We start from the raw sequence: 57,005 nt of genomic DNA on the forward strand, positions 1-57,005 counted from the left end.
TAGCAGGAGCTGCCTTCTTGACAGCGGCCTTCTTGGCCGGTGCTGCCTTCTTCACAGCGACTTTCTTGGCCGGAACGGCCTTCTTCACGGCGGCCTTTTTGGCCGGGGCTGCCTTCTTAGGTGCCACTTTTTTCGCAGTTGCCATACGGATCTCCTTGATCAAGTTGCAAAGAGCACTGCACCGCTGAATGCGGTACAGCGATTCATCACCCAACGCCCCCTAGGATCTGAGCGCGGTGTGATGAATGGGGTACGCCGGTGCGGTGCTCTGTGCAAGGGATCAATCCCAGCTCAGGGCGCCGCCCGACTGATATTCAATGACTCGGGTTTCGAAAAAGTTGCGTTCTTTCTTCAGGTCGATCATTTCGCTCATCCACGGGAAGGGGTTTTCTTCGTTGGCGAAGAGTTCTTCCAGCCCAATCTGTGCGGCACGGCGGTTGGCGATGTAGCGCAGATAACCCTTGAACATCGATGCGTTCATGCCCAGCACGCCACGTGGCATGGTGTCTTCTGCATATCGGTATTCAAGTTCGACCGCTTTAAGGAACAGTGCTTTGATTTCGGCCTTGAAGTCCGCGGTCCACAGGTGCGGGTTCTCCAGCTTGAGCTGATTGATCAGGTCAATGCCAAAGTTGCAGTGCATGGACTCGTCGCGCAGGATGTATTGATACTGCTCGGCAGCACCGGTCATCTTGTTCTGGCGCCCCAAGGCCAGGATCTGCGTGAAGCCGACGTAGAAGAACAGACCCTCCATCAGGCAGGCGAACACGATCAGCGACTTGAGCAAGGTCTGGTCGGTTTCGTGCGTGCCGGTGTGGAAGTGAGGATCGCTGATCGCTTCGATGAAGGGGATCAGGAACTCGTCCTTGTCGCGGATGGATTGGACTTCGTTGTAGGCGTTGAAGATTTCGCTTTCATCCAGGCCCAGCGATTCAACGATGTATTGATACGCGTGGGTGTGGATGGCTTCTTCAAAAGCCTGGCGCAACAGGAACTGGCGGCACTCGGGCGCCGTGATGTGGCGGTAGGTGCCCAGCACGATGTTGTTGGCGGCCAGCGAATCGGCGGTCACGAAGAAGCCGAGGTTGCGCTTGATGATGCGGCGCTCGTCGTCGGTCAGACCATTGGGGTCCTTCCACAAGGCGATGTCGCGCGACATGTTCACTTCTTGCGGCATCCAGTGGTTGGCGCAAGTGGCGAGGTACTTTTCCCAAGCCCATTTGTACTTGAAGGGCACCAACTGGTTGACGTCGGTCTGACCATTGATGATGCGCTTGTCAGCGGCATTGACGCGACGCCGAACGGGCTCGCCAATGTGGGCGACTGCGGCCATCGTGGTGGTCGGAACGGGGTGGTTGAAGGATGCAGCTGTCACAGTTTGAAGGACCGACGCATTCACTTCCCGTGCATCGCGTTGCGATGAAGGAGCTGAAGCGCCAGATACTGAAGAGCTTGATGGTGCGTCGTCTTCCCAGACCAACATGGTGTATACATCCTATGGGTTCGAATTATGAAAGGGTGTTGTGAAAAACACCAAGCACTTCTTGACAGTACAAGGCCCTGTTTGTTGCGGCCTTGCGTCGAAGTGCACTCATTGAATCAACAAAGTTAAGTCGACAGATGAACAAGGCCTCTTTCGAGGCCTTGTTCAATGCATCACTGACAGGCTTCGCAATCGGGGTCGTCGATCGCGCAGAACTTGATGTCGGTGGCCGGCTCGCTCATTTGAGGCTCTGCTGTTTGCGGTGCAGCATTGGTGCTTGATGTGCCGCTCATGTTGGACACCGAGTTGAGTTGACCGCGCGACACGGTCGACTTCTCGGCATGCGTGGCGCCAACGGTGCGGAGGTAGTACGTGGTCTTCAAGCCGCGCAACCAGGCGAGCTTGTAAGTCTCGTCCAACTTCTTGCCCGATGCGCCGGCCATGTAGATGTTGAGCGACTGTGCCTGGTCGATCCATTTCTGGCGACGCGATGCCGCTTCAACCAACCACATGGGCTCGACTTCAAAGGCCGTGGCGTACAGGCTCTTGAGTTCTTCAGGCACGCGGTCGATGCGGCGCAGCGAACCATCGAAGTGCTTGAGGTCCATGACCATGACGTCGTCCCACAGGCCCAATTTTTTCAGATCGCGGACCAGGTACTGGTTGACCACGGTGAACTCGCCCGACAGGTTGGACTTGACCGAGAGGTTGCCGAAGCAGGGTTCGATCGAAGCGTCCACGCCAACGATGTTGGAGATGGTGGCGGTGGGCGCAATGGCGACGCAGTTGGAGTTGCGCATGCCATGCGTGTCGATGCGGTGGCGCAGAGCATCCCAGGCCATGGTGTGCGAGGTATCGACTTCGAGGTAGCCGCCGCGCTGTTCGGCCAGCAGCTTGATCGAGTCGATCGGCAGGATGCCGCGGTCCCACAGCGAGCCCTTGTAGCTGGAGTAGCGGCCGCGTTCTTCGGCGAGTACGGTCGAGGCCCAGTAGGCGTAGTAGCAGACGGCTTCCATCGAGCGGTCGGCGAAATCGACCGCGGCCTGGCTGGCGTAAGGAATGCGCATCTGGTAGAGGCTGTCCTGGAAGGCCATGATGCCCAGACCAACGGGGCGGTGGCGCAGGTTCGAGTCACGCGCCTTCTTGACAGCGTAGTAATTGATGTCGATCACGTTGTCCAGCATGCGCATGGCAGTCGTGATGGTCTTCTTGAGCTTGTCGTGGTCAAGGTCTTTACCATTCGCGCCGTTGATGATGTGTTGCGACAGGTTGACCGAGCCCAAGTTGCAGACCGCGATTTCGCCGCTGTTGGTGTTCAGCGTGATCTCGGTACACAGGTTGGACGAGTGAACCACGCCGACGTGTTGCTGCGGTGAGCGCACATTGCAGGCGTCCTTGAAGGTGATCCAGGGGTGCCCGGTTTCGAACAGCATCGACAGCATCTTGCGCCACAGATCGTTGGCGGGCAGTTGTTTGAAGAGCTTGATTTCGCCCCTAGCGACTTTTTCTTCGTAGCGCGTGTAGGCCTCTTCGAAGTCTTTGCCGAACTTGTCGTGCAGGTCGGGGCAGGTGGCGGGCGAGAACAGGGTCCACTGGCCACCTTCCATCACGCGGCGCATGAACAGGTCGGGGATCCAGTTGGCCGTGTTCATGTCGTGGGTGCGGCGGCGGTCGTCGCCGGTGTTCTTGCGCAGCTCCAGGAATTCTTCGACGTCCAGGTGCCATGACTCAAGGTAGGCGCAGACAGCGCCCTTGCGCTTGCCACCTTGATTGACGGCGACGGCGGTGTCGTTAACCACTTTCAGGAAGGGGACGACGCCTTGCGATTTGCCGTTGGTGCCCTTGATGTGTGAGCCCAAAGCGCGCACTGGCGTCCAGTCATTGCCCAGGCCGCCTGCGAATTTGGACAGCAGGGCGTTTTCCTTGATGGCTTCGTAGATGCCGTCGAGGTCGTCAGGGACGGTGGTCAGGTAGCAGCTGGACAACTGCGAGCGGCGGGTGCCGGCGTTGAACAGCGTGGGGGTCGACGACATGAAGTCGAAGCTTGAGAGCACTTCATAGAACTCGATGGCGCGCGCTTCGCGGTCGATTTCGTTCAGCGACAGGCCCATGGCCACGCGCATGAAGAAGGCTTGCGGCATTTCGATGCGCTGGCCTTCGGTGTGCAGGAAGTAGCGGTCGTACAGGGTCTGCAGGCCGAGGTAGTCGAAGTCGAGGTCGCGTTCGTGCTTGAGTGCGGCGCCGAGTCGGGCCAGGTCGAACTGCTGCATCTTCTCGTCGAGCAGTTCAACTTGCACACCCTTCTTGATGTAGGTGGGGAAGTAGTCGGCGTAACGCGTGGCCATTTCGCCGTGCGTGACTTCGTCGCCCAGGATTTCGCGGCGGATGGTGTGCATCAGCAAGCGGGCGGTGGCGTGCGTGTAGCCGGGATCGTGCTCAATGCGGGTGCGGGCGGCCAGGATGGCGGCCTTGTAGACCTCGTCGAGGGCGACGCCGTCGTACAGATTGCGGTGCGTCTCGGCCAGGATGGGGGCCGCCTTGACATCAGCGCCCAGGCCTTCGCAAGCGGCTTCGATCAGGCCTTCCAGGCGGGCCAGGTCCAGCGGGATGCGTTGGCCACGGTCGATGACCGTCAGCAGGGGTTGGGCGACGGCGGGAGCTGTGGCCTTTTGTTGAGCGCGTTCTTGTGAACGGCGTTCGCGGTACAGCACATAGGCGCGGGCGATCTCGTGGTGACCACCGCGCATCAGGCCCAGTTCAACCTGGTCTTGCACGTCTTCGATGTGAAAGGTGCCGCCGCCGGGGCGTGAGCGCATCAGGGCGCGCACCACATTTTCGGTCAGGCCATCAACGGTTTCGCGCACGCTGGCCGAGGCCGCGCCTTGCGTGCCGTGAACGGCCAGGAAGGCCTTCATCAAGGCGACGGCAATCTTGTTGGGTGCGAAGGACACGACCGCACCATTGCGGCGGATGATCTGGTAGCCGGCGTAGGCCGATTGGCGAGGCTCGTTGGTGGCGTCGCTAGGGCTGGTGGGGAAGACGTTGGCCGTGGTTTGGCCAGTGCTGGACGGGGTCGTTTGCATGTGATTCCCTTCGGAGTTAAGGCCTCCCGGAAACGGCGGGGAGGCCTTAGTTTTGCGCTTGATTTGAGCTGTTACGCTGGTCACTGAAACGCTATATCTGGTGTTTTTTGGTGCCTTGGGCACTACAGGTAGCGTCTGGGTGCGACTATAACGCTATTTTCGCCCGCCCCCGCAATCGGGGGGTTAATTCAGGGAAATTGCCGATCGGGGCAGCCCTGTCTGGGCATGTTCAAAGGGATGTGGTACCCGGGGGAAAGCTGCGTTGATCCCAGCCCAGCAAGGCGTGCAGTGCGGGCCAGTCAAAGGCTTGGCCAGGGTCGCGTTTGCGGCCAGGGGCCACGTGCTCGTGCCCGGCGATCTGGCTGATCGGGTAGACCTTGACGGCTTGTTGCAACAGGTCGGCCAAGGCCTGGTATTGAGCCCATTCAAAGGGGTGATCTTCCAGGCCTTCGAGTTCGATGCCAATCGAATGGTCGTTGCAATTGTCGCGGCCCTGCCACGACGATGGTCCCGCGTGCCAGGCTCGGTCATTGGCGGACACGAACTGCAGGAGTTCGCCATCGCGCCGGATGACGAAATGGGCCGAGACTTCGGCGCCCCGGATCTGCCCGAAATAGGGATGGGCGTCCCAATCCAGCTGGTTGGTGAACAGGCGCTCAATCTCGTCGCCCCCATAAATGCCTGGGGGCAGGCTGATTGAATGAATCAAGGCCAGGTTGATGGGGATGCCGGGAGGACGGGGGCCAAAGTTGGGTGAATCGATGCGGCGGGCTTGTGGGCACCAGCCTTGCGGCCAGGGGTCGTGCGCCATCGGCATGCTCACTCAGCGTCGGCTTCGGGGTCGAAGCGCTCGCCCAGGACGATGCCCTGGTCCGTGACCTTCACGCCCAGGCGGGCCATGCGGTAGCGCATCTGGCGCAGGCTCAGGCTCAGGCTGGCGCCAGCGGCGGTGCGATTCAATCTGTATTTTTCGAGAGCCAGGACCAGGATGTCGCGTTCGACCTGGTCAAGGTGGGTGACGAGGTCTGAGGGCAGAGTGGGGGGCGAAGGCGCTGCCGTGGCCAGTGCCGTAGGGGGCGCTGGTGGGCTGATGCCAATGGCAGCTTGCTCGAAAGCGCCAGAGCCGGGCGTGAGGATGTCTTCGGTGGTGTGCGGTGAGGCGTTGGGAAACCCCAAGTCCTCCGCTTCGATCAATTGGTGTCCGCTCAGGGTGACCGCGCGGTGCAGGATGTTTTCCAGCTCGCGAACGTTGCCGGGGAAGGGGTGGTTGAGCAAGGCCATCAGGCCGGTCCGGCCCAGCTGCGGCACGGCGTTCAAACCCGATTCCGAGGCGATGCGCTCCAGGATGCGCAGGCACAGGCTGGGCAGGTCTTCAAGCCTTTCGCGCAAGGCGGGCAGCGGGATCTGGATGACGTTGAGCCGGTAGAACAAGTCCTGGCGAAAGCGTTTGGCGGCCACTTCGGCGGCCAGGTCTTTGTGGGTGGCGCTGATGATGCGCACATCCACGGGCACTTCGGCCACGGCCCCGACCGGACGCACGGCGCGCTCTTGGATCACGCGCAGCAACTTGGTTTGCATGGACAAGGGCAGGTCGCCGATCTCGTCCAGGAACAGGGAGCCGCCATGCGCGGCCTGGAAAAAACCTTCTCGGTCTTCGTTGGCGCCGGTGAAGGCGCCTTTTCGGTAGCCGAAGAACTCGGCTTCGAGCAGTTGTTCGGGGATGGCGCCGCAATTGACGGCGATGAAGGGCTGATGGTGGCGGCTGCTGACGTCGTGGATGGCGCGGGCGACCAATTCCTTGCCAGTGCCCGATTCACCCCAGACCAACACGGGTGCCATGCTGCGCGCGACCTTGTCGATCAGGCCTCGCACATGCTGGAGTGCATCAGAGTGGCCGACCATCCTGGACAGCGCGGTGACCTCGGGCTTGCGGGCGCCACGGTGCAGTGCCAAAGGGGGCGCGGCCAGGGGTGTGTTGGTGGGGCGCTCTTGAACCGAGACCGCCGCAGGCAAGGCCGATGTTGGCGTGCGCCCCAAGGCCGAGGACACCACGGCGCGGAACTGGCGCAGATCAACCGGCTTGGTCAGGTAGTCGTAGGCACCGGCCTTCAGGGCCTCCACGGCGTTTTCGGCTGAACCGTAGGCGGTGATGACGATGGCTTTTTCGCGGCGGCCTTCAGCGTCGATGCGGCGCAGCAGGTCCAGGCCGGTGCCATCGGGCAAGCGCATGTCCGTGATGATCGCGCTGTAGCTGCGGTCCTGCAGGTGTTGCCAGGCCTCGGCCACGTTGCCCGCCGTTTCCACGTCGTAGCCCTCGCGCAGCAGCGTGAGTTCGTACAAAGTGCGCAGGTCGGGTTCGTCGTCAACGACCAGCAGGCTATAGAGGGTCGGAGCGGTCATGCGGTGATGGGGGGTTCAAGGGGCATCGTCACGAAGAACTCGTTGCGGTGGCGCACGGCGCCGGGATGCTGGCGGTAGTCGATGCTGGCGCCATGGCGTTCACACAACTCTCGGCAAATATACAGGCCCAAGCCGGTGCCCCGGCTGCGCGTGGAAAAGAAGGGTTCGAACAGCGATTGTTCGGTGCCTGGGCTGATGAGTTCGCCATCGCTGCGCACAGACAGGACCAACGGTCCGGTGCCTTCCTGGGCCTTTTGCCACCGCAGGTTCACCAGGATCGCACCGGCTTGGCCGCTGTTGTGCCGCAAGGCGTTGTCCAGCAGATTGACCAGCACGCGGTGCAGGTGATCAGGCTCGAAGCGGACCTTGGGCGCGGGGCGGCCAATCTGGGGTTTGCAGGCGGACAAATCAACTTCGCACAGGCTGTCAGGTCCGCCAGCGAGGCCTTCGGTTTGGCGCCATTCGTTGCAGATGGCGGCCACGGTTTCCCGCAGGTCGATCGCGGGGCCCGGTGGGCGCAAACCGGGGGCCACGGCCAGCACGTCATCAATGATGTTCTTGAGCCGGGCCACGTTGTCGGCCACCATCTGGGTCAGGCGTTTTTGCGTGGGCGTGGTAGCGTCTTCGCCGAGCAGCGCATTGGCCTGGGCAATGGCGGACAGGGGGTTGCGGATCTCATGCGCGATGCCGGCCGACATGCGGCCCATGGCGGCGAGTTTGTCCTGGCGTTGGCGGGCCATCACGGTTCGCAGATCTTCGATGAACATCACGCAAACGTCTTCGATGGCCTGGCCATCGCGGCCCTTGGTGAAGCGCACGCGCAGGCGCAAGGCTCGGCTGGATTGATCATCAAAGCGCAGGCTCAGTTCCTGGCCCACATCGGCATACAGTGGGTTGGCGAAAGCCTGCTCGACCGCCTGCACCAGAGGGTGCCAGGCGGGCACGCCTCTCAATTGAAAGGGGGGCGCTTGAGTGCTGCCTTGGGCGGCGAGCAGCCGTCGTGCGGCCGGGTTGGCGGTGCGCACGCGGCCCTGGCGGTCGGTCACCATCACACCCTCGGCCATCTCTTCAATGACCAGCCGGTTGAGCTGGGCTTGCTGGCGGGCCAACTCCAGGCTGCCTTTGGCGGTGCGCTCTTCTCGGGCCAGTCGGCCAGCCAGTTCACTGCCCATCACGGCCACAGCAAACAGGCCGAACCCGGTCAGCCCCGCTTGGGTCATCAAGGATGACAGGTTGCCCCCTTCGGCCGATTGCAGCCAGGCGGCAGCCAGCAGGTTCAAGGTGGCTGCGGCGGCCACGCCCAAGGACATGATGCGGGGCATCAAGATGGCGGCCATCAACACCGGCAAGGCCAGCAAGGCCTGCGAGTTCAGGTTGCTGCTGGTCAGGAAATTCAACCAGGCAAAGGCCGCCAGGTCGATGCCAATGGTGGCCAAAGCCTGCCGGTGTTTGAGGCTGCGCTGGTCGGGGTCTTTGGGGGGGTGCCGAGATGCCCAGGACCAAACCATCAAAGTCAAAACGCTGTAAGACAAGGTGAGGCCCAGGACCCAGGGGGAGGGTCGGTTGCCCAGCAACCAAGCCCCTGCGGTGATCCCGATCAGCAGGATCGCGAGCACGGCGCGCGCGGTCAGGAAGGCGCGGTAAATGCGAAAGAACGACGGGGGCCTGCGCTCTTTGCTGGTTCTGCTGGCCACCGAGGGGGGGGCTTTGTCCAGGGGTTGAGCCTCGGCGCCAATGGTGGGGGCATCGTGATCGTCCCCGTGGCCCCCGAACCAGGATCCTTGAGTTTCAGCGCCCAAGGGTCCGGCAGCATCTCGCAGCGCCTGGTCGGAGGGTGTGGTTGGCCGAGGCATCAGTCAGTGAGCGCGAGGACCGGCGCGGCGATGATCCTCGCTGCAAAAGTAGTCGGCCCCTGTGGGCCGTTGGCCAAGCAAGGCTTCGTTGGTCGGCATGTGCACACCACAGTGCGCGCACTCCACCATGGATTGAGGCTTGGGCGGTGGCGCTGGTTTGCCGGGCGCCTGGGTGCCGACGGAGCGTGGGCGGCGCCACACGTAAAACAGCCAGGCGGCCAACAAACCCAGCAACAGGTATTTGATCATGGTGTGGACTTCAGGTGCTCTTTAGACGATGGCAGGACGGTGCAGCACCACTTCCATCACGAAGCGAGAACCTACGTACGCCAGCAGCAGCAAGGTCGATCCAGCGTACAGCCAGCGCACGGCTTGGCGGCCCCGCCATCCAAACTGGTAGCGACCTGTGAGCAGGATGGCAAAAACCAGCCAGGACAGCACCGAGAACACGGATTTGTGATCCCAGTGCCAGGGATTGGACGACCAGATGCCCAGCACCAAGGTCAGTGTCAGCATGGCGAAGCCTGCCGCCACGAAGCGCAAGGTCAGCGATTCCAGCCTCAGCAGAGGCATGCCCAAAGCCTGGGGCGTGGCCAGTGAGAGGGTTTTGGCCGAAGGCGAGCCCGGGCGAGCACGCAACTGTTTTTCAGCCAGCCGCATCAAGGCGGCATGCATCAGTGCCGCGCCAATCAGGCCATAAGAAGCAAACCCCGAAATCCAGTGCAGCGGCGCCCAGGGCGAGCCGCTGCCAGGGTGTTCCTGGCCAGGGAATGCCCAAGACAGCGCCACCGTGATGGCGGCCAGCCAGGCCAATGCGCGGCGCACCGCAGGCAAGCCCAGACGGTGACTTTCAACGGCGTAAACCGCCAGCACCAACCAAGTAGTGACCGACAGGGCGGGCGCGAACCCAAAGCGCGCGGCGGGTTGGGCGCTGTTGAAGGAGAACGTGTCCAGGACAATGGAGATGGCATGGGCGAGCCACGCCAGTGCCAGGGCGGCCCAGACGCGCCGATTCCTGGCGGCGACGGTGTCGCCTTCACCTTCAGGCAGCACGCTGGCCAGGCCATAGGCCACCACGGCGATGGCACTGGGCCAAAAGGTCAAAGAGGCGGGCGATAGAATCATCCACACAGTTTAAGGTCGCCCGGGCATGTTTGCCCGGTCCCCAGTTTCGCGCATCACGGCATTCACCGCACCTCCATGGCATCCAACCTTACCGAACGACTGAGCCGCTTGGTCAAAACCATGCGCGGCCAGTCTCGCATCACCGAGACCAATGTGCAGGACATGCTGCGCGAGGTGCGCATGGCCCTGCTGGAGGCCGACGTGGCCCTGCCCGTGGTGCGCGATTTCATTGCGCGCGTCAAGGACAAGGCCCTGGGCCAGGAGGTGGTGGCCTCGCTCACGCCCGGCCAAGTGTTGGTCAGCCTGGTGCAAAAAGAGCTGTCCGCCACGATGGGCGATGGCGTGGCCGACCTCAATCTGGCCACGCAGCCCCCGGCGATCATCCTGATGGCGGGTTTGCAAGGCGCGGGTAAAACCACGACCACCGCCAAGCTGGCCAAGCACCTGATTGAAAAGCGCAAGAAGAAAGTGCTGACGGTCTCCGCCGACGTGTACCGTCCAGCCGCCATCGAGCAGCTCAAGATGGTGACCGGCCAGGCCGGCGCCGAATGGTTCCCGTCCACCCCCGATCAAAAGCCGCGCGACATTGTGTTGGCGGCCATCGACCACGCGCGCAAGCATTTCTTCGACGTGCTGCTGGTGGACACGGCAGGCCGCTTGGCCATCGACGAAGTGCTGATGGCCGAGATCAAGGAGCTGCACGCCCTGCTCAACCCGGTTGAAACCCTGTTCGTGGTCGATGCCATGCAGGGCCAGGATGCGATCAACACCGCCAAAGCCTTCAAGGACGCCTTGCCCTTGACCGGCGTGGTGTTGACCAAGCTGGACGGCGACTCACGCGGGGGCGCGGCCCTGTCGGTGCGTCAAATCACGGGCGTGCCCATCAAGTTTGCGGGCATTTCTGAAAAGATCGACGGCCTGGAAGTGTTCGATGCCGATCGCCATGCTGGCCGGGTGCTGGGCATGGGCGACATCGTCGCGCTGGTGGAAGAAGTCACCAAAGGTGTCGACGTGGCGGCGGCGCAGAAGTTGGCCGACAAGGTCAAATCTGGCGTTGATTTTGACCTGGACGACTTCCTGGCCCAGCTCAGCCAGATGAAGAAAATGGGCGGCCTGTCGGGCCTGATGGACAAGTTGCCGTCCGAGCTGGCCAGCAAGGCCGGTGGCGCTGACATGGACAAGGCAGAGCGTGACATGCGCCGCATGGAAGGCATGATCAATTCGATGACCAAGCTGGAGCGCCGCAAGCCCGCGCTGCTGATGGATGGAAAGAGCAAGGCCAGTCGCAAGCGCCGCATCGCCACGGGTGCTGGCGTGCAGATCCAAGACGTCAACCGCATGCTCAACCAGTTTGAGCAAATGCGCCTGATGATGAAGAAGATGAAGGGCGGCGGCCTGATGAAGATGATGAAGCGCATGGGCGGCATGAAAGGCATGCCGGGGATGGGGGGGCGTTGACGGGCGCAAACCCCCGCCTACATTTGAAACGCTTTGTCACCGCATTGGCCGCAAGCCCGCATTGACCCTGGGTGCCTGCGCTGGTACTTTTCGCTTGAGTAATACCGGCCATGTGCCGATGTTGTCGATGGGGCCCGGGGATTGGGCCGGTGTCGATGGGTCTTTCGGGCGTGGATGGTTTCAATGGCAGTTTTGAATGCATGGTGGCCAGCAGTTCTGGCCAGTTTGATTTTGATCGGCTTGTGCGGTGTGGGGCTGGCGTTGAGGGCACGCCGGGGGGGGGGCAACTCGCCGCGGCGAGTTGGCGGCACCTCGTCCGCAGAAGCGGGTGACACCCTGGCAGCCTGGAGTCCAACCGCGACGCGGGTCCTGACCCGATCAGAGCGTGAGGCTTATCACGTTTTGCGCAAGGCTCTGCCCGAGCACATGGTGTTGGCGCAAGTGCCTCTGGCCAGATTCCTGCGCGTGCCCACCCGCAACTCCTACAGCGAGTGGTTGCGCCGTGTGGGCTCCATCTGTGCCGACTTGGTGGTGTGCGACGACTCGTCCCAAGTGATCGCCGTGATCGAGTTGCGCCAGCCGGTCAAGCAGGAAAAACCACGCACCGTGCGTCGCCATGCCCGCATGGACCGCGTGTTGGCCGCTGCCGGCATCCCGGTGTATGTGTGGCTGGAGGGCGCCTTGCCCGGACCGGCTGTGGCCCGTGAGGCCGTGTTGGGTGCCGCCCTGACCATGCCCAAGCGGCCCGTCGGTACCAACAGCCAGACTCGTCGCAGTGTGGAAGCCGCAGCGGTGGTGGCCTCCATGCAATCGGCGGGCGCCATGCATGGCATGTCGGTCAATGAAGACGACAACGACTTCAACCCGGATGATTTTGCCGACGAAGAAGCCGAGCGCAAAGAGCCGCCGCCGTCAACCTGGTTTGATGACCTGGAGTCCGGCCCCGTCCCGTTGGAAGAGGCTGCCACTTCTCGGCATTGATGAGGCGCGCTCAGGTCAACAGGGCCTGAGCGAATTCTCGTGCGTTGAAGGTCTGCAGGTCTTCCAGCTTTTCACCCACACCCACGAAGTACACCGGCACCGCCCCGCCTGGGCGACCGCGTGACCACAGCGCAATGGCGGCCAGCACACCGCCCTTTGCCGTGCCGTCGAGCTTGGTCACCACCAGCCCGGTCAGTCCCAGCGCCTCGTCAAACGCTTTGACCTGAGAGAGCGCGTTTTGTCCGGTGTTGCCATCGACGACGAGCAAGACCTCGTGCGGCGCGCCGTCCATGGCCTTGCCGATCACACGCTTGACCTTGCGCAACTCGTCCATCAAATGCAGCTGGGTGGCCAAGCGGCCAGCCGTGTCGGCAATGACCACGTCGCATCCGCGTGCGCGGCCGGCCTGCACGGCATCGAAGGTCACGGCAGCCGGGTCGCCATTCTCTTGGCTGACGATGTCCACGCGATTGCGGTCGGCCCACACCAGCAATTGTTCGCGCGCGGCGGCGCGGAAGGTGTCGGCGGCAGCCAGCAGCACGCGCTGGTTGGAGTCGCTGAGGTGGCGGGTGAGCTTGCCAATGGTGGTGGTCTTGCCTGCCCCGTTCACACCGGCCACCATGATCACGGTGGGGGTGTGTTGGCCAACCGCGAGCGATTTTTCAAGTGGCTTGAGCAGATCGGTGATGGCCTCGATCAGCAAGACCTTCACAGCGGCAGGATCGCTGGCCTTGGACTCTTTGACTCGGCGCTTGAGGTCGGCCAGCAAGTACTCGGTGGCGGCCACACCAGCGTCGGCCATCAGCAAGGCGGCTTCCAATTCTTCGTACAGCGCATCGTCGATCTGCGTGCCCGTGAAGACCTGCGAAATGCTGGAACTGGTTTTGCGCAAACCCGCCTTGAGCTTGTCCATCCACGAGCGTCGCTCCACCACGGGTTCCGGGGCGGGAGTAGCGGCAGGCGCAGGCGTGGGGGGGGTGACGAGCGCCGATGGGCGCGCATCGACCACAGGTGCGCTGGCGGGCTCGGCAGCGACCGCAGCGCGTGTCTCGGAGGGCGGGGGGGCTGGTGGGTCTGCTGGCGCGGGGCTGCCGCCCAGGCCCAGCTTTTTCTTGATGAAACTGAACATGCTGGGATTGTAGGGTGGGGGTTTCTACAATCGAGGCTTTCCCACGGACCTCTTTTTAATGAAGCCACCCCATTCCGCCCGCACAGCCAGGTCCAGCCAGCCCTCCACCAGCCAGTTCGGCGCGGCGCAAAAGGCGGCTCAAAAGGTGGCGGCCCATGCTGCCCAAGAGGTGCGCCTGATTGGCGGACGCTGGAAGCGCACGCCTTTGACCGTGCCCGTGGTGGCCGGCTTGCGCCCCACGCCCAGCCGCGTGCGCGAGACCTTGTTCAATTGGTTGGGTCAGGACCTGTCGGGCTGGCGTGTGTTGGATGCCTTTGCTGGCACCGGCGCCTTGGGTTTCGAGGCGGCCTCCCGGGGCGCTGAATCGGTTTGCCTGCTGGAGCGTGAACCGGTGCTGATCAAATCGCTGCGCGCCACACAGGCCAAGCTGGCCGCGACCCAGGTTCAGATCGTGCAGGCGGATGCCTTGACCTGGATGGGACGGCTTTCCGGCGGAGCGTCCGGTTTTGACCTGGTCTTGCTGGATCCGCCTTTTGATGCGGGCTTGTTCGAACAAGCGCTGCTGGCCGCCAGTCGGTGCGTGCCCGAAGGTGGCTGGATCTACCTGGAGGCACCTCAGGCTTTCTCGGACGCCGCTGACCCAGTGGGGGCGGTGCCCGGCCTGCGGGTTCACCGGCAAGGCCGTGCTGGTGCGGTGCACTATCACCTTTTTCAGCGTGTGGAAGGTGGTTCGGGCGTGTCGCGGCCAGCGGCGGGCGACTAAACTGGTGACCTTTGGTTCTGATTTGACCGCGCCGATGCCTTCAACTTCGCCCTTGACCGCTGTTTACCCAGGCACCTTCGACCCCATGACGCTGGGACATGCCGATTTGATGCGCCGTGCGGCCCGCCTGTTTGACAGACTCATCGTGGCGGTCGCGGCGGGGCACCACAAGCGCACCATGTTCAGCGTCGAAGAGCGCCTGTCCATGGCACAAGAACTGGCGTCCAAACACCCCAACGTCGAGGTGATCGCCTTTGCCGGCTTGCTGCGCGACTTCGTGGTCGGCCACGATGGCAAGGTGGTGGTGCGTGGCCTGCGCGCGGTCAGCGACTTTGAATACGAATTCCAGATGGCGGGCATGAACCGCCAGTTGATGCCTGATGTGGAGACGGTGTTCCTGACCCCGTCCGATCAATATCAGTTCGTGTCAGGCACCTTTGTGCGCGAGATTGCCATGCTGGGCGGTGACGTGTCCAAGTTCGTCGCTCCGAGTGTGCTGGAGCGGCTAAAGGCGCGTGTGGTCGCCGCGCAGACTGGTGCCTGAGTCATGGCCCTGAAGATCACCGACGAATGCATCAACTGCGATGTCTGTGAACCAGAATGCCCAAATCAGGCCATTTCAATGGGCGAATCCATCTATGTGATCGACCCGGCTCGTTGCACTGAATGTGTTGGCCACTTTGGCGAACCGCAATGCGTGCAAGTCTGCCCGGTGGAGTGCATTCCGGTGGATCCGGTCTACACCGAATCAGCCGAACAGTTGATGGCGAAGTACAAGCTCCTGCAGGGGTTGGCCGCTCAGGCCAAGGCGTTGGCCCATCCTTCAGCTTGACTTGACCGAACTGCCCTTGTCTTTGGGCACTTTGGCGGTGAAGGGGCGTTCACGCTTCAAAGTCTGACCTTGGGTTGAGGGGCTGCTCCACTTGGGTTGCCGATCGGGGGAATCCATGGCAATGGGCCCTTGGCCCTTGGACGCCTTTTCCTGGTGGCGCCGCTCGCGCTCCAGCTGTTTGCCCAGCTTGGCGGCAGTCGCGGTAGCTTGGAGCGTGTGTTGTTGTTGCGCCTTGGTGCGCTCGTCGGGGGCCTCCACGGCGCGCCCACCTTCGCACGCTTGTTGTTGATAACGCACTTCGCCTCGCAAGTCACAGCGGTAAGCAGGCGTGGCTTTTGCGCATGGCCCAGCCAGCCACAGCATGCTGGCCAGCAAGGCGGGCCAATGGCGCCCGAGTGAGGATGTGCTGATGTCGTTGAGCATGTGTTTCTCCCTGTTTTGATGATGTTTTGAATGCATTATTCGGGCTGGGGGTCGCTTGCCGGGGGCGCGATTGGCGGCCTGGGCGGCTTGGGTCTGGGCGGCTGGGCATGCACCAGCAAGGTGGCCTTGGCCATGTCTCCCGCGATGAAGGCTTCGGTGGCATCCAGGGCCTGCGCAATGCATTTGTCGATGGCCTGGCGTTCGGCTTGCGGCGGTTTGCGCAGCACGTAGGCGGCCACCTCGGTTTTAATGCCCGGGTGGCCAATGCCCAGGCGCAGGCGCCAGTATTCGGGTGACCCCAGTTGTGCATGGATGTCGCGCAGGCCGTTGTGACCGGCGTGTCCACCACTGTGCTTGAGTTTGACCTGGCCCGGCAGCAAGTCGAGTTCGTCGTGCGCGACTAGGATCTCGCTGGGCAAAATTTTGAAGAACTTGGCCAGAGCTGCCACGGACTTGCCGGAGATGTTCATGTAGGTTTGCGGCTGCAACAACCACACCGGCCCGCCAGGCAGGTTGGCGCGGCCGACGAAGCCGTGGTAGCTGCGGTCGGCCACCAGGTTGACGTTCAAGCGGCGCGCCAACGAGTCGATCCACCAGAAGCCGGCGTTGTGGCGGGTGTCTTCGTATTCAGGGCCGGGGTTGCCCAGGCCAACAAACAGTCGAATCATGATGGGTGGCGATGATGAATGGGGCTTGTCCAAAAGAAAAGCCCCGCCAAAGCGGGGCTTGACGGGGCTTTTTGCTCAATCAAGAAGCGAAGAAAATTACTTCTTGCCCTTCTTGCCCTTGGCGGGTTCAGCCGTGACCACGGGGGCCACGATGACTTCTTCCGCAACGGGTTCGACCACGGTGGCGATCGCAGGGTTCTTGCGGCCATGCGTCAGCACCTTGATGCCAGCGCCGAAGTCGACGTCGTCCAGGTGCAGCGTTTGGCCCTTGACCATGGCGCCCAGGTCGATGGTCAGGTGCTCAGGCAATTGCTCGGCCAGGCATTCCACTTCCAGCTCGCTCACCACGTGCGTGATGGTGCATTTGTCGATCTTGACTGCAGGTGCTTCAGCTTCATTGATGAAGTGCAGGGGGATTTTCTTGTGGATGCGCGTGGTGGCATCAACACGTTGGAAGTCCACGTGCAGCACTTGTTGCTTGTAAGGGTGCAACTGGTAGTCACGCAGCAGAACCTTTTGCACATTGCCAGCCAGTTCCATCTCGAGGATGGACGAGTGGAAGGCTTCCTTGCGCATGGCGTGGTACAGCGCGTTGTGATCGACTTCGATCGTGGTGGCTTCGCCAGCACCGTAAACGATGCCAGGAACTTTGCCGACGAGACGCAGGCGGCGGCTCGCTCCGGTCCCCTGCAGACTACGCTCAAAAGCGGTGAATTTCATGGATAACTCCAGTATGGATAAAGCGCCCGCGACCAGGCGCTTGGGGAAAAGACCGCCTTCAGGCTTGCGCCCTCAGCGGTCAGAAAAATCGGATCAGAAGTTGTTGTTCTGCTCCGAGAAGAGGGAGGTGACCGAGTCACCATCGGAGATGCGGCGGATCGTTTCGGCGAACAGGAAGGCGGCCGACAGTTGGCGGATCTTCTTGCACTCCTTGCCGGCATCACTCAAGGGAATGGTGTTGGCAATGACGACTTCGTCGAGCTGCGAGTTCTTGATGCGTTCAATGGCCTGGCCGGAAAACACGGGGTGCGTGCAATAAGCGTACACGTTCTTGGCGCCGCGTTCTTTCAGCACTTCAGCCGCCTTGACCAGCGTGCCAGCGGTGTCGATCATGTCGTCCATGATCACGCAGTTGCGGCCATCGATCTCGCCGATGACGTGCATCACTTCCGAGACATTGGCCTTGGGGCGGCGCTTGTCGATGATGGCCAGGTCGCAACCCAGCTGCTTGGCCAGCGCGCGGGCGCGGACCACGCCGCCCACGTCGGGCGACACCACGACCAGGTCTTCGTAACCCTTGGACTGCAGGTCGGACAGCAATACTGGCGAAGCGTAGATGTTGTCGACCGGGATGTTGAAGAAGCCCTGGATCTGGTCAGCGTGCAGGTCCATGGTCAACAGGCGGTTGACGCCCACGGCTTCAAGCATGTTGGCCACGACGCGGGCCGAGATGGCTACGCGGGTTGAACGCGGGCGGCGGTCTTGACGGGCGTAGCCGTAGTAAGGAATGACGGCAGTGATGCGCTGGGCCGAGGCGCGCTTGAGCGCGTCGACCATGATGCACAGCTCCATCAGGTGGTCGTTGGTCGGGGCACAGGTGGACTGCACCACGAAGACTTCGCGGCCACGCACGTTTTGCTGGATCTCAACCGTGGTTTCACCATCCGAGAAGCTGCCAACGGCGGCCTTGCCCAGCTCGGCACCCAGGTGCGAGGCGATTTCTTGGGCAAGCGCCGGGTTGGAGTTGCCAGTGAACAGTACGGTGTCGGATAGCATGGGCGGCAGATGGCGGTGAAATTGCATCTTGCCCATGCGCCTTGCCCTGGATCGGTGCGGCTGAACGGTCAGCCGCAGGCGGAGGTGACGGGCAATGTGCGTGCGTTACTTGAGAACGTACTAGAGAAATTTTGGCAGGGGAAGAAGGATTCGAACCTTCGCATGTCGGAATCAAAATCCGATGCCTTAACCAACTTGGCGACTCCCCTACACGGGATTCGGTGGCCTTCGCTTTTCAGGGAAGATCACCGAAACCGGTAGCTTGTTCTCTCATGCGAGAAGCCTCACATTATAGCCTGTTTTTTGCGACTGCCGCAAGTTCTTGGGTTCTTTTTCGCTGTTTGTGCATGACGCTGAAAAAAATCAGCTCAAAACATCAAACAGCGGGTGGCGACCCAGAACGCGGCAGAGGCGTCCGGCCCATGTGGGATCATCCAAGGACACATCAGCGGGCGTGAATGACTGGTGTGCGGCGGGTGCCTCCAACCAGGAAAACACCGCGCTGCCGGAACCCGTCATGCGACTGTTGCCGAAGCGTCTTTGCATGATCTCAAGTGCCTGGCTGATCTGACTGCTGTAGTGCTCTGCGGGAGCTTGCAAGTCATTGCGGCCAAAGCACTTGGGCGCTGCAAGAAAGAGCGAAATTGTAGCAGCTTCCGTGTCGCGGGAAAGATGAGGGCTGGCAAAAATGGCCTGTGTCGGCACGGCCACAGGGGGTTTTAAAACAGCCAATGGCGTGTCGATCACCTCAATGGGCAGGGCGATGGGCATGATCTGCTCGCCGATGCCTTCGACCCAGGCGTTGTGGCCATGGATGAAAAAAGGTACGTCGGCGCCGAGTTGAATGGCCAGTTCGGCCAGGCGATCGCGATGCCAGTGCAGGCCCCAGAGTTGGTTCAATGCCAGCAGCACGGTGGCCGCGTCGGAGCTGCCGCCGCCCATGCCGGCGCCCCAGGGCACTTGCTTGTCGATGTGGATGTCAGCGCCTTGCGGGGTGCCGCTTTCTTGCTGGAGCAAGCGTGCCGCGCGCAGGCAGAGGTCATCGGCGGGCAGGGCCGGGCCCAGATCGTGCCGATGCACTCGGCCATCATCGCGGGTGTCGATGTGCAGGGTGTCGGCCCAGTCGATCAACACGAATACGGATTGCAGCAAGTGGTAGCCATCATCACGTCGGCCCGTGATGTGCAGGAAGAGATTGAGTTTGGCCGGGGCCGCTAAGTTGTGCAGGCTGGGCATGGGGGGTCAGCGGTCGAGCCTGATGCGAACAGTGACGCCGCGCAGCTCGGTGCTGGCGGGGCGTTGCGCGATGAGCCGCCCGATGCCGATGTCGGTGGTATCGATTTGCCAGCCGCTTTGCTCGAATGATTTGGCTTGGGTGTTGGTGGGGGCTGGCAGGTCGGGGGCGGGCTGTCCTTGCACCCAGTGCATCAAGGCGGCCAAGGGCAGGGGTTCGCCCAAGACCTCCTGGCTGAGATCACCCAGGGTGTTGAAGCGGCGGTTACCCTGGTCGGTCTGTAGCCAGGCCTCGGTGTCGGTCCAATGCACCCGGGCCACTTGGCTGCCCATGGGGGTCATCAGGTCCAACTGGCCGCCTTGCGCTCCACCATTGAAGAAGAAGCCCATGCTCACGCCCTTGGCCTCTCGTCCTTGAAAAGCTTGCAGCTTGACGCTGAGCTGGCCTTGCAACGCCAATTGATCCGCCGACGTCGCCTGAAGCGCAGTGGCAGTCGGCCGCGCAGGGAACTGCGAGCAAGCGCTCAGGCAGGTCAGCAGCGCAACTGCGATCCAGGCACGTTTTGGGGTCACAGCTGAACTTGCAGGCGCTTGATGGTGTCAAGCAAGGACTCGTTCTTGGCATCGCGTGCCTGGGCCTTGCGCCAGATCTTGATGGCCTCGTCGCGCTCGCCTTGAGACCACATCACCTCGCCCAGGTGGGCGGCGATTTCTGGGTCGGGGCGTGCTTGATAGGCTTGGCGCAGCAGGGCCAGGGCTTCATTGATCCGACCGCTGCGGAACTCCAGCCAGCCCAGGCTGTCGGTGATGAAGGGGTCACCAGGGCGAAGGTCCAGGGCTTTGCGGATCAGAGTGCGGGCTTCATCCAGGCGCAGATTGCGGTCGGCCAGGCTGTAGCCCAGGGCGTTGTACGCGTTGGCGTTGTCGGGTTTGAGCTCGATGGCCCGCCGCAACATTTTTTCCATCTCGTCGTACTTGTGCAGGTGCTCGGCCAGCATGGCTTGCTCGTAGAGCAGGTCGCCGTCGTCCGGGAAGCGCTGATTGGCCTCGGCCATCACGCCGTAGGCAGCATCCCATTCATTGAGGTCGCGCAGCAGCTGCGTTTCCGCCTGCAGCTTGGCCAGGGCATCGCGCGGTTCGCTTTCCGGCATGGCGCGGATCAGCGCGCGGCCCTCCGCCAGTTTGCCTTGGCGTGCCATCAGCTTGGCGCGCTGGCTTTGGATGAGCAGGCTGGTGTCGGATTTTTCAACGCGTTGCAGCCATTCCAGGGCGGACTGCCAGTTGCCGCGTTGCTCCTCGACCTGGGCCAGCAGGGTGTAGGCCTGCTCTTCGCTGGTGTCGGCATCCAGGGCCATCTGCGCCTGGTCAAGCGTACCGGCTTTGGTCGCCACACCGGCTTGTTTGCCGGGAGCTTGTTTTTTCAGAGCGAGGAAATGCTGCAAGGCCACCTCGGCCTGGTCGGGCTGGCGCAGCTCCAGACGCACCGCAGCCAGGGTCAACCAGGCGCTGATCTGGTCAGGTTGGGCCTTGACCACCATGTCCAGTTGCTCGGCAGCTTCGTTCATGCGCTGCAAGCCGGCCAGCTTGCGAGCGTAGGCCAGGCGCAGCAGCTTGGGGGCATCGCTGCGATCCAGTTGTTGCCGGATCAGGTCTTCGGCGCCAGGGGCCTCTTCCATCAAGTTGATGGCCAGCAAGCCGACGCCCAAACTTGCTGGTTGCAGTGCTTTGGCCTTCTTGGCGGCTTCAAGTGCCTTGGTGGCGTCCTTGGCGGCCAGCCAACCTTCACCACTGGCCACCCAGGCTTCTGCCAAGGCGGGCTGGCGTTGGCGCCATGGTTGGGTGACCTCGTCAATGACTTGCGCGGCGGCCTGGCGGTCGGCCAACCGGGCCAGGGATCGGGGCAGCGAGGCAATCATCAAAGGCTGCTGTGGTGTGGGGCTAAGCTGGATCAGTGACTTGAGTGGGTCGACCAGGTCCTTGCTTCGGCCCAGCGCCAGCAAAATCTGCACGTTGAACTCGGCCGCCTCTTTGGATTGTGGTGAGGCTTGACGCCAGGCTTTGGCCGCGGTCAGGGCCTCTTCACCAGCCCGGGCTTGAAGGGCGATCTCAACCGCACGCTTGAAGAGTTCCGGGTTGCGGTGTTTGCGCGCCAGTTCCAGGTAGATCTGATAGGCCGCGCCGACGTTGCCGCTGCGCGCCTGGACCTCGCTCACCAGTGTTTGGTAGAACAAGGCGCCGTCCATGCGGGAGTTTTGAAATGCCGGTTTGGACTCGGCCTCTGCAGTGGGCGCGGCCTCCGCCGCCAGTACCAGATCATGTCCGGCGAGCAACAGCCCGGTCAAGGCCAGGGCCTGGCTGAGGGCTTTCAAAGAATGGGGGCGCTTGGTGGCGGTCAGGGCAGGCATGAACTCTCCGTGTTTGTGGCCATTCTATTGATACGGCATCGATAATGCGGCCCATGCCTGAATTGCCCGAGGTCGAAGTCACCCGCCTTAGTTTTGCGTCCCGGATTCTGGGTGCCCAGGTTTTGTCGTTGCGCATGGGCAAACCCCTGCGGTGGCCCCTGGGCTGCGATCCTGGTCGATTGGAAGGGGCCAGGGTGGGCCCTGTGTTGCGCCGAGGTAAATATTTGTGGGTGCCGCTGAGTCTGCTCGGCACGGCTGCTGAAAACCCGCCCGAAGGCTTGCTGGTGCACTTGGGCATGTCGGGGGCCTTGACCTTTGCCAAGTCGCTGCCTCCCCGCGGGCCCCACGATCATTTTGAGTTGGACACGACGGCGGGTTTGCTTCGGCTGACCGATCCGCGTCGTTTTGGGGCAGTGGTGTGGGGCGCTTCCATGGGCTCTGGCTTGCCCGCGCGCCTGCTGGCGGGCTTGGGTTTGGAGCCCTTTGACGAGGCCATGACGGGTGCCTACCTGCACCAGCGCCTGAAGGGGCGCAAGGTGTCCATCAAGCAGGCTTTGCTGGCCGGAGATATCGTGGTGGGGGCGGGCAACATTTACGCCTGCGAAGCGCTGTTCATGGCGGGCATTGATCCCCGACTGGCGGCGGGACGGGTGAGCCGACCGCGTTGCGATCGGTTGGTGCTGGTCGTGCAGGAGGTATTGCGCCAGGCTCTGGCGATGGGCGGCTCCAGCCTGCGTGACTTCAAAGACGCTTACGGCAGCCAAGGGCACTTTCAACTGAGTACGCGCGTGTATGGCAGGGAAGGCGAGCCGTGTCGAACCTGTGCAACCCCCGTGCGGCGCCTGGTTCAAGGTCAACGCTCCACGTTCTTTTGCCCGGTTTGCCAGAAAAAATAGTAAGGCGTGGTTACAGGCGGCCTTTTCACGTCTTTACATTGCAGGCTTGCGCTAGGATGAGCTCCCATGATGCCTACCTTCGCCAGTAACCTGGACGCCCTGGGACAGTGGCGCGTTGCCACTGATGCCAAGCTTGCTGACTTGGCGCGCTTTGCGCGTGAGCAGGATTTGCTCAATGAGGCGTCGGCAGAATGGTTTGAAGCCATGCGGCATCGCTTGTCTGGCGAGAAGCTCATGGTGGCCTTCGTGGCCGAGTTCTCGCGCGGCAAATCCGAGCTGATCAACGCCATCTTCTTCTCTGACAAGGGGCGGCGCATGATGCCTGCCTCGGCCGGCCGCACCACCATGTGTCCGGTCGAGTTGGGTTACGACGCGCAAGACCCGGTCGGATTGTCCCTGCTGTCCATCGACACCCGCCTGCAGGCAGCTTCCCTGGCCGAGTTCCGCCTTCAGCCTCAAGCGTGGACCCATATCGCGCTTGACCTGAGCAACCCCGACGGCATGGCTCATGCGCTGGGTGAGGTGGTCCGCACCCGCCTGGTGAGCAAGGAAGAAGCCAAGTTGCTGGGTTTTTGGGACGACGAGCGCGTTGAAGACAATCCGCCTTTGCAAGACGGCGACAAGGTTGAAGTGCCGGTGTGGCGCCATGCCCGCATCAACTTGCCGCACCCTCTGCTCAAGCGCGGGTTGGTGGTGCTGGACACGCCTGGCCTGAATGCCATCGGCACCGAACCCGAGTTGACGCTGGGGCTGCTGCCTCAGGCGCATGCCACGGTGTTCATCCTGGGGGCCGACACCGGGGTCACCAAGTCTGACTTGAGCATCTGGCGCGACCACTTGTGTGGTCCGGCGCTGGCCCGTTTCGTCGCGCTGAACAAGATCGATTCTCTGTCTGATCCGCTGAGCACGCCTCAGCAGGTGGAGGACGTGATCGTGCGCCAATGCGAAAGCGTGGCTCAGACGCTGGAAATCCCGCCAGAGCACGTGTTCCCGATCTCGGCCCGTCAAGCCTTGGCGGCCCGCCTGGGTGGTGATGCCGTCGGCCTGCGCGCCAGCCGCCTGGAGTCTTTCGAGACCGCGCTGTCAGAAGGATTGCTGCCCAAGCGCCGTCAGATGCTGGCCGATTCGGCCATCGATGGTGCGCGTCAGTTCCAGTCGCAATTGGGGCGCCGGTTTGGCGAGTTGCGCCGCCAGCATGCCGAGCAATTGCTGGAGCTGCGCGGCTTGCGCGGCAAGAGCACCGGCAAGGTCCAGCTGATGCTCCAGCGGGTGCAGGCCGAGGCCACCGAATTTGAACAATGCACGGCCCGTTTGTCGGCCATGCGCAGCGTGCATTCGCGCATGCTGAAGGCCGCCTTGCACGATTTGTCGTCCGACCGTTTGCGCCAGGAAGTCGATGTGCTGGGGCAGGTGCTGGGCGGTTCATGGCTGCCCCTGGGGGCCAAGAAGGCTTTTGTGGATTTGTGCGGGCGTTTGCGTTTGCTGATCGAGCAAGCCCAGCAGCGCAATGACGAAACCCATTCGATGCTGGTGGCTTCGTTCGCCAAGCTCAATGCCGAATTCGGCTTCAGCTTGCTGGCCGAGCAACAGCTGGACGTGCGCAAGTACACCGACGACCTGACCCTGATCGAGCGCAATTACGTGCAGTACCTGGGTTTGAGCCAGGCTTTCCGCCTGGCGCAGCCAGGTTTCCAGGAGCAGTTCCGCCGCATGCTGATCTCGCGCTTGCGGGTGGTGTTCGAAACGGTCAGCAACGACATCGAGTTGTGGAACAAGACAGCCTCTGCCCAGGTCGATAGCCAACTGCGTGAGCGCCGCCGCAATTTCAAGCGCCGCTATGAATCGCTCGACCGCATCCAGTCGGCGTCCAATGAACTGGACACTCGCCTGCAAGAGGTCCAGGCGCAAGACGAGCGCGTGCTGCAGTTGCAGACGCGCTTGAACACGCTGGTCGAAGAGCTGGTGTCCCAGGCACAGGCGGAAGTTGTGCTGGCTGGCCACGAAGGCCATGCTTCGGTGTCCGATTATCTGAAGGCCGCGCACATCGAACCCATTTCGCTGAACTTGTCAGGTGCTGACGAGGTGTCGCAAGGCGCATGACCCGACCGGCTACCCAAGCCGCCGCTTTGTTGATGGCCGATTCTTCACACGAGTTGCAGCAACGGGCCCAAGCGCTCACGCCTGATCTGGCAGATCGCCTCGTCGCTTGGCAACGCCAGGAGGGGCGGCACCATCTGCCATGGCAGGGCGTGCGCGATCCCTACTTGGTCTGGCTGTCTGAGATCATGCTGCAGCAGACTCAGGTCAGCACCGTGCTGGTGTACTTCGACCGGTTTCTGACGCGCTTTCCGGATGTGGCCTCGCTGGCCGCAGCGCCGCTTGATGACGTGCTGACCTTGTGGGCTGGGCTGGGTTATTACACCCGCGCCCGCAACCTGCACAAATGCGCGCAGACCGTGATGAGCGAGCATGGCGGGCAGTTCCCTGCCACGGCTGAATTGCTGGAAACCTTGCCGGGTATTGGCCGGTCAACAGCGGCGGCCATCGCGTCTTTCTGTTTTGACGAGCGCGCCACCATCCTGGATGGCAATGTGAAGCGTGTGCTGACGCGGGTCATGGCTTGGGGGCAGGACCTGGCCATGTCGGCCAACGAAAAAGCGTTGTGGCAAGCCGCTGCAGTGGTCTTGCCGCGGCAGGGCAAGGACATGCCGTCTTACACGCAGGGGCTGATGGATCTGGGCGCGACGGTGTGCACACAGCGCAAGCCATCCTGCCTGATGTGCCCTTGGGTCGATCTGTGCCGGGCCCGCGTGTTGGGCGAGCCGGAGACCTACCCGGTCAAGACGCGCAAGCTCAAGCGCAGCAAGCGTGAGAGCTGGTGCTTGTGGGTGGAGCACGGTGGCGCGGTGTGGTTGGTGCAGCGCCCGGGCAAAGGCATTTGGGCCAGTTTGTGGACCTTGCCATTGTTCGACAGCGAGGTCGATCTGTTGGCGGCTGCCCAGGCCTTGGGCCTGCCCGCACCCGAGGCTCAGCCCATCGTCAACCATGTTTTGACGCACCTGGATTGGCGCCTGCATCCGATGCGCTCAGTCAGCGCCCAGGCCTTGGAAGACACGGCGATGCCGCATGGGCATGGTTCGGACACCGGCATCATGGGCCGCTGGGTGCCTTTGGCCGAGTTGGCCTCGATCGGCTTGCCCGCGCCTTTCAGGCGATTGCTGCAAGACTGATTGGCGGCGCAGCTGCGTGCATCCAGTTGGAGAAGCCTTGCGTAAGAGCACCTGAAGGTTTTGTTTTCAATCCAATCCGACAGGAGCTACCCCATGAAGAACTTCACCAAGACGTTGATCGTTGCGCTGACCATGACCTCGGGCATCGCCGCAGTGCACGCCGCTGACAGCGTCAGCGTGGGCGGTCAGGCCATGTATGCCAGCAAGGACATCATCGACAACGCCGTGAATTCGGCCGACCACACCACGCTGGTGGCGGCGGTCAAGGCGGCAGGCCTCGTCGAGACTTTGAAGGGCAAGGGGCCATTCACGGTGTTCGCGCCCACCAATGCCGCGTTCGCAGCCTTGCCCGCGGGCACGGTGGACACTTTGCTCAAGCCTGAAAACAAGGCCACGCTGACCAAGGTGCTGACCTACCACGTGGTGCCCGGCAAGTACGACATGAAGGCTTTGAACATGGCCATCAAGCAGGGCGGTGGATCGGCCGAGTTGAAGACGGCCAGCGGCGGCAAGCTCTGGTTCATGCACAACGGCCCCAGCAACATCCAGGTCAAGGATGAGGCTGGTCACGTCGCCAACATCAGCACCTATGACGTCTACCAGAGCAATGGCGTCATCAACGTGGTTGACATGGTGCTGATGCCCAAGTGATCGTTCACGCGTGGTTGCTTTGACTAGAATGCATGACAACTCATTGAGGCATAGGATCCATGGCGACCACGTTTCCTGCAGGCCAAGTTCCCATGGCCGATGGCGCGGCCCAGCGTCGTCAAGGCTGGGCGGATCTGCTGTCTCGGGTGGCGCTGGGTGACCGCAATGCCTTCGAGGCGCTTTACCGCCAATCCAGCCCGCATCTGCTGGCGGTGATCCTGCGCATACAAAGCAACCGTGCTCATGCCGAGGACGTTTTGCAAGAGGTCTACGTGAACGTGTGGCGAGCCGCTCAAAGCTTCAACCCGGCCCTGAGTCAGGCCAGCACCTGGCTGGGCAGTGTGGCCCGCAACCGCGCCATTGACAGTTTGCGCCGACGCCAGAGTGAGCCCAACACGGTCAGCAGCAGCCAGGCCGGGCACGATGGCGAGGAGGATTTCGACCTGCTGGGTGAGGTGGCGTCTGAGTTGCCCGGGCCGCAGGCCCTGCTGGAGCAAGCCGGAGAAGCGCGCCAGGTTCAGCATTGCCTGAAGGCGCTCAGTGGTGAGCAACAGCACAGCCTGGCGTTGGCTTTCTACCAGGGCTTGTCGCATGCGGAGGTGGCAGAGCACTTGGGGCAGCCCCTGGGCACCGTCAAGAGCTGGCTGCGCCGTGGCCTCTTGTCCCTCAAAACATGCCTGGAGCGGGCCGCCACGCTGGCCCGGAATTGACATGGATTACAGCCGAACTGAACGCGCTGACCGCTTGGCCGCCGAGTACGTGCTGGGCACCATGAGTGGCCGGGCGCGGCGGCGCTTTGAAACCTTGCTGCCCGCCCATCCTCAATTGCGTCGGTCGGTGAACGAGTGGCAGGAGCGCCTGGTGCCGTTGGCAGACGTCATGCCGGAGGTGCTGCCTTCGCCGCAGGTGTGGCAGGCTTTGCAGCGGCGCTTGTTCGCGGCTTCTGCCGATGCGGCATTGGCCGCACAAGGCTTGTCCGGCTGGTGGCAGCGTTTGGCGGTGTGGCGTGGCCTCACGGCGTTTGCCACGGTGGCGGCGTTGTCGCTGGGCATCTGGTTGGCGCAACCCCTGCCGGTCAATCCCCCCATCGTGATCGTGATGGCGGCGCAGCCTGGCACGCCGCAGGGTTTGCAGAATGCCTCGTTCGTGGTCAGTGTGGCGGGCGATGGGCGCAGCCTGGTGTTCAAGCCGTTGGCTCAGTTGCCAGTGGGCCTGGACAAGGCGCTGGAGCTGTGGGCCTTGCCTGGTCAAGGCGCACCGCGTTCTTTGGGGCTGGTATCGGCCGATGGTGCGACCACCGTGCTGCGCCAGCAGTTGCTCAAGGGCACGGCGGCCTTTGCCGTCAGCGTTGAGCCGCCTGGTGGTTCGCCCACTGGGGCGCCCACGGGGCCGGTCATCTCGGTGGGCAAGCTGCAGACCTGATCAGGCTGCTTTGATGAGGTCAGAGGCTTTCTCTGCAATCATGATGGTGGGGGCGTTGGTGTTGCCGCCCACCAGCGTGGGCATGATCGACGCATCGACCACGCGCAGCCCCCGGACACCGCGCACCCGCAGTTGATCGTCCACCACGGCCATCGGGTCGAGCGCGAACGAGCCCATCTTGCAGGTGCCGACCGGGTGGTAGATGGTTTCCGCGTGCTGGCGAACATGCTCGGCCAGTTGCTCGTCGGTGGTTGCCTGAGGGCCGGGCGCCAGTTCGATGCCCCGGTCGGCGTTGAAAGCCGGGGCGGCAAAGATGCGGCGCACTTGCTTGATGCCCAGCACCATCTTGGCCAGGTCGTCGGGGTGTGAGAGGTAGTTGGCCTGGATGCTGGGATAGCTGGCCGGGTTCTTGTCTTTCAAGGTGATCTGGCCTCGGCTCTTGGGGTGCAGGTCGCAGACGTGCATCGAGAAGCCCTGGCCCATCATGAAGCGCAGATCGCGGCCGTGGTCTCGAATGCGGGCTGGCATGAAGTGAAGTTGCAGATCAGGGATGGGCTCGCTGGGCGAGCTTTTGAGGAAGCCGCAGCCTTCGGCGCCGTTGTTGGTGAGCATGCCCTGGCCACGGGCCAGCAACTGGTAAAGCCCCCAGGGGCCGCCCAGGATGTTTTGCGGTGTGAACCCTCGCGACAGCGCACGTTTGCCTTGGTGGACCACCATCACGTCCAGGTGGTCCTGCAAGTTCTGGCCAACGCCTGGCAGGTCGACCTGCGGGGTGATGCCGTGTGACTGCAGGTGCTGGCCGGGGCCGATGCCCGACAGCATCAGCAACTGCGGACTTTGCAGGGCGCCTGCCGACAGGATGACTTCATGCCGAGCGCGCAGGGTGTGAATCTGGCCTTGGCGCTGGTACACGACTCCGGCAGCGCGTGGGCCGCCTGCTTGGCCTGTCCCTTCCAGCAGCACTTGGTGCGCCATGGCCCCGGTCACGATGTGCAGGTTGGCACGCCCGCGAGCGGCGCCGAGGTAGCCTTTGGCGGCGCTCCAGCGCAAGCCGTTCTTTTGCGTGACCTGGAAGAAGCCCACGCCTTCCTGGTTGGGGCCGTTGAAATCGTCGTTTTCAGGGAAGCCGGCCTGCACACCGGCCTCGATGTAGGTGCGGGTCAGGGGAGAGGGCGCGCGAAAGTCGGACACGTGCAGGGGCCCGCCGACCCCATGGTAGGCCGAGGGGCCACGGACCTGGTCTTCGGCCCGCTTGAAGTAGGGCAGCACGTCGGCAAAGGACCAGCCTGCATTGCCTTGCGCGGCCCAGGCATCGTAGTCGCTGGGGTGGCCACGGGTGTAGCACATGGCGTTCATGGAACTGCTGCCGCCCAGCATGCGTCCGCGAGGCCAAAAAAGTTGTCGACCGCCCAAATGCTTTTCCTGGTCGGTGTTGAACTGCCAATTCAGCAACTTGCTTCTCATCAGCCAGAGCATCCCGGCGGGAACGTGGATGGTGGGATGGGTGTCAGCCGGGCCCGCTTCCAACAGGCAAACCGTCACGGTGGGGTCTTCGCTCAAGCGATTGGCCAGCACGCAACCCGCTGACCCGCCACCCACCACGATGTAATCCACCACGTCGGGTACGGTTTGCTTTACCATTTTGCATACCAATGAGATTTAAGATACCGTGAGTATGTCAACTCAAAAGCAGGCTGTCAAACGACTGCGGGATGTCCATGCCGAGGCCACGCGCACGGCCTTGGTGGCGGCGGCGCGTCTGAGATTTTCCGAGGCGGGATTTGCGGCTACCAGCCTGGACGATGTGGCCAGCGATGCTGGCACGACCAAGGGCGCGGTTTACCACCACTTCAAGGACAAGAAGGCCTTGTTCAAAGAAGTGTACGAGGCGCTCTCAAAGGCGCTGATCGCGGACGTGTCTGCCAGCCGCGGCGGACGGGGCACGCCAGCCGAGGTGGCCTTGCATGCCTTCCTGGTGCACGCGGGCCAGTCGGCCTACCAGCGGGTCTTGTTCAGGGACGGCCCGGTGGTACTGGGCACGGCGGAGTGCCGCGCGATGGACATGCAGTATTCATTGGGATTGCTGACGCGCCTGATCGAGGCAGAGGTGTCGCCTGAGCTCTTGTCCAGGGTGGGCAGTGAGGCCATGGCCAAGATGCTGCTGGCGCTGTTCGTTGAGTCGGCTCAGGTCATTGCCATGGCGCCCAAACCCAAGGCCATGCTGGGCGGCATCAAGGTGATGCTCAACCGCATGATCCTGGCGCTGGCCGAGCCTGCGGAGGATGACGCGGGGGTGTGAGCCGACCACCGGCCTCGCCCAGGGTGCGCGGATCAGCCGAGGGTGACGATGACGGGAGCGTGGTCGCTGGGGCGCTCGTTCTTGCGCGGCAGCTTGTCGATCACGCAGGCCGTGACATGCGGCTTGAGCGCCTCGCTGACCAGGATGTGGTCGATGCGCAGGCCTTGGTTTTTGCGGAAGGCCAGGTTGCGGTAGTCCCACCAGCTCCAGGGTTTGGGCGGTTGATCGAACAGCCGGAAAGTGTCGACCAGGCCCAGGCCCACCAGTCTTTGGAAATGCTCGCGCTCTTGCGGCGTGCAATGGATCTGGCCCGCCCACAGCACCGGGTCGTGCACATCGGCGTCGGTGGGAGCGATGTTGAAATCGCCCATCAAGACCAGCTTTGGGTGAGCGACCAATTCTTGCGCCAGCCATTGGTTCAAGGCTTCCAGCCAGCGCATCTTGTAGGCGAACTTGTCACTGTCCGGGGCCTGACCATTGGGGAAATAAGCGCCGACCACGCGGATGCGGCCCAGGCTTGGATGCGCCACCGAACCGGTGATGACGCGGGCTTGCTCGTCGTCCAGGCCCGGGATGTTCTTGAGCACGGTACTGGCGTCGACACCTTCGCGGGTCAGCAGCGCCACGCCGTTGTAGGTCTTCTGGCCAAAGCAGTGCGATTGGTAGCCAGCCTGGGCCAATTCAGCCGCGGGAAACTTGTCGTCGGTTTGCTTGGTTTCTTGCAGAACGATCACGTCCACCGGGTTGGCCACCAGCCAGTCGAGCAATTGGGGCAGGCGCACGGTCAGCGAATTGATGTTCCAGGTGGCGAATTTCATGGTGCTTCTAATGCCTTGAATGCATTGATTGTTCTGGCGTTACTTGAATCTTCGGTTTGCTCAGCATCGCCAAACCGCTTGCATTATCCCGTTTCAGCAGCGGTCAAGAACGCCACGACATGCTCATCCATAGAGGAAGGCCACCACGCGCGCAGGTGCGGCTGACGCGTTCCTCAAGCGCAGAGGGAACACGGCCACGTCGAAGCCATGAGATGGCAACTGTTCCAGGCCACACAGTTGCTCCATCTGCCAGTAGGGCCGTTTGCGCCCTACGAGGTGACCTTGCCAGAACAGGGAGCCGTCTTTGTTTCGACGGGCTTTGGTGATCTGCGCATGGAAGGGAAGATCCCATCCCCATTGGTCAATGCCCATCACCAGCACACCGCGCTCGATGAGCCAATCCGTGGCGGGGCCGCTCATGCCCGTCCCCAGTTTCCAGTACTGCCTGGTTCCCAGGTAGCGATCGCGCCCCGTCTTGATCAATGCAATGCTGCCGGGCCCAAGCTGGGCGCCACTTTTGGCGAGGGCTTGTTCCATGTCGACCACGTGGATCTCTTCGCCTTGCGCTTTGTGGGTCATGTCGAACACGACGCCGGGGCCGAAGCACAGGTCGAGCGGCATCTCATGAACAGCAGGCAGGCGCTGGCCCTGCGCATCGGTGGGGCCATAGTGCCAGGGCGCGTCCACGTGCGTGGTTGAATGCACGCCCATTTTGGTGATGGTGTCGTCAGCCCAGCCTGCGAAATCTGAAGGAAAGAGCTTGAAAGGCAAGCCCAGCAAGCGGACCAGCCAGCGCGCTTTGGCATGCGCGTGGTGCTTGATGCGCACCCGCATGAAGAAGGGATCTTGGCGGTTGTAGAAGATCTCTTTCGAGAGATCCACGATGCGGCTCGGTTTGATGTGCGACATGATCCCGGCGTCCTCAGGCAATGCGGTGCTGAATTTCGCCAATGCCGTCGATTCGAAGTTGCAGCAGGTCGCCTGACTTCAGCCAGTGGCCGTTTTCCATGCCGCAGCCCCCTGGCAAGGTGCCTGTGCCGAATAGCTCACCAGGGTACAGCCGCTCGTCCATGGAGGCCTGCGCCAGCGCTTCGCCAATCGAGTAGTGCATGCCGGCGGTGGAGGTGGCACAGATTTCCCGGCCGTTGATGCACACGCTGGCCTGGAGTGCGTTCACATCGTCCAGCAACTCATCGGCCGTGACCATGACCTCCGACATTGAGCTGAGGAAGTGCTTTGATTTTTGAGGGCCGAAGCCACTGGCCATCTCGGCTCTTTGTACATCCCGCGCGCTGAAGTCGTTCAGCACCACGAACGCGCCGATGGCGTCGAGCGCTTGAGTTGGCGTGGCGTTGAACAAGGGCTTGCCCAGCACCACGCCCAACTCAAGTTCGTAGTCCAAGGCCTTGCTGTATGACGGGCATGCCACGGTTGCGCCGCTGGGCACAAACGAGAGGTGGTTGCCAAAGTAGTAAATCGGCTGGCGATACCAGAGCGCGCTGGGCTTGAAGGCGGGGAAGGGCCGACGGGTTAATCCTTCGAACAGCGTTGTGAATCGATGGGCCGCGGGCATGAAACGGCGTGCGTAGCCGCGTGAGGCATTGATGCAGTGCTGCTCGTAGAGCATGAAGTCCCGGAAGGAGAGGGGATGGAATGGCAGGACCGCGCCTCCCGCGTTGGCGTGCGCATCCAGCGCCGCTGAGGCAGGCGATGTCGCGCCCAGTGGGTGGGGTTGGTCGTTCAGCGTTTCCCAGCGCTGGCTCTTGAGGACTTGCGTCACTGGCAGCTCGGAGCCTGCGGGATAGGTGCGGCGCAACTTCATCATTCACTCCGTTTCGGAACATTTGTTCCAAATTAGAATAGCACAATCGGAACATGTGTTCCAAACTGCAGGGGGCGTGATGGCACGCGCAAAGTCAATCGAGAAACCGCAGGCACTGCCCAATGTTCGCGAGCGCTTGTTGGATGCGGCGGAAGCGCTGTTCGCCGAGCATGGCTTTCATGGCGCCCCCATGCGGGAGATCACCGCCCTGGCCGAGACGCGGCTTGCCAACATCAACGATCAGTTCGGCAGCAAGGAGGTCTTCTTCCAGGAGGTGATCGCACGAAGGGCTCCGCTCATCAATGCGGACCGGCTGGCCATGTTGGAAGCGGTGCGCGCGTCAAGAAGCAAAGCAGCGCAGATTCGGTCGGTGGTGGAGGCCTTTTCCCAGCCTTTGCTGGTGCGCAGTCTGGAGAGCGAAGGCTGGCGCAATTACCTTCGGCTGCTGGCCCAACTCACCAACAGCCGATCGGTGGTGCTGCTGCTGATCGCGGAGCACTTCAGCCCGATGGCCACGATGTTCAGCGAAAAAATAGGCCAGATCCTGCCGCACCTGTCGCCGCGGCAGCAGATGAACGCCTACCAGTTGATGGTGTCATCAGCCATGGCTGTTTTTTCTGACAACCGCCGCATTGACCTGATGTCAGGTGGTGCCGAGTCTTCGTCCGACTTTGCATCCCATCACGAAGACATGGTGAAGTTCGTGACGGGGGGCATTCTCAAGCTTGCGGAGCCGTGCGCGGCGGCTCAGCTTGAGCATTGCAAAGTGTAAAAATAAATGTTGCGCAGTCCTCATTCCCAAGTCTTTCATGCCGATAACTCATGCGAGGTCTATTCAATGTTGAAGGGACCCGACCAGCATTACCTTCGAGCAAAGCATGAACAGTTTCACTGTAAGAGCTCGGTTGGCCCTGACCATCGGACTTCTCGCGGTCCTGATGGCAATCATGGCGGTCATTTCCGTTGTTTCGCTGAGCCAAGCCAATCAGCGGTTGGAGGCGTTCGTCGATGGCATACACCAGCGTGCCCAACTGGCATCAGATCTGCTGGGCGCTGTGGATCGGCGCGCCATTGCGGCTCGAAACCTTGTCTTGGTCACCCAACCTGAAGAAGTTGCCGAAGAGACGGCTGCCGTCACCAAAGCCCAAGAAGATGTGGCTACCTTCATGGGTCAGCTCAAAGAGGACGTTTCCCGCCCCGACATTCCCGAGGCAGTGAAAACGAAAGTGGCGGCCATTGATGCCGTTGAAGCGAAATATGGCCCCATTGCCACCGACATTGTTCACCTGGCTTTGACCGATAAACGTGAAGAAGCCATTGCCAAGATGAACAAGGACTGCCGCCCTGCGCTCAAGGCCGTGCTGGCGGCTGTCGGAGACTTCCTGGTGGTGACCAAGGAGCGTTCGAAAGAGATGCTTGCACAAGCAGAGGCTGAATACGCCCGCCAACGCAACATCCTTCTCTCTGTCTGTTTGGTCGCGTTCGCCGCTGCGGCGGGGTTGGGTTGGGCCATCATTCGCAGCCTGATGCAAGCCCTGGGCGCCGAACCCAAGGATCTCAATGCAGCTGTACTGCAGGTCGCTTCCGGAGATTTGAGCAACGTGACCGGAGCTGATCGCGCCCCCGCCAGCAGCGTCCTCGCTGCGGTTGGCCGGATGCAACAAGACCTCTCGAAAATCGTGGCGCAGGTGCGTGCCAGCAGTGACAGCATTGCGACCGGGTCAGCGCAGATTGCCATGGGCAATGCTGATCTGAGTCAGCGCACCGAGGAGCAAGCCAGCAACCTGGAGCAAACTGCGGCATCGATGGAGCAGCTGTCGGGCACCGTCAAGAACAGCGCGGCAACCGCCAGTCAGGCCAATCACTTGGCTGAGGGTGCGTCTGCAGCTGCATTAAAGGGTGGGAAGGCAGTCAGCACGGTGGTCGACACCATGCACGACATCACTGCCTCGTCCAAGAAAATCACCGACATCATTGGCGTGATTGACGGCATCGCCTTTCAGACGAACATACTGGCTTTGAACGCTGCGGTAGAAGCCGCCAGGGCTGGCGAGCAGGGCCGCGGTTTTGCCGTGGTCGCCAGCGAGGTGCGAAGCCTGGCTAGCCGTTCGGCGGATGCGGCCAAGGAAATCAAAGCGCTGATTGGCGCCAGCGTTGAGAAGGTCGAAATCGGCTCACGCCAGGTCAATGAAGCCGGCGAATCGATGACGGAGATCGTCTCGCAGATTCGCCACGTCAGCCAACTGATCAGCGAACTCTCTACAGCCAGCGTGGAGCAGGCAACCGGGATCAGCCAAGTTGGTGATGCTGTAACGCAGCTCGACCAAGTGACTCAACAAAATGCTGCCCTGGTGGAGGAGAGTGCAGCTGCGGCAGAAAGTCTGAAACATCAAGCTGCCGCGTTGGCCGAAGTGGTCAGCGTGTTCAGACTCGGTGGTAATGAAGATACAGGCTTTCGTTCGAACGCTGCCTAGCAGCAGCCCGCATTGTTGAGTTCACTGCGGCGCTGGAACCTGCGCTGAGGAAGGTTGGCAGTGCGCGTCGCGGGGGCAGCGGGGCGGTTGCCAGGCTGCCCAGCGTGGGTGTCAAGAGCTGCTGGGCGTGGGGGGTTTGATCCACACCAAATACAGCGCCGGCACAAACACCAGGGTCAGCACCGTGGCCGCGATCAGGCCGCCCATGATGGCCATCGCCATCGGGCCCCAGAACACGCTGCTGGTCAGCGGCACCATGGCCAGCACCGCGGCGGCGGCCGTCAGCACCACGGGGCGCGAGCGGCGCACGGTGGCCTCCACCACGGCTTGTGCCTGCGGCATGCCCGACGCGATGTCGCTGTCGATCTGGTCCACCAGGATCACGGCATTGCGCATGATCATGCCGCCCAGCGCGATCACACCCAGCAAGGCCACAAAGCCAAATGGTGCATTGAAGACCAGCAAGGCGGGCACCACGCCAATGAGCCCCAGTGGTGCGGTGAGGAACACCATCCACATGCGCGAGAAGCTCTGCAACTGAACCATCAGGATCAGCAGCATCACCACGAACATGAGCGGGAAGACCGCGAACAGCGCCTGGTTGGATTTGTCGCTTTCTTCAATGGCGCCACCTTGCTCGATGCGGTACCCCGGCGGCAGCTTGTCGATGATGGGTTTCAAAGTGGGCCAGATCTTTGTCGTGGCCGAAGGCCCTTGCACGCCGTCATGCACATCGCTGCGCACGGTGAGCACCATGTCGCGGTTGCGCCGCCACAGCACTGGCTCTTCAAAAGCGGGCACCAGCGTGGCCACTTGCGACAGGGGCACCACCGCGCCGCTGCGCGTGAACAGGCTCACGTCGCCCAGTTGCTCCAGCGCCAGGCGCTCTTTGGGTGCGGCGCGCACGGTGACGTCGATCAGGTCCTCACCGCGACGGATCTGCGTGGCAGGCGCTCCGCTCAGCACGGTCTGCATCATGGCCGACACATCCGCGCTGGTGATGCCCAGGAGCCGGGCCTTGTCCTGGTCGAGCTGAACGCGCAGGGTGCGCACCTGTTCGTTCCAGTCGAGCTGGGTGTCGCGCACGAGGGGGCTTTGCCGCACGGCATCACGCACTTGGTAGGCGATCTCGCGGACCTTGGCCGTGTCGGGGCCGACCACGCGGAACTGCACCGGGAAGCCGATGGGCGGACCGAACTCAAAACGCGTGACGCGCCCCCGCAGGTCGGGGAACTCGCGTTCGGCGGCGAACAGGTCGAGCAAACGGCGGCGCACGGCCTCGCGGTCGGCCACATTGGCCGTTTTGACGACGATCTGGGCGTAGCTCGGGTTGGGCAGCTCAATGGGCAAAGACAGGAAGAAGCGCGGTGCGCCAGCGCCGGTGTAAGAGCTGACGTGCTGAACCTGGGCATCGCGTTTCAGCACCTGCTCGAAACGCTTCACTTGCGCCTCGGTGGCCGTGAACGAGGCGCCTTCGCGCATGCGCAGGTCAACGATCAGCTCCAGCCGCGAGGCGGTCGGGAAGAATTGCTGCTGCACCAGCCCCATGCCCGCGATCGCACCGACGAAGAGAACGCCAGTGGCCACCAGCACCAAGAAGCGGTGCGCCATGCACCACTGCAAAACGCGGCGCAGACGCTGGTAGAGGGCGCCCGCGTAAGGGTCATGTTCCGCACCGCCATGAGCCTTCATGGTCTTGGGCAGCAGCACGATCCCCAGGTAGGGCGTGAACACCACGGCCACGAACCAGGATGTGATCAAGGCCACGCCCACCACCCAGAAGATGCCGCCCGCGTACTCGCCGCTGATGGACTTGGCAAAGCCCACCGGCATGAACCCCGCCACCGTCACCAGCGTGCCGGTCAACATGGGGAAGGCCGTGGACGAGTAGGCAAAGGTCGCCGCGCTCACGCGGTCCCAGCCTTGCTCCATCTTCACGACCATCATCTCAACCGCGATGATGGCGTCGTCCACCAACAGGCCCAGCGCAATGATCAGGGCGCCCAGCGAAATGCGATCCAGGCTCCAGCCTGCGGCCAGCATCACGATGGCCACGATCGCCAGCACCAGTGGCACGGAAGCGGCCACGACGATGCCGGTGCGCCAGCCCAGGAACAAGAAGCACACCGCCAGCACAATGGCCAGCGCTTCCAGGAAAGACCGCTCGAATTCCCACACCGATTCTTCAACGATGTTGGGTTGGTCCGCCACCTTCTCGACCACCACGCCCAAGGGCAGGCTGGCCTTCAGGGCTGTCATGCGCGCCTCCAGGTCGCGCCCCAGCGTCAGGATGTTGCCGTGCTGCGCGAAGGTGATGGCGAGCATCAGCACGGGCTTGCCATCGTGGCGCACGGTGAAGGAGGGCGGGTCTTCCAGCCCTGCGCTGACCTTGGCCACGTCCCCCAGCCTCAGCAACTTGCCGCCTGCCGCGATGGAGACGTTGGCCACATCGCGTGCATCGCGCAGGTTGCCCCCCACCCGCACGAACACTTGATCACCACGGCCCTCGGTCGCGCCCGAGGGGCTGACCATGTTTTGACGCGCCAAGGCTTCGATCACGGTCTGCGGGCTGATGCCGAGCGAGGCCAGGCGTTGGCTTGAGAACTCGACATGCACCTTCTCGGCCTGGCGCCCGAACACATCAACCTTGGTCACGCCGGACACGGACTGAACCTGGCGTTTGATGTCTTCTGTCAGCACCTGCAGTTCGGGCCAGCTCAGGTCGGCGGCGCTGATGGCGTACATCACGCTGTAGACATCGCTGAACTCGTCATTGAAGATGGGGCCGAGCACACCCTGCGGGAGCTGGTGGCGCACATCGCCGATCTTCTTGCGAGCTTGATACCAGGCGCGCTCCATCTCGGCCTTGGGCGTGCCGCCTTTCATCCAGAGGTTGACACCCCCAAAGCCCTGGCGCGAAAAGCTGCGGATGAAATCAACACCTTCGATCTTCTGCAGTTCACGCTCCATGCGGTTGAGCACCTGATCCTGCACCTCCTGCGCCGAGGCGCCAGGCCAGGCCACCACCGCGGTCATGGATGGCACCATGAACTGCGGGTCTTCCAGGCGGCCCAGGCGCGTGAACGCAAAGATGCCGACCAGCAGGCTGCCGATGATCATGAACAGCACCATCGCGCGGTGCGTGACGGCCCACTCTGAGAGATTGAACGACTTCATCACAAGCTCCCTGGGCGCATGACCGTCTGCACCTTCATGCCCGCATCGAGTTTTTGGGCGCCCGCCGACACGACCAGCACACCGTCGGGCAGGCCTGTGACACGCACACGGTCCGTGGACTGCGACAACAAGGTCACGGGTTGGCGCGTCAAGGCCCCGGTTTTGTCATTGGCCAGCCAGACCGACGGGGACTGGTGGGTGGTGAGCAGCGCGCCAGATGGCAGCTCGGCAGAGGCGATGCTGCCTTTTCGTGCCAGTTGAACATCGGCCGTCACGCCCATGCGCAACGACGGGGGCGGTGACACGAAGGCGTAGCGCGCGCGGAAGGTGCGCGTCTGCGCCGACGCGCTGGGCGCCAACTCGCGCAAGCTGAGCTTGACCAGATCGGGCGCCCCCTCCATGCGCGCATGCGCCACTTGATTGCGCAAACCCGCCGCGAGTGCTTCGGGCACGTCCACCACCACTTCCAGCTCGCCCGGCTTGGCCAGCTCGATCACGGTTTGACCTTCGTTCACCATCTGCCCCACCTCAAGCTGCAGGCCGGTGATGACCCCGTCAAAGGGCGCGCTCAGCACCGCGTACCCGGTGCGGTTGCGCAGCAGATCGAGTTGCCTCTGGGCCTGGACCAGGCGTGCCGCCGCCGCGTCCGAGCGGGCCTGCTGGCGTTCATGGTCCGCCGCGCCCACCGAGCCATCTTCCAGCAGGCGCTTGAAGCGAGCCGCATCGCTGGCCGCTTGGGTGGCGTCCACCTGGGCCGCGCGCAATTGCTCGGCGGCTGCGTCTGCAGCCAGTTGGTAATCGGCCGCATCAATGCGGGCCAAAGGCTGACCGGCACGCACTGCTTGGCCGATGTCCACCAGACGGGCCATGACCTTGCCCCCTGCGCGAAAGGCGAGGGCACTCTCGATGCGTGGGCGGACGGCGCCGCTCAGGATCAGCAGGTCCTCGCCCTGGTCGTTGTGCACGGGGGTGACATACACCGCGGGTGTGGGTGGTGCTTGCTCGGCGGGCGGCGAACAAGCGGTCAGCACCGCCAGCGCACTGAGGGCCAGACTGAACCAGACCAGGGCGTGGGCATACTTCATGAGGCGGAAGTCAGAGGCTTTGATCATGGCAAGCTTTCGGGGGCAAGGCTGGTCGGCGGCTTGGTGTTGGCTGAGGGGGTGTCCTGCCATCCACCACCCAGGGCCTGGGCGAGCTGGACGGTGTTCAGCGCCAGTTGCGCCTGGCCATCGATGGCCGACAGCTCTGCGGCGAGCACACCGCGTTGTGCGTCAATCAGTTGCAGTAGGTCGATCTGGCCTTCCCGGTGCAGGGACTCAGCGTGATGCAAACCCGTGCGCCGCGCACGGGTGGTGGCGTCCAGGGCGGTTGAGCGATCACGCTCCTGGGCCAAGGCCACGAGGCTGTCGTCAACGTCCTTGACGGCGCCGAGGACGGCCTTCTCGTACTGCAAGGTGGCCATGCGCTCTTTGGCCGATTGGCGCTCGACTGCGGCGCGCAAGCGGCCCGCATCGAACAGCGGCATGGTGAAGGCGAGGGCGGCCGTGCTGTAGCGAACCGGCGAGAGGTCCAGCGCATTCAGGCGCAGGTCTTGGCGACCAAACGCCGCGGCCAGGAAGAACTTGGGCCACCGGTCGGCCTGGCTTTCGCGCAAGCGCGCAGCCTCGGCCATGAACTGCTTTTGTGCCACGCGCAGATCCGGGCGGCGCAACAATAGTTCGACAGGCTGCTTGGCAGACAAGCGCGGCGGCGTCGGCAGCCCAGGTGCGCCTGATGAGGCCAACTCGGGCAAGGGCTGGTTGGGATTGGTCCCCACCAGCACCGCCAACTGGGTTTCGCTCACGGCGACCAGAGTCCGCAATGGGGGCAGTTGTGCGGCGAGCGATTGCACTTCACCTGCGGCTCGGGCCACGTCAAATCGGCTGGCCTGGCCCGCGGATTCTCTGCTGCGGGTCAGCCGTTCGGTGTCGGCCTGGGCTTTGAGCAGGGCTTCCAGTTTCACCAAGCGCAGCCGTGCGCTTTGCCAGACGATGTAGTGGCGAGCCACTTCACTGCTGACCAGCCAAAGCGCTGTGTCGACACCATCTTCGGCGGTGAGCGCATCGAGTTCAGCGGCATCGGCGCTGGCACGCGCCGCGCCGAACACATCGAGCTCCCAGCCCAAGTCCAGGGCCCCTCGGTAGGCCCTGGTGTCTGGCTTGCCCTGCTTGACCTGGTCCGGCAAGCCACTGCGCTCGCTCGATGCGGATCCGGTGAGCGCCACCGTCGGCCACAGCCGCGACGCCATGGCCGTGTGACCGGCCCGGGCCTGCCACACACGCTGCACGGCGATGCGGACGTCGTGGTTGGCCGATTGCGCCCGTCGTATCAGGGCCTCGAGCGCCGCGTCGTTGAAGCTTCTCCACCACGTTGCATCGGGCTCTGGTGTCGTCGCTTCGGCGTGGCGGAAGCGAGCATCCTGCGTGGCAGATACAACGGGTGGTTCAGGGGGAGGCGTGGCGCAAGCCGACAGCAAGGTGGCCAGGCACAAGGCCAGCGCTGGCGGAAGTTGCTGAAGCCGCAGTGGCGGAAAAGACATGATTCCCGATCAGTGGTTGACGGTGTCTACCAGTGTGCTGCAAGATGTAGACGCTGTCAACCAGGCGCGTGATTCATCGCGGGGATGTCTTGTCGGCAGCGCATTCCTGGGGAAAAAAACCAGGGCTGAACCCCAAGCGCACCTTGAACTTGTTGAAGAAAGCGCGCTGCGCCGCCAGCCCCGCGAGTGCCGAATGTGCCACGGCGATGGAGGTGGATTGAGCCCCTGTTGCGTCAGCGTAGACGCCGTCTACCTTGATGGGTGAAGGACTACACTAGCGCGTTGATCCACCTCGAAACCCCACCGTATGCCCAAGAAGACTCCCCCGCCTGCGGTCCCACTTGAACTGCGGGAAGCGTGCGTCATTGCCGCTCGGGAAGTCATTGCAGAAAAGGGCGTAGAGAACTTGAGCCTCAGGGACGTGGCCCGCAAGCTGGGGGTTTCACACCAAGCGCCGTACAAGCACTATCCCAGCCGCGACCACCTCTTGGCCGAGGTGATGCGGCGCTGCTTTCAGCGGTTTGCCCAGCACCTGGACGCGCGTGGCCAGTTTGATGACCCCAAGGAGGACCTTGCCGCATTGGGGCGCCAGTACCTCAGCTACGCACGCGAACATCCGCTGGAATACCGCTTGATGCTTGAGATCCCGTGGCCTGAGTCAGCGGAGCATCCCGACTTGATTCGGGATGCGGTTCACACCTTCGACATCCTGCGCAAGGTGCTGCGTCGCCTGCATGGCGACTCGGCCGCCTCGCAGGACCGCGTGGACCTGGACGCGCTTTACATCTGGTCCACCGTGCATGGTTTGGCGGGTGTGATGAATGGCGACTGCATCGATAAATTGAAGCTGAAGCCCAAGGTGCTGACGCAAGCCATCGAACACCTCATCAAGATGGTGGAGCTGGGGTTGGCCGCGAAGCAATGACAAGGCTTGGCTTCGCATTAAGGCGGGCCTTCGGTTCGATGCAAGCTCAACGTGAACACGGTGACGCAGCTGTCCGACGAGACCGAAATCTCACCCCCGTGCGCATCGACAATTGACTTGACAATGGCGAGGCCAAGCCCTGCGCCGTCTCCATTGTGTTGTCGCGATGGGTCTACCCGGTAGAACCGATCAAACAGATGCGGCAAATGCGTTGCGGGAATGGTGTCGCCTGGGTTGGCGACCTGGACGACAAATGCCTGATCGTCCTGAGCCAGATGCACGGTGATCACCTTGTGCTCCGCGGTGTGGCGGATGGCGTTCGACAGCAGGTTGCTGAGAGCGCGCCTGAGCATCAAGCGGTCGCCCCGCATCAATGGAATCTGCCCCTGTCGTTTGAGCCCAATGTGTCGTTCATCAGCCAAGGGTTCGAAGTACTCGAACAACGCGTCCACCTCGGCGGTCATGTCCACATCCACCAAGTCGGGTTTGATCAACTTGTTGTCTGTTTGAGCCAGATAGAGCATGTCACCAATCATCTTGGCCATGCGCTCGTACTCTTCGAGGTTGGAGTAAAGCACTTCGCGATAGGCGTCAACGCTGCGCCCTTTGGTGAGCAGCACCTGCGTTTGGGTGACCAGGTTGGTCACGGGTGTGCGTAACTCATGGGCGATGTCCGCCGAGAAGTCGCTCAAGCGTTTGAAGTCCCGCTCGATGTGTTCCAGCATCGCGTTGAACGAGGTGGCCAGCCCGGACAACTCAATGGGCACTTTGTCGGGGGCCAGCCTCAGATGCAGTTGCTCTGCCGAGATGCCCCTGATCCGTGTGCTGATGTCACGCAGCGGCGCATGGCCCCTGTACACGGCCAGCCAAGTGGCCAGGATGGCAAACAGACCTGCCGCGGTGGTGGCGGCCCAGATCGTGCGGTGAAAGGTCACCAGGAAGTGATCATGAAAGCCCGTGGCTGTGGCCAGCACCGCCGTGAAATGTTGGGAGGGGTCTTGTGCTGATGGGATGTGAATCACCGCCCCCCGATACGGTGTGGCGTTGTCTTGCCATGAGTGGAGGCTGTCAACATCAATGCGAGAGGTCGCAGGCTGCGTGTGGGCAATGGCTTTCAAGTCGGGGCCAGGCGTTGCAAAGAGTGTTTGACCGGCGGCATCGGCCACCAGGTAGTACATGCCATGGTGACCATTCACCGCCCCAGCCAGTCGGCGTGTGATGCCCTCTGGCGGCAGGGCTGGTGTCAAAGATGTCAGCACTTGGCGCACTGAGCGGGCGACGACCTCCAGCTCTTCGGCATCTTGTTCGACAAAGTGGCGTTCTATCGACGTCTCGATCACCCAGCCGAATGCCAGAAGCACGATGGTGATCGTCAGACCGATGGACACGGTCAGGCGAAGCGCCAGCGAAATCGGGCGGCGCCCAGAGGCTGGGTCAAACCCCATCGGGTGCTTCCAAGCTGTAGCCCATGCCGCGCACGGTGTGAATCAGCTTGGGCTCGTATGCGTCGTCGATCTTGGCGCGCAAACGCCGGATGGCCACATCGATCACGTTCGTGTCGCTGTCGAAATTCATGTCCCAGACTTGCGATGCAATCAGTGATCGGGGCAAGACTTCCCCTTGACGGCGCACCAGCAATTCCAACAGCGCAAATTCCTTGCTGGTCAGGTTGATGCGCACACCTGCCCGCGTGGCCCGGCGCTTGGGCAGGTCCAGCATCAGGTCGGCCACCTGCAGCCTGTCGGCTTGCATGGGCACATTGCCTCTTCTGAGCAAAGTGCGGACTCGGGCGAGCAGCTCGGCAAAAGCAAAAGGCTTGACCAGATAGTCGTCGGCGCCCAACTCGAGCCCCTTGACACGGTCTTCGACACTGTCGCGCGCCGTGAGGAAGAGCACCGGGGTGCGCTTGCCCGCCTCGCGCAGGGATTGGATGATGCGCCAGCCATCGACATCGGGCAGCATCACGTCGAGCATGATCAGATCGTAGGGCTCGGTCATGGCCAGGTGGTGCCCGTCCAGCCCGGTGCGGGCCAGGTCCACCACAAAGCCAGCTTCCATGAGGCCTTGCCGGAGGTAGTTTGCTGTTTTTCTTTCATCCTCGACGACCAGTAATTTCACTCGACTTCCTCCATCGGCGTCAACGAGACGAAAGCCACCGTGGCGACCGTCCATCTGACTGTAGTGAACGGTGACTGGCAGAGAGATGACCTGAACATTACAACATTGTCATCTGTTGGTCAGCAGTCTGTTCGACAAGCCTCGGCAAGATCACGGCATTCCCCTTGGGGCGCAATGGAAGGCCGAGACATGCCGAGGATGAACAAATCAAGCCGAACCGCTTGGTGGCTGGGGCCGTTGTTGGGATGGGCTTGTGCGGCAAGCTTGCAAGCCCAAACCGTGGCACCAGGGATGACGCAGGCGCTTGACGCCGCATGGGCGCGCTTTCCGCAGGCCGCAGCCTTGAGCGCCAGGCAAGCCCAGGCACGGGCCGGGGTAGACCTGTCCAGGGGATTGACCCCAGGGGCGGCGTCTGTGTCGCTCAACCACCTGAATGACCGGCTGAACCAGAACACGGGCCGCCGAGAGTGGGAAATCGAGATGGCCACGCCTTTGTGGCTACCGGGGCAGCGGCGCGCGCGAGAGGTGGTGGCCGATCTGGTCTCGGCTGAAGTCGAAGCGAGAGGTGCTGCCTTGCGGCTGGAACTGGCTTCCGAAGTTCGCGAGGCGTGGTGGGCGGTGGCCGTGGCGCGTGAATCCACGACCCTGGCGCGTCAAAAGTTGGCAACGGCGCAGGCGTTGGAGAGCACGGTGCAGCGACGCTTTAAAACGGGAGACCTGGCTCGTCTGGATGCCAATCTGGCTAAAACAGAGCGTCTGGCGGCACAGGCGGAGGTGCTGGATGCCGACAGCGCTTCGCAACTGGCGCAACAAGCTTACCGTGTGCTGGTGGGCCTTGAGGCGCCGACGGTCCTGGCGCCCGAGGGTGAGGCCCCCCAGGAAGTCGATGCGCCCCATCCTCAGTTGCGCGCCTTGCAGCTTGCCGCCGAGGTGGCGCGCAGCCGCCTGGCGCTGGTGGACGCCAGTCAGCGCGACGCACCTGAATTGGCCGTGCGCTGGAGCAACCAGCGCAGCGACGCGTTGGCGCCTCATGACCAGGCGGTGGGCGTGAAGTTGACCATCCCACTGTCTTCAGGCGGGCAGGTTCGCCAAGAAGAGGCTGCTGCACGCGCGGAGTTGGCACAAGCTGAAGCCGAACTGGCTCAGATGCAAACCCGCACGCAACAGAACGTGTTGAAAGCGCAGGCCGAGTGGAGTGCAGCACAGCGTCAAATGGGCATGGCTGAGGAACGCAAGGCCTTGACTGCGGACAGCTTGCAACTGGCCCAGCGTGCTTTTGAGGTGGGTGAGTCTGATCTGCCCGCATTGATGCGGGCACGTGCTGCGTCGCAGGAGGCTCTAGCCTGGTCCCAACGTCAAGAGGTGGCCCGCCATCTGGCGCTGTCCCGTCTTCATCAAGCCCGAGGGGTGATGCCTTGAAAAATATCGTTGTGGCCACGGTGATGGCTTGTTTCACGCTGTCCGTCTGGGCGCACGGTGGCGAAGACCACGATGAGCCTGCTTCTGCGCCAGTTCAAGTGGGCCAAGCGCCCCGTGCTGTCGCGCAGACCGAAGACTTTGAGTTGGTCGCCGTGCTGACGGGCAACGCGGATGGGCATGCGGGCGGGGCGGGTGCCACGACCGCGCCAGTGTTGACCTTGTACCTGGACCGCTTCGCCACCAATGTGCCTGTGGCAGGCGCGACGGTGGAGTTGGAAAGCGGCGCGTTCAAAGCCGTGGCCAAACAGACCGCGCCGGGCGTGTACACGGTTTCGGGCCAAGCCTTTGCCAGGCCGGGCCGCTATCCGCTGACGGTCTCCGTTGACTCCATCGATGGCGCAGACCTGTTGGACACGACCTTGCAGTACGACGCTCCGGTGGCCAAAGCCGATGCAAGCGCTCATCCAGTTTGGCGCGCTCCGTGGGCCTGGGGCCTGGGCGGCGCGTTGCTGCTGTCTGCGGCGGGCGTGACCTGGGGCCGACGCCGTGCCCGTAACGCATCGATTCGAGGCTGATTGAGCATGAAAAAAATGAACCCCTTCAAGGTCAACCGGTTTCTTTGCAGCAGCGTGGCGTGTGCGGCGGTCATCGCCTTGGGCAGTCCTTTGGCACAGGCGCACGGTGACGAAGATCATGGTGATGCCAAGCCCCCAGCAGTAGCAACAGCTCCGGCGCCCGGGCAATCCTCATCGACCTTTGATGGCGGCGCGCCACAACGCAAGCCCGACGGTAGCCTGTGGGTGTCTAAATCGGTTCAGCGTCGCCTGGGCCTGCAAACACTGCTGGCACTGGTCCAAGCTCACGCTGTGGCGGTTGAACTCAATGGCCGCGTGCTTGCAGATCCCAACGCTGGTGGGCGCGTGCAGGCCACACAGGCCGGTCGAATCGAGGCGGGTCCTCAAGGCTTGCCTGTCTTGGGGCAGAACGTGGTCAAAGGGCAGGTATTGGCCTATCTGCGTCCCGCCACCACCAGCCTTGACCGGGGCAACCAACAGTCGATGTTGGCTGAGCTGGATGCCCAATACGCCGTGGCCGAACGCAAGTTGAGCCGCTATGAACAGTTGGAAGGCGCCGTGCCGCAAAAGGACATCGAGGCCGCTCGTTATGAGCGCGATGCCCTCAAGAAGCGCCGCGCAGCCATTAGCGCAAGCGTGGCAACGCCTGAGGCCTTGCTGGCGCCGGTGTCGGGCACCGTGGTGGCCTCCGGGGTGGTCATCGGCCAAGTCGTCGATGCCAAGGATGTGTTGTTTGAGGTGGTGAACCCGAAACGGTTGATGGTGGAGGCTTTGGCCTATGACGCTGGGCTGACAACGGGCTTGAGCAAAGCGAGTGCAGCGATCCCGGGCGGCACCTTGGCCTTGCAGTTCGTCGGCGGTGGTCGCCAACTGCGTGATCAGGCCATGCCCTTGTTGTTCAAGGTGAGCCAGGCAGACGCGCCCGTGGCCATCGGCCAATCACTCAAGGTGACGGCTCAAACCGCCCAGACCGTCCAGGGGGTTGCCGTGCCTCGATCCGCACTGGGGCGCAATGCCTCGGGTGACGCGGTGGTCTGGCTGCACAAGGCGCCTGAACGCTTTGCCCAGCAGGTGGTGCGTAGCCAGCCACTTGATGCGCAAACGGTGGTGGTGACCGCCGGCCTGCATGAACGGGATCGCGTGGTGACCCAGGGCGCCAGCTTGCTGGCCCAGGTGCGCTGAACAGTCAAACCGCAAAGGCACCTACTGTGTTTGATTACCTGATCCACACCAGCCTGAAGCAGCGTTTGATCGTTCTGGTTGTGTCCGTGCTGCTGGTTCTCTACGGGGTACTGACGGTGCGTCAGATGCCCGTTGACGTCTTCCCCGATTTGAACAAACCCACGGTCACCTTGATGACCGAGGCCGGTGGCATGGCCCCCGAAGAAGTCGAACAACTGGTGACGCTGCCCGTCGAGTCCAGCATGAACGGCATGCCGGGGGTGACCAGGGTGCGCTCGGTCTCGGGCATCGGCTTGTCGGTCATCAACGTCGAGTTCGAATGGGGCACCGACATCTACCGCAACCGCCAGCAGATCAGTGAGCGGCTGAATCTGGTGCGCGAGCAGTTGCCGCCAGGCGTGGTGCCGCAGTTGGGTCCCATCTCCTCGATCATGGGCGAGATCATGCTGATTGCGCTGCCTGCTGATCCGGCATTGGTCAGCCCCATGCAAGTTCGCGAGTACGCCGACTGGGTGATGCGGCCCAGGCTGTTGACCATTCCCGGTGTGGCCCAGGTCATCCCCATTGGAGGCGAAGTGCGCCAGTACCGGGTCGAGATCCAGCCTGGGCAATTGCAAACACTGGGCGTGGAGCGCGAGAAGGTGGCCGCGGCCTTGCAGGATTTTGGCGCCAACACCAGCGGGGGCTTTCTGGAGGCCAACGGGCGTGAATACCTGATCCGCCAGATCGGCCGCACCAGCCGCATCGAAGACCTGCAAAACCTCGTGGTGATGGTTCGCCATGGCCAACCCATCTTGCTCAAGCAAGTGGCCGATGTGAAGATCGCACCAGCCACCAAACGCGGCGATGCCAGCTACAACGGCAAGCCTGCGGTGATCCTGTCGGTGCAGAAGCAGCCCAGCGCCGACAGCGTGACCGTCACCCGCAAGGTGGAAAAGGCCATGGGTGATTTGGCCAAGTCTCGGCCACATGGCATCGCTGCACCGCGGTTCTTGTTCAAGCAAGCTGATTTCATCGAGCATTCGGTGAGCAATGTCGAAGAAGCCTTGCGTGATGGCGCAGTGCTGGTGGCCGTCGTGTTGTTCCTCTTCTTGCTGAATGTGCGCACCACGGTGATCTCGCTGATGGCCATCCCGCTGTCATTGCTGGCGACCGCGTTGGTGTTCCATTACATGGGGCTGTCCATCAACACCATGACGCTGGGCGGCCTGGCCATTGCCATTGGCGAGTTAGTGGATGATGCCGTGGTCGGCGTCGAGAACGTGCTGCGCCGCATGAGGCTCAACCGCGCCTTGCCTGATCCCAAGCCTGTGATCGAGGTCATCGCGCAGGCCACACTGGAAGTGCGCTCGGCCATCGTTTATGCCACGGTGATCATCGTGCTGGTGTTCGTGCCGCTGTTCGTGCTGCCGGGTATCGAGGGGCGCTTGTTCACGCCTTTGGGTGTGGCCTATATCGTGTCAATCCTGGCCAGTATGGTGGTGTCTGTCACGCTCACGCCCGTGATGGCCTACTACCTGCTGCCCAAGCTCAAGCTGGAGGGCCATCAAGACAGCCCCTTGGTTCGATGGCTCAAGCGCGGCGACACACGCTTGTTGAACTGGTCGTTTCAGCACAGCCGAATCTTGCTGTTGTTCGCGAGTTTGGCCGTTGTGGCAGCTGCGGTGTCGGTGGCCTGGATGCCGCGCGCCTTCCTGCCGCCCTTCAACGAAGGCACGCTCACCGTCAGCCTGTTGCTCAACCCGGGCACGTCGCTGGCCGAGTCCAACCGCATTGGCACCATGGCTGAACAGATCATGGCGGGTGTGCCGGAGGTGACCCAGGTGGGTCGTCGCACAGGCCGTGCGGAACTGGATGAGCACGCTGAGGGTGTGCACTCATCTGAAATGGATGTAGACCTCAAGCCCTCTGATCGATCACGTGAAGAAATCATCGCGGATTTACGGGCTCGCCTGGCGGTGCTGCCTGCGGTCAGCAATGTGGGGCAGCCCATCTCGCATCGGCTGGATCACCTGTTGTCCGGGGTGCGCGCCCAGATTGCCCTGAAGGTCTATGGCGATGATCTGGACACCCTGCGGGTCCTGGCGGGCGACCTGCAAGCCCGTCTGAGTCGCCTCCCTGGTGTCACTGATTTGCAAATTGAGAAGCAGGTCTTGATCCCGCAGATCAAGATCCGCATTGACTACGAACAAGCTGCGCGCCTGGGGGTGGCGCCCGGCAGCCTGCTGCGCTCCTTGCAGGAGATGATTGAGGGCGAGCGCATCACGCAGGTTGTCGAGGGCAACAGGCGCTTTGACTTGCTGGTGCGTTTGCCTGACAACCAGCGTGGCGCGAGCGATCTGGCCAACCTGCTGATTGAAACACCTGGCGGTCGGGTGCCTTTGTCGCAGTTGGCCGTGATTGAAGACAGCGACGGACCCAACCAGATCAGCCGAGAGAACGCCCGTCGCCGCATTGTCATCTCGGCCAACACAGATGGCCGTGATCTGGCCGGAGTCGTGAACGCCATCCGCGCAGAAGTGGCATCCCAGGCTTTGCCTGAAGGCTACTTCACGGCGCTAGAAGGGCAATTCCAGGCGCAGGAGCAAGCGGCGCAACTCATGGCCTTGCTGGCCACCATCTCTTTGGTGTTGATCTTCATGGTGCTCTACAGCCGCTACAGCTCAGTGGTGCTGGCCGCGATCATCATGGGCAACATTCCACTGGCACTGGTGGGCAGCGTGGTGGCCTTGTGGTTGTCCGGTCAGCCCTTGTCGGTGGCGGCGCTGGTGGGCTTCATCACACTCACTGGCATTGCCACACGCAACGGCATCCTCAAAATCAGCCACTACATCAATTTGTGCGCGCTGGAGGGCGAGCAGTTCGGCCTGCCCATGATTGTGCGTGGCTCGCTGGAGCGACTCACGCCCGTGCTGATGACGGCCTTGGTTGCCGCCTTTGCCCTGGTGCCTTTGCTGCTGTCGGCCAGTGCGCCAGGCAAAGAGGTGCTGCACCCCGTGGCCGTGGTGATCTTTGGCGGCCTGATCAGCTCCACTGTGCTCGACACCTTGCTCACGCCCTTGATGTTCTGGCTCTGGGGGCGCAAGCCCTTGGAGCGTTTGCTGCAAGCCCATTCTGGCGAAAGCTATTGATTGAAAGAGAGTCCCCCATGAAGGCCTTCAAATCCCTCTCCATCGCTGCAGGCGTGGCCCTCAGCTTTGCCCTGGTACCCATGGCGAATGCCCATGACGATGCCACCCTCGACGCGGTGAAAGCCCCGCATGGCGGTCAGTTGCGCATGGCTGGCGCCAGCCACTACGAACTCGTGGTGGTCAAGGGCAGCAAAACGGCCACAGACAATGCCATCGTGGTCTATGTGACCGACCATGCGGGCACCAAGATTCCCACGGCTGGCGCATCCGGGTCGGTCACCCTGCTGGCAGGCAAGACCAAGGTCAGCAGCGTTCTGACCCCCGATGGCGACAACAAGCTGGCTGGCCACGCCGTCTATGCGTCGACGCCGGACATGAAAGCGGTGGTGAAGATCAAGCTGGCTGGACAAGGCGAACAACAGGCGCGCTTCACGCCATTGGCCGCGCGCATCGCTGAAAACGACCTTCACCAACGTTGATGTGGATCAATCTTTGTGGCTTAAGAGACCATGAAGGGTGCCCACATTACGCGTTCGTCATGAACCGGTCATTTGTCGGTCAGTGCGCCGTTCTAAGCTGGCGTCAACCACCAGCCTTGCGTGGCAGACATCCTGGATCGAATGCGGTCCAGGCTTCACAAACCGACTGACCAGGAGCATGACATGCACACCCCCACCAAACTGATTCCCACCATTATGTTGGCCTTGGCTGCCGTTGGCAGCGCCTGGGCTCAAACCAAGGAAGAGGACCACCAAGCGCATCACCCTCAAGCTGCCGCTTCCGTGGCTGCGCCCGCTGCTGTCCAAGCATCCAAGCCCATGGGCATGATGGGGTCCGGCGACATGCACGGGATGCATGAAAAGCACCAAAAGGAGATGAAGAAGATTCACGGTACCAAGAACCCGGTCACGCGCCAGAAGCTCATGGACAAGCACATGAAAGAGATGCATGAGCACATGGACAAGAACGGCGGCATGGACAAAAACGGGAACATGGGAATGATGGGCAAGGGCATGGGTGCCTCCGCGCCTGGTGGTGACATGAGGCCCGGCATGGGCATGGGCACACCGATGGGTGCCAAGCCGATGCCGGGCGCCGCCAGCAAGTAAGGCCATTGGGGTGTTGTGGCGAGCACATCCCCCTCTGAAATTCAGGAGCCGATATGGACCATCAGCATGACCATGGCAACGGGACCACTGGCCCGAAGCGATCCTTCTTCAAGAGCCCTGTCGGGGTTGCCGCGGCGATGCTGGCCTTGATAGCCGTGTTCTATGTCCTGCGTGAGCACTGGCAACACGTGGCGGGGGGCTGGCCCTACCTCTTGCTTCTCGCATGCCCCTTGATGCACGTCTTCCATGGTCATGGTGGGCACGGTGGGCGCCACCATGGGCCAAGCGCGTCCAAGCCGGGAGATCAGCCATGAGGCCTGACAGCATGCCTGCTTATGGTCTGTGCTTGGCGCCTGCCCTATTACGCGCAACGCTGTGGTGCGATGGCCAGCACAGGGCCTTGTGCACGCATCCGTCACGCCCCGCTTTTTTCCGCGCTTGCGCCTACACCTAAGCTCTGCGAGCTGACGCCCAGCAGACGGAACAGGAGCCACCATGACGTCTGATCCCCACGTGCATCATCACCACGCTGCTGTCGAATCCACTTCGGTGGTCAAGGCCATCACGCCAGGGGCGATTTACACCTGCCCAATGCATCCCCAGATCCGCCAGGATCATCCCGGCAGTTGCCCGATCTGTGGCATGAACCTGGAACCCTTGCTGCCCGCCGTGGGTGAAGAAGACAACCCCGAGTTGCGCTCAATGACGCAGCGCTTTTGGTTCTCGGCGGTGTTGACCGTGCCTTTGCTGATGATGGCGATGCACGAGTTCTTCCCATTCAACCTCGCTGCCTGGGTTGATGAGGTGGGCGAGGGCTTGGCGGGGCAGTTTGGCTGGCCCCATTTACTCAAGGTCAGTTGGTCGCAATGCGTGCAAGCCCTGCTGGCCACCCCTGTGGTGCTGTGGGCCGCCTGGCCCTTCTTTGCACGTGGATGGCGCTCGTTCGTGACCTGGCAGCTCAATATGTTCAGCCTGATCGCGCTTGGCGTCGGGGCGGCCTACCTGTTCAGCGTCTACGCGATCTTGCTGCCCGAGTCGCTGCCCCAAGCGTTTTTGACCGAGCATGGCCTGCCGCTGTACTTCGAGGCCGCGGCCGTGATCGTGACGCTGGTCCTGCTGGGGCAGGTGCTGGAGTTGCGCGCGCGCTCACGCACCAACTCTGCCATCAAGGACTTGTTGGGTCTGGCGGCCAACACCGCCATTCGCATCGCGTCCGATGGCACGGAAGCCGAAGTGCCGCTGGAACAAGTGGTGGTGGGCGACACCCTGCGGGTCAAGCCCGGCAGCAAGGTGCCGGTGGACGGGGTGGTGATGGATGGCAGGTCCAGCATCGACGAAGCCATGATCACAGGTGAGCCGATTCCCGCCGAGAAGGTGCCGGGCAGCAAAGTCACGGGGGCCACGGTCAACCAGACGGGCTCCTTCACCATGCGTGCCGAGCGTGTCGGGTCTGAGACGCTGTTGGCCCGCATTGTTCAGATGGTGGCCGAAGCTGGGCGCTCGCGGGCGCCTATTCAGAAGCTGGCCGATCAGGTCTCTGGCTGGTTCGTGTTGTCGGTGCTGGGCATCGCCTTGGTGGCCGCCCTCGTCTGGGCGGCATTTGGGCCCGCCCCTGCGCTGGCCAATGCCTTGTTGGTGGCCGTGTCGGTCTTGATCATTGCCTGCCCGTGTGCACTGGGCCTGGCCACGCCCGTGTCCATCATCGTGGGCGTGGGGCGTGGTGCCAAAGAGGGCGTGCTCATCAAGGATGCCGAGGCCCTGGAACTGATGGAGAAGGTCGACACCCTGGTGGTGGACAAAACCGGCACCTTGACGGAGGGCAAGCCCACCGTTCAGGTCGTGGTGGCGGCCAGCGGGTTTGACAAACAACAGGTGCTGGCCTGGGCCGCGAGCCTGGAAAAACTCAGCGAGCACCCACTGGCCGCAGCCATCGTGGGCCGCGCGCAAGCCGATGGGGTCACGTTGGCCGCCGTGTCTGGCTTTGATGCCGTGACCGGGCAAGGCGTCCGCGGTGTCATCGATGGTCAGACCGTGTTGCTGGGCAATGCCCGCTTGTTGGCCTCCGCGCAGGTAGACACCTCGTCGGTTGACCTGGACGTGGAAGCCTTGCGCGTGCAGGGACAGACCGTGATGTACCTTGCCTCTGGCTCGAAGCTGGCGGGCTATGTGGGTGTGGCCGACGCCATCAAGGCATCCACCGCTGAAGCGATTGCCATGCTCAAGGCCTCAGGCGTCCGCATCGTGATGCTCACGGGTGACAACCCGGTGACCGCCGCTGCGGTGGGCAAGCTCCTGGGCCTGGACGACATCAAGGCGGGCGTGATGCCCGAAGACAAGTACAAGCACGTCAAGGCCCTGCAGGACCAAGGGCGCATCGTGGCCATGGCGGGTGATGGCGTGAACGACGCCCCCGCCCTCGCCCAGGCCAACGTCGGCATCGCCATGGGCACCGGCACCGATGTGGCCATGAGCAGCGCGCGCATCGTGCTGGTCAAGGGCGACTTGCGCGGCATCGCCAAGGCACGTGAGTTGAGCCAGGCCACGATGCGCAACATCCGTCAGAACCTGTTCTTCGCCTTCATCTACAACTTCCTGGGCGTGCCGCTTGCGGCGGGCGTGTTGTACCCCTTTTTGGGGATATTGCTCAGCCCCATCGTGGCCAGTGCGGCCATGGCGCTGAGTTCGGTTTCGGTGATCGGCAACGCGCTGCGCTTGCGTTCGGCCAAGGTGTGAGGTCAGGAGCTGGGCTCGCCATCGTGCTGCCATGCTGGCAGCTTTGCCCCGCAGTCCCGGCAAAAGCGCGAGTTGGGCGCGTGGCCTTCGCTGAGGCACTCATGGCAGGTGCGTGTCGTGGGGGCGCGCGACATTTTCTGCGCGGTGAACTCGGCGCTGACGATCCCGGTCGGGACCGCCAGCGTGCCCCAGCCCAGCAGCATCATCGCCGAAGCGATCACGCGGCCCAGGTCTGTCTTTGGGGTGATGTCGCCAAAACCCACCGTCGTCATCGTCGTGATGGCCCAATAAACGCCCACGGGGATGCTGGTGAAGCCGTTGGTCGGCCCTTCGACAACGTACATCAGCGTGCCCATGATCGTGACGACCATCATCACGAAGACCATGAACACGAAAATCTTGCGCCGCGAGGCGGCAAGCGCCCGGCCCAGCGAGCCGAACTCCGCCACGTATGCGCCAAGCTTCAGGATGCGGAACAGGCGCAGCAGGCGCAACACCCTGACGTCGATCAGCGCGTGCAGGCCGGGAACCAGCACCGCCAGGTAGGTGGGCAACAGGGCCAGCAGGTCGATGATGCCGAGGGCGCTGCGGGCATAGCGCGTGGGGTGCCGCACACACGACAGTCGGGCGATGTACTCGGCAGTGAACAGCAGCGTGAAAGTCCACTCCAGATTGTTCAGAAGTTCGCTGTGCTCAGCGTGCACGGCGGCCATGCTGTCGAGCACCACGACGGTGACGCTGATCAGGATCATGGCGATCAGCATCAGGTCGAAAGCGCGCCCGGCTCGCGTGTCGGCCTCGAAGATCACGGTGTACATCCGCAGGCGCCAACCCGCCGCCGGTCCTCCGTGCAGCGCTGTACCGGTGTCAGGTTTCTGGTGCTGACTCATGGGGACTTTCCGACCCTGTTGGTGCGGGTATCCAAACTCGGTGAATTGCTGGTCACGGCCTTCTGAAATCCCGGTTTGAAATGAAGCAAAGAAGCCTGACACTCGTCGAGGCCGATGTGCCCTGCGGAGGGAGTTTCACCATGGTATGCGATGCGTACTCATCGCGCCCTATACGCCTTGTATGGGCGCACATTATCGGTGCGCATCAGTTTCCAGCACCCTGATCTGGTGCGTTGACTGCCTCACGATGGGCCCGTTCTGCCTGTTCTGACAGCTTTCAGGCCAGGCATGCATATTGCGTATTGATGGACGTGCCCGCAGGTATCGTCGCCTCAGCGCACATGCACCGTTCTCCGCTAACGACGGCGGAAATCAGCTGCATGCCATCGATTCATGTTGGCATCGCACGCTGCTCATTCCCTATTGATTCTGGCAATCCGACCGGATTCGAGCGACCTTGCTCGTCCGCTGCGGCTTGCCCATTCTGACCGTCGCAGGAGTACGCAAACATGAAGATCGTCGTCGTTGGCCATGGCATGGTGGGTCACAAATTTCTGGAGAGCCTGGTCGAAGCCGGCGTGCAACACGCCGAAGTGACCGTGCTGTGCGAAGAGCCCCGCGCCGCCTATGACCGGGTGCACTTGTCCGAGTTTTTCGCAGGCAAGTCCGCCGACGACCTGACGGTGGTTGAGCCTGGCTTCTTTGAGCGCACCGGCTTCACACTGCGCCTGGCCGCCAAAGCAGCATCCATCGAGCGCCGCAACAACACCGTCACCACGCAGGATGGTGAAGTGCTCTCTTACGACAAGCTGGTGCTGGCCACGGGGTCAAGTCCCTTCGTGCCCCCAGTGCCGGGCCGTGACCGCCCGAACTGCTTCGTCTACCGCACGATTGAAGACCTGGAGGCCATGACGGCGGCGGGGGCCAAGTCCAAGAAGGGTGTCGTCATTGGTGGCGGGCTGTTGGGCCTGGAGTGCGCCAAGGCCCTGCGCGACCTGGGCTTGGAAACCCACGTGGTGGAGTTCGCCCCACGCCTGATGGCCGTGCAAGTGGACGAAGGCGGCGGCCGGGTGCTGCGCGCCAAGATCGAAGAGTTGGGCGTGCACGTTCACACCAACCGCAACACGGTCGAGATCACCGACGGCGCCACGGCCCGTCACCGCATGGTGTTCACCGATGGCACCTGGCTGGAAACCGACATGATCGTGTTCTCGGCCGGCATCCGCCCACGCGACGAACTGGCCCGCCAATGCGTGCTGGCCATCGGCCCCCGCGGTGGCGTGGCCATCGACAGTGAGTGCCGCACCAGCGACCACGACATTTACGCCATTGGTGAGTGCGCTTCCTGGAACGAGCAGACCTTTGGCCTGGTGGCCCCCGGTTACGAAATGGCCCGCGTGGCCGCCAAGCAAATCGCTGGCGACACGGACGCGGCTTTCGTGGGCGCCGACATGAGCACCAAGCTCAAGCTGATGGGCGTGGACGTGGCCAGCATTGGCGATGCCCATGGCAAGACCCCGCACAGCCGCACCTACCAGTACGTCGATGAGGTGAAGCAGATCTACAAGAAGATTGTGGTGAGCCCGGACGGCAAGCAACTGCTGGGCGCCGTGCTGGTGGGCAATGCCGATGAATACGGCACGCTGCTGCAGATGGCGCTCAATGGCATCACGCTGCCCGACTCGCCCGAGTTCCTGATCCTGCCTTCCAGCGATGGCCAGGCCAAACCCGGCCTGGGCGTGGATGCCTTGCCGGACAGCGCCCAGATCTGCTCGTGCAACAACGTCACCAAGGGCCAGATCTGCGCCGCCGTGTGCGATGGCGCCACCGACATCGGCAAGCTCAAGGCCTGCACCAAGGCCGGTGCCACCTGTGGTGGTTGCGTGCCCCTGGTCACACAGGTCATGAAGTTCGAGATGAAGAAGCAGGGCATGGAGGTCA

Annotated in this window: 49 protein-coding genes and 1 tRNA gene (1 of these 50 running past the window's edge); 24 read left to right on the forward strand and 26 right to left on the reverse strand. The window is 62.6% G+C overall.

The features are described 5' to 3' along the window. Positions 1-280: 280 nt before the first annotated feature. From PSV38_RS17600 to ccsA, 7 genes are all read right to left on the reverse strand, one after another. Positions 281-1,483, reverse strand: a complete 1,203-nt coding sequence (locus tag PSV38_RS17600) for a ribonucleotide-diphosphate reductase subunit beta (RefSeq protein ID WP_300549720.1) — start codon at positions 1,481-1,483, stop codon at positions 281-283. A 173-nt stretch (positions 1,484-1,656) separates the two neighbouring features. After that, a complete protein-coding gene (locus PSV38_RS17605) occupies positions 1,657-4,566 on the reverse strand; it encodes a ribonucleoside-diphosphate reductase subunit alpha (protein WP_300549722.1) in 2,910 nt (969 codons plus the stop codon). Between the two features lie 229 nt (positions 4,567-4,795). Continuing rightward, a complete protein-coding gene (gene ampD / locus PSV38_RS17610) occupies positions 4,796-5,377 on the reverse strand; it encodes a 1,6-anhydro-N-acetylmuramyl-L-alanine amidase AmpD (protein WP_300549979.1) in 582 nt (193 codons plus the stop codon). Positions 5,378-5,385: 8 nt separating this feature from the next. After that, on the reverse strand, positions 5,386-6,966 hold the full coding sequence (locus PSV38_RS17615) for a sigma-54 dependent transcriptional regulator (protein WP_300549724.1): 1,581 nt from the start codon (positions 6,964-6,966) through the stop codon (positions 5,386-5,388). Then, on the reverse strand, positions 6,963-8,819 hold the full coding sequence (locus tag PSV38_RS17620; protein ID WP_300549726.1) for an ATP-binding protein: 1,857 nt from the start codon (positions 8,817-8,819) through the stop codon (positions 6,963-6,965). The genes PSV38_RS17615 and PSV38_RS17620 overlap by 4 nt, the downstream gene beginning before the upstream one ends. Positions 8,820-8,822: 3 nt before the next feature. Then, entirely contained in the window at positions 8,823-9,068 is a 246-nt protein-coding gene (locus PSV38_RS17625; protein ID WP_300549729.1) for a PP0621 family protein, read from the reverse strand. Positions 9,069-9,089: 21 nt separating this feature from the next. Continuing rightward, entirely contained in the window at positions 9,090-9,944 is an 855-nt protein-coding gene (gene ccsA / locus PSV38_RS17630) for a cytochrome c biogenesis protein CcsA (protein WP_300549732.1), read from the reverse strand. 75 nt (positions 9,945-10,019) lie between these two features. Here ccsA and ffh point away from each other — a divergent pair, with 75 nt between their 5' ends. Together ffh and PSV38_RS17640 are read left to right on the forward strand one after the other, a co-directional pair. Beyond that, positions 10,020-11,402: a signal recognition particle protein gene (ffh, locus tag PSV38_RS17635; RefSeq protein WP_300549734.1), complete on the forward strand. Its 1,383-nt coding sequence runs from the start codon at positions 10,020-10,022 to the stop codon at positions 11,400-11,402. Between the two features lie 183 nt (positions 11,403-11,585). Next, positions 11,586-12,383 carry a DUF2726 domain-containing protein gene (locus PSV38_RS17640; RefSeq protein WP_300549736.1) on the forward strand — a complete coding sequence of 266 codons (798 nt, stop codon included), beginning with the start codon at positions 11,586-11,588 and terminating at the stop codon, positions 12,381-12,383. Positions 12,384-12,393: 10 nt separating this feature from the next. Here PSV38_RS17640 and ftsY read toward each other — a convergent pair whose 3' ends face one another. Next, positions 12,394-13,512, reverse strand: coding sequence for a signal recognition particle-docking protein FtsY (ftsY, locus tag PSV38_RS17645; RefSeq protein ID WP_300549738.1), 1,119 nt, complete (start codon positions 13,510-13,512; stop codon positions 12,394-12,396). Positions 13,513-13,570: 58 nt separating this feature from the next. Here ftsY and rsmD point away from each other — a divergent pair, with 58 nt between their 5' ends. Genes rsmD through PSV38_RS17660 form a run of 3 tightly spaced genes read left to right on the forward strand, consistent with a single transcriptional unit; the run spans position 13,571 to position 15,107 of the window. Further along, positions 13,571-14,275, forward strand: a complete 705-nt coding sequence (gene rsmD, locus PSV38_RS17650; RefSeq protein ID WP_300549740.1) for a 16S rRNA (guanine(966)-N(2))-methyltransferase RsmD — start codon at positions 13,571-13,573, stop codon at positions 14,273-14,275. 34 nt (positions 14,276-14,309) lie between these two features. Continuing rightward, positions 14,310-14,819, forward strand: coding sequence for a pantetheine-phosphate adenylyltransferase (gene coaD, locus PSV38_RS17655; RefSeq protein ID WP_300549742.1), 510 nt, complete (start codon positions 14,310-14,312; stop codon positions 14,817-14,819). Positions 14,820-14,822: 3 nt separating this feature from the next. After that, entirely contained in the window at positions 14,823-15,107 is a 285-nt protein-coding gene (locus PSV38_RS17660; RefSeq protein WP_300549746.1) for a YfhL family 4Fe-4S dicluster ferredoxin, read from the forward strand. Here PSV38_RS17660 and PSV38_RS17665 read toward each other — a convergent pair. The 8 genes from PSV38_RS17665 to PSV38_RS17700 all read right to left on the reverse strand — a co-directional run bounded on the left by PSV38_RS17665 (position 15,099) and on the right by PSV38_RS17700 (position 21,612). After that, the gene (locus tag PSV38_RS17665; protein WP_300549748.1) at positions 15,099-15,530 is read right to left on the reverse strand and encodes a hypothetical protein; all 432 of its coding nucleotides are present in this window, start codon (positions 15,528-15,530) and stop codon (positions 15,099-15,101) included. The genes PSV38_RS17660 and PSV38_RS17665 overlap by 9 nt on opposite strands. Positions 15,531-15,565: 35 nt before the next feature. After that, positions 15,566-16,198, reverse strand: coding sequence for an aminoacyl-tRNA hydrolase (gene pth / locus PSV38_RS17670; RefSeq protein WP_300549750.1), 633 nt, complete (start codon positions 16,196-16,198; stop codon positions 15,566-15,568). A 96-nt stretch (positions 16,199-16,294) separates the two neighbouring features. Next, on the reverse strand, positions 16,295-16,918 hold the full coding sequence (locus PSV38_RS17675; protein ID WP_300549753.1) for a 50S ribosomal protein L25/general stress protein Ctc: 624 nt from the start codon (positions 16,916-16,918) through the stop codon (positions 16,295-16,297). A gap of 93 nt (positions 16,919-17,011) precedes the next feature. Continuing rightward, a complete protein-coding gene (locus PSV38_RS17680; protein WP_300549756.1) occupies positions 17,012-17,974 on the reverse strand; it encodes a ribose-phosphate pyrophosphokinase in 963 nt (320 codons plus the stop codon). 132 nt (positions 17,975-18,106) lie between these two features. Next, positions 18,107-18,183, reverse strand: a tRNA-Gln gene (locus PSV38_RS17685). A 154-nt stretch (positions 18,184-18,337) separates the two neighbouring features. Beyond that, positions 18,338-19,210 (reverse strand): 4-(cytidine 5'-diphospho)-2-C-methyl-D-erythritol kinase, encoded by an 873-nt coding sequence (ispE, locus tag PSV38_RS17690; protein ID WP_300549760.1) that lies wholly within the window; start codon positions 19,208-19,210, stop codon positions 18,338-18,340. A gap of 6 nt (positions 19,211-19,216) precedes the next feature. Next, entirely contained in the window at positions 19,217-19,780 is a 564-nt protein-coding gene (locus PSV38_RS17695) for an outer membrane lipoprotein LolB (protein WP_300549763.1), read from the reverse strand. Then, positions 19,777-21,612, reverse strand: coding sequence for a tetratricopeptide repeat protein (locus PSV38_RS17700; RefSeq protein WP_300549764.1), 1,836 nt, complete (start codon positions 21,610-21,612; stop codon positions 19,777-19,779). The genes PSV38_RS17695 and PSV38_RS17700 overlap by 4 nt, the downstream gene beginning before the upstream one ends. Positions 21,613-21,665: 53 nt before the next feature. On the opposite strand from PSV38_RS17700, the gene mutM reads away from it, so the two are divergent. The 6 genes from mutM to PSV38_RS17730 all read left to right on the forward strand — a co-directional run bounded on the left by mutM (position 21,666) and on the right by PSV38_RS17730 (position 27,811). Beyond that, the gene (gene mutM, locus PSV38_RS17705; protein ID WP_300549765.1) at positions 21,666-22,508 is read left to right on the forward strand and encodes a bifunctional DNA-formamidopyrimidine glycosylase/DNA-(apurinic or apyrimidinic site) lyase; all 843 of its coding nucleotides are present in this window, start codon (positions 21,666-21,668) and stop codon (positions 22,506-22,508) included. Positions 22,509-22,574: 66 nt separating this feature from the next. Further along, a complete protein-coding gene (locus PSV38_RS17710) occupies positions 22,575-24,608 on the forward strand; it encodes a dynamin family protein (protein ID WP_300549766.1) in 2,034 nt (677 codons plus the stop codon). 32 nt (positions 24,609-24,640) lie between these two features. Continuing rightward, complete coding sequence (gene mutY / locus PSV38_RS17715; protein ID WP_300549767.1) at positions 24,641-25,738, forward strand: A/G-specific adenine glycosylase; 1,098 nt, start codon at positions 24,641-24,643, stop codon at positions 25,736-25,738. A gap of 93 nt (positions 25,739-25,831) precedes the next feature. Further along, positions 25,832-26,389 (forward strand): fasciclin domain-containing protein, encoded by a 558-nt coding sequence (locus tag PSV38_RS17720; protein ID WP_300549768.1) that lies wholly within the window; start codon positions 25,832-25,834, stop codon positions 26,387-26,389. 59 nt (positions 26,390-26,448) lie between these two features. Further along, a complete protein-coding gene (locus tag PSV38_RS17725) occupies positions 26,449-27,099 on the forward strand; it encodes a sigma-70 family RNA polymerase sigma factor (protein WP_300549769.1) in 651 nt (216 codons plus the stop codon). Position 27,100: 1 nt separating this feature from the next. Continuing rightward, positions 27,101-27,811 (forward strand): anti-sigma factor, encoded by a 711-nt coding sequence (locus PSV38_RS17730; protein ID WP_300549771.1) that lies wholly within the window; start codon positions 27,101-27,103, stop codon positions 27,809-27,811. Here PSV38_RS17730 and PSV38_RS17735 read toward each other — a convergent pair whose 3' ends face one another. Beyond that, on the reverse strand, positions 27,812-29,452 hold the full coding sequence (locus tag PSV38_RS17735; RefSeq protein ID WP_300549773.1) for a choline dehydrogenase: 1,641 nt from the start codon (positions 29,450-29,452) through the stop codon (positions 27,812-27,814). It lies immediately after the preceding gene. A 34-nt stretch (positions 29,453-29,486) separates the two neighbouring features. Here PSV38_RS17735 and PSV38_RS17740 point away from each other — a divergent pair, with 34 nt between their 5' ends. Then, positions 29,487-30,110, forward strand: a complete 624-nt coding sequence (locus PSV38_RS17740) for a TetR family transcriptional regulator (RefSeq protein WP_300549775.1) — start codon at positions 29,487-29,489, stop codon at positions 30,108-30,110. Positions 30,111-30,142: 32 nt separating this feature from the next. On the opposite strand, the gene xth is transcribed toward PSV38_RS17740, so the two are convergent. The 3 genes from xth to PSV38_RS17755 all read right to left on the reverse strand — a co-directional run bounded on the left by xth (position 30,143) and on the right by PSV38_RS17755 (position 32,750). Then, positions 30,143-30,928 carry an exodeoxyribonuclease III gene (xth, locus tag PSV38_RS17745; RefSeq protein WP_300549778.1) on the reverse strand — a complete coding sequence of 262 codons (786 nt, stop codon included), beginning with the start codon at positions 30,926-30,928 and terminating at the stop codon, positions 30,143-30,145. A gap of 123 nt (positions 30,929-31,051) precedes the next feature. After that, positions 31,052-31,837 carry a cyclase family protein gene (locus tag PSV38_RS17750; RefSeq protein ID WP_300549779.1) on the reverse strand — a complete coding sequence of 262 codons (786 nt, stop codon included), beginning with the start codon at positions 31,835-31,837 and terminating at the stop codon, positions 31,052-31,054. 13 nt (positions 31,838-31,850) lie between these two features. Next, positions 31,851-32,750 (reverse strand): fumarylacetoacetate hydrolase family protein, encoded by a 900-nt coding sequence (locus PSV38_RS17755; RefSeq protein WP_300549780.1) that lies wholly within the window; start codon positions 32,748-32,750, stop codon positions 31,851-31,853. On the opposite strand from PSV38_RS17755, the gene PSV38_RS17760 reads away from it, so the two are divergent. Both PSV38_RS17760 and PSV38_RS17765 read left to right on the forward strand, forming a co-directional pair. Continuing rightward, the gene (locus PSV38_RS17760) at positions 32,734-33,522 is read left to right on the forward strand and encodes a TetR/AcrR family transcriptional regulator (protein WP_300549781.1); all 789 of its coding nucleotides are present in this window, start codon (positions 32,734-32,736) and stop codon (positions 33,520-33,522) included. The two genes, PSV38_RS17755 and PSV38_RS17760, sit on opposite strands and share 17 nt — an antisense overlap. Before the next feature lie 106 nt (positions 33,523-33,628). After that, positions 33,629-35,224 carry a methyl-accepting chemotaxis protein gene (locus PSV38_RS17765; RefSeq protein WP_300549782.1) on the forward strand — a complete coding sequence of 532 codons (1,596 nt, stop codon included), beginning with the start codon at positions 33,629-33,631 and terminating at the stop codon, positions 35,222-35,224. Between the two features lie 111 nt (positions 35,225-35,335). Here PSV38_RS17765 and PSV38_RS17770 read toward each other — a convergent pair whose 3' ends face one another. Genes PSV38_RS17770 through PSV38_RS17780 form a run of 3 tightly spaced genes read right to left on the reverse strand, consistent with a single transcriptional unit; the run spans position 35,336 to position 40,982 of the window. Further along, on the reverse strand, positions 35,336-38,401 hold the full coding sequence (locus PSV38_RS17770; RefSeq protein ID WP_300549783.1) for an efflux RND transporter permease subunit: 3,066 nt from the start codon (positions 38,399-38,401) through the stop codon (positions 35,336-35,338). Continuing rightward, positions 38,401-39,513, reverse strand: a complete 1,113-nt coding sequence (locus PSV38_RS17775) for an efflux RND transporter periplasmic adaptor subunit (protein ID WP_300549784.1) — start codon at positions 39,511-39,513, stop codon at positions 38,401-38,403. The genes PSV38_RS17770 and PSV38_RS17775 overlap by 1 nt, the downstream gene beginning before the upstream one ends. Continuing rightward, entirely contained in the window at positions 39,510-40,982 is a 1,473-nt protein-coding gene (locus PSV38_RS17780) for a TolC family protein (protein WP_300549785.1), read from the reverse strand. Before PSV38_RS17780 ends, PSV38_RS17775 begins: the two co-directional genes overlap by 4 nt. Before the next feature lie 307 nt (positions 40,983-41,289). Here PSV38_RS17780 and PSV38_RS17785 point away from each other — a divergent pair, with 307 nt between their 5' ends. Next, the gene (locus PSV38_RS17785) at positions 41,290-41,907 is read left to right on the forward strand and encodes a TetR/AcrR family transcriptional regulator (RefSeq protein ID WP_300549786.1); all 618 of its coding nucleotides are present in this window, start codon (positions 41,290-41,292) and stop codon (positions 41,905-41,907) included. 17 nt (positions 41,908-41,924) lie between these two features. Here the strand turns inward: PSV38_RS17785 and PSV38_RS17790 are convergent, their stop codons facing one another. Continuing rightward, complete coding sequence (locus PSV38_RS17790) at positions 41,925-43,352, reverse strand: heavy metal sensor histidine kinase (RefSeq protein ID WP_300549788.1); 1,428 nt, start codon at positions 43,350-43,352, stop codon at positions 41,925-41,927. Further along, a complete protein-coding gene (locus PSV38_RS17795; protein WP_300549789.1) occupies positions 43,342-44,025 on the reverse strand; it encodes a heavy metal response regulator transcription factor in 684 nt (227 codons plus the stop codon). Before PSV38_RS17795 ends, PSV38_RS17790 begins: the two co-directional genes overlap by 11 nt. Positions 44,026-44,316: 291 nt before the next feature. Here PSV38_RS17795 and PSV38_RS17800 point away from each other — a divergent pair, with 291 nt between their 5' ends. The 8 genes from PSV38_RS17800 to PSV38_RS17835 all read left to right on the forward strand — a co-directional run bounded on the left by PSV38_RS17800 (position 44,317) and on the right by PSV38_RS17835 (position 54,174). Continuing rightward, positions 44,317-45,444: a TolC family protein gene (locus PSV38_RS17800; RefSeq protein WP_300549791.1), complete on the forward strand. Its 1,128-nt coding sequence runs from the start codon at positions 44,317-44,319 to the stop codon at positions 45,442-45,444. Beyond that, entirely contained in the window at positions 45,441-46,019 is a 579-nt protein-coding gene (locus tag PSV38_RS17805) for a hypothetical protein (protein ID WP_300549792.1), read from the forward strand. The genes PSV38_RS17800 and PSV38_RS17805 overlap by 4 nt, the downstream gene beginning before the upstream one ends. A gap of 6 nt (positions 46,020-46,025) precedes the next feature. Beyond that, positions 46,026-47,201, forward strand: coding sequence for an HlyD family efflux transporter periplasmic adaptor subunit (locus PSV38_RS17810; protein WP_300549794.1), 1,176 nt, complete (start codon positions 46,026-46,028; stop codon positions 47,199-47,201). A gap of 26 nt (positions 47,202-47,227) precedes the next feature. Then, positions 47,228-50,332, forward strand: a complete 3,105-nt coding sequence (locus PSV38_RS17815; RefSeq protein WP_300549796.1) for an efflux RND transporter permease subunit — start codon at positions 47,228-47,230, stop codon at positions 50,330-50,332. Between the two features lie 17 nt (positions 50,333-50,349). Then, positions 50,350-50,811 carry a hypothetical protein gene (locus tag PSV38_RS17820; RefSeq protein WP_300549798.1) on the forward strand — a complete coding sequence of 154 codons (462 nt, stop codon included), beginning with the start codon at positions 50,350-50,352 and terminating at the stop codon, positions 50,809-50,811. 183 nt (positions 50,812-50,994) lie between these two features. After that, a complete protein-coding gene (locus tag PSV38_RS17825; protein WP_300549801.1) occupies positions 50,995-51,441 on the forward strand; it encodes a hypothetical protein in 447 nt (148 codons plus the stop codon). A 53-nt stretch (positions 51,442-51,494) separates the two neighbouring features. Then, positions 51,495-51,755, forward strand: a complete 261-nt coding sequence (locus PSV38_RS17830) for a DUF2933 domain-containing protein (RefSeq protein ID WP_300549803.1) — start codon at positions 51,495-51,497, stop codon at positions 51,753-51,755. Between the two features lie 181 nt (positions 51,756-51,936). Then, a complete protein-coding gene (locus PSV38_RS17835) occupies positions 51,937-54,174 on the forward strand; it encodes a copper-translocating P-type ATPase (protein WP_300549804.1) in 2,238 nt (745 codons plus the stop codon). 2 nt (positions 54,175-54,176) lie between these two features. On the opposite strand, the gene PSV38_RS17840 is transcribed toward PSV38_RS17835, so the two are convergent. Further along, positions 54,177-55,064 (reverse strand): ion transporter, encoded by an 888-nt coding sequence (locus PSV38_RS17840; RefSeq protein ID WP_300549805.1) that lies wholly within the window; start codon positions 55,062-55,064, stop codon positions 54,177-54,179. 509 nt (positions 55,065-55,573) lie between these two features. Between PSV38_RS17840 and nirB the strand changes: the two genes are divergently transcribed. Beyond that, positions 55,574-57,005: the 5' portion of a nitrite reductase large subunit NirB gene (nirB, locus tag PSV38_RS17845; RefSeq protein ID WP_300549806.1), read on the forward strand. It continues 1,097 nt past the right edge of the window; only the first 1,432 of its 2,529 coding nucleotides appear in the window; the start codon lies at positions 55,574-55,576; its stop codon lies beyond the right edge, outside the window.

The organism is Aquabacterium sp. (assembly GCF_029946005.1).
GTDB lineage: Bacteria > Pseudomonadota > Gammaproteobacteria > Burkholderiales > Burkholderiaceae_C > Aquabacterium.

Excerpts from the sequence above, each read along its gene's own strand:
- mutM (WP_300549765.1), top strand. The coding sequence starts at position 21,666 with ATGCCTGAATTGCCCGAGGTCGAAGTCACCCGCCTTAGTTTTGCGTCC.
- PSV38_RS17770 (WP_300549783.1), bottom strand. The coding sequence starts at position 38,401 with ATGAAGTCGTTCAATCTCTCAGAGTGGGCCGTCACGCACCGCGCGATG.
- PSV38_RS17700 (WP_300549764.1), bottom strand. The coding sequence starts at position 21,612 with ATGCCTGCCCTGACCGCCACCAAGCGCCCCCATTCTTTGAAAGCCCTC.
- PSV38_RS17775 (WP_300549784.1), bottom strand. The coding sequence starts at position 39,513 with ATGATCAAAGCCTCTGACTTCCGCCTCATGAAGTATGCCCACGCCCTG.
- PSV38_RS17710 (WP_300549766.1), top strand. The coding sequence starts at position 22,575 with ATGATGCCTACCTTCGCCAGTAACCTGGACGCCCTGGGACAGTGGCGC.
- PSV38_RS17625 (WP_300549729.1), bottom strand. The coding sequence starts at position 9,068 with ATGATCAAATACCTGTTGCTGGGTTTGTTGGCCGCCTGGCTGTTTTAC.
- xth (WP_300549778.1), bottom strand. The coding sequence starts at position 30,928 with ATGAAATTCGCCACCTGGAACATCAATTCGCTGACCGTGCGCCTGCCC.
- PSV38_RS17615 (WP_300549724.1), bottom strand. The coding sequence starts at position 6,966 with ATGACCGCTCCGACCCTCTATAGCCTGCTGGTCGTTGACGACGAACCC.
- PSV38_RS17605 (WP_300549722.1), bottom strand. The coding sequence starts at position 4,566 with ATGCAAACGACCCCGTCCAGCACTGGCCAAACCACGGCCAACGTCTTC.
- mutY (WP_300549767.1), top strand. The coding sequence starts at position 24,641 with ATGGCCGATTCTTCACACGAGTTGCAGCAACGGGCCCAAGCGCTCACG.
- PSV38_RS17720 (WP_300549768.1), top strand. The coding sequence starts at position 25,832 with ATGAAGAACTTCACCAAGACGTTGATCGTTGCGCTGACCATGACCTCG.
- pth (WP_300549750.1), bottom strand. The coding sequence starts at position 16,198 with ATGATTCGACTGTTTGTTGGCCTGGGCAACCCCGGCCCTGAATACGAA.
- ampD (WP_300549979.1), bottom strand. The coding sequence starts at position 5,377 with ATGGCGCACGACCCCTGGCCGCAAGGCTGGTGCCCACAAGCCCGCCGC.
- ispE (WP_300549760.1), bottom strand. The coding sequence starts at position 19,210 with ATGCCCAGCCTGCACAACTTAGCGGCCCCGGCCAAACTCAATCTCTTC.
- coaD (WP_300549742.1), top strand. The coding sequence starts at position 14,310 with ATGCCTTCAACTTCGCCCTTGACCGCTGTTTACCCAGGCACCTTCGAC.
- PSV38_RS17830 (WP_300549803.1), top strand. The coding sequence starts at position 51,495 with ATGGACCATCAGCATGACCATGGCAACGGGACCACTGGCCCGAAGCGA.
- PSV38_RS17825 (WP_300549801.1), top strand. The coding sequence starts at position 50,995 with ATGCACACCCCCACCAAACTGATTCCCACCATTATGTTGGCCTTGGCT.
- PSV38_RS17755 (WP_300549780.1), bottom strand. The coding sequence starts at position 32,750 with ATGAAGTTGCGCCGCACCTATCCCGCAGGCTCCGAGCTGCCAGTGACG.
- PSV38_RS17680 (WP_300549756.1), bottom strand. The coding sequence starts at position 17,974 with ATGCTATCCGACACCGTACTGTTCACTGGCAACTCCAACCCGGCGCTT.
- PSV38_RS17730 (WP_300549771.1), top strand. The coding sequence starts at position 27,101 with ATGGATTACAGCCGAACTGAACGCGCTGACCGCTTGGCCGCCGAGTAC.
- PSV38_RS17780 (WP_300549785.1), bottom strand. The coding sequence starts at position 40,982 with ATGTCTTTTCCGCCACTGCGGCTTCAGCAACTTCCGCCAGCGCTGGCC.
- PSV38_RS17750 (WP_300549779.1), bottom strand. The coding sequence starts at position 31,837 with ATGTCGCACATCAAACCGAGCCGCATCGTGGATCTCTCGAAAGAGATC.
- ccsA (WP_300549732.1), bottom strand. The coding sequence starts at position 9,944 with ATGATTCTATCGCCCGCCTCTTTGACCTTTTGGCCCAGTGCCATCGCC.
- PSV38_RS17740 (WP_300549775.1), top strand. The coding sequence starts at position 29,487 with ATGTCAACTCAAAAGCAGGCTGTCAAACGACTGCGGGATGTCCATGCC.
- PSV38_RS17600 (WP_300549720.1), bottom strand. The coding sequence starts at position 1,483 with ATGTTGGTCTGGGAAGACGACGCACCATCAAGCTCTTCAGTATCTGGC.
- PSV38_RS17840 (WP_300549805.1), bottom strand. The coding sequence starts at position 55,064 with ATGAGTCAGCACCAGAAACCTGACACCGGTACAGCGCTGCACGGAGGA.
- PSV38_RS17835 (WP_300549804.1), top strand. The coding sequence starts at position 51,937 with ATGACGTCTGATCCCCACGTGCATCATCACCACGCTGCTGTCGAATCC.
- PSV38_RS17785 (WP_300549786.1), top strand. The coding sequence starts at position 41,290 with ATGCCCAAGAAGACTCCCCCGCCTGCGGTCCCACTTGAACTGCGGGAA.
- PSV38_RS17725 (WP_300549769.1), top strand. The coding sequence starts at position 26,449 with ATGGCGACCACGTTTCCTGCAGGCCAAGTTCCCATGGCCGATGGCGCG.
- PSV38_RS17790 (WP_300549788.1), bottom strand. The coding sequence starts at position 43,352 with ATGGGGTTTGACCCAGCCTCTGGGCGCCGCCCGATTTCGCTGGCGCTT.
- PSV38_RS17810 (WP_300549794.1), top strand. The coding sequence starts at position 46,026 with ATGAAAAAAATGAACCCCTTCAAGGTCAACCGGTTTCTTTGCAGCAGC.
- PSV38_RS17665 (WP_300549748.1), bottom strand. The coding sequence starts at position 15,530 with ATGCTCAACGACATCAGCACATCCTCACTCGGGCGCCATTGGCCCGCC.
- rsmD (WP_300549740.1), top strand. The coding sequence starts at position 13,571 with ATGAAGCCACCCCATTCCGCCCGCACAGCCAGGTCCAGCCAGCCCTCC.
- PSV38_RS17620 (WP_300549726.1), bottom strand. The coding sequence starts at position 8,819 with ATGCCTCGGCCAACCACACCCTCCGACCAGGCGCTGCGAGATGCTGCC.
- PSV38_RS17735 (WP_300549773.1), bottom strand. The coding sequence starts at position 29,452 with ATGGTAAAGCAAACCGTACCCGACGTGGTGGATTACATCGTGGTGGGT.
- ftsY (WP_300549738.1), bottom strand. The coding sequence starts at position 13,512 with ATGTTCAGTTTCATCAAGAAAAAGCTGGGCCTGGGCGGCAGCCCCGCG.
- PSV38_RS17765 (WP_300549782.1), top strand. The coding sequence starts at position 33,629 with ATGAACAGTTTCACTGTAAGAGCTCGGTTGGCCCTGACCATCGGACTT.
- PSV38_RS17800 (WP_300549791.1), top strand. The coding sequence starts at position 44,317 with ATGACGCAGGCGCTTGACGCCGCATGGGCGCGCTTTCCGCAGGCCGCA.
- PSV38_RS17660 (WP_300549746.1), top strand. The coding sequence starts at position 14,823 with ATGGCCCTGAAGATCACCGACGAATGCATCAACTGCGATGTCTGTGAA.
- ffh (WP_300549734.1), top strand. The coding sequence starts at position 10,020 with ATGGCATCCAACCTTACCGAACGACTGAGCCGCTTGGTCAAAACCATG.
- PSV38_RS17640 (WP_300549736.1), top strand. The coding sequence starts at position 11,586 with ATGGCAGTTTTGAATGCATGGTGGCCAGCAGTTCTGGCCAGTTTGATT.
- PSV38_RS17820 (WP_300549798.1), top strand. The coding sequence starts at position 50,350 with ATGAAGGCCTTCAAATCCCTCTCCATCGCTGCAGGCGTGGCCCTCAGC.
- PSV38_RS17675 (WP_300549753.1), bottom strand. The coding sequence starts at position 16,918 with ATGAAATTCACCGCTTTTGAGCGTAGTCTGCAGGGGACCGGAGCGAGC.